The 55,174-nt window shown below is 62.1% G+C and carries 57 protein-coding genes and 1 tRNA gene; 28 read left to right on the top strand and 30 right to left on the bottom strand.

From position 1 onward, the window contains the following. Nucleotides 1-137 precede the first annotated feature (137 nt). Both AC04SF_RS33930 and AC04SF_RS33925 read right to left on the bottom strand, forming a co-directional pair. Entirely contained in the window at nt 138-338 is a 201-nt protein-coding gene (locus AC04SF_RS33930; protein WP_488481317.1) for a hypothetical protein, read from the bottom strand. Between the two features lie 195 nt (nt 339-533). After that, on the bottom strand, nt 534-701 hold the full coding sequence (locus AC04SF_RS33925; protein WP_488481316.1) for a hypothetical protein: 168 nt from the start codon (nt 699-701) through the stop codon (nt 534-536). 156 nt (nt 702-857) lie between these two features. Here AC04SF_RS33925 and AC04SF_RS33920 point away from each other — a divergent pair. After that, nucleotides 858-933: transfer RNA gene (locus AC04SF_RS33920), tRNA-Thr, on the top strand. A 49-nt stretch (nt 934-982) separates the two neighbouring features. Here AC04SF_RS33920 and AC04SF_RS33915 read toward each other — a convergent pair. After that, complete coding sequence (locus tag AC04SF_RS33915) at nt 983-1,552, bottom strand: DUF2569 domain-containing protein (RefSeq protein ID WP_488481315.1); 570 nt, start codon at nt 1,550-1,552, stop codon at nt 983-985. 127 nt (nt 1,553-1,679) lie between these two features. Further along, the gene (locus AC04SF_RS33910) at nt 1,680-2,294 is read right to left on the bottom strand and encodes a TetR/AcrR family transcriptional regulator (RefSeq protein ID WP_010909235.1); all 615 of its coding nucleotides are present in this window, start codon (nt 2,292-2,294) and stop codon (nt 1,680-1,682) included. A 91-nt stretch (nt 2,295-2,385) separates the two neighbouring features. On the opposite strand from AC04SF_RS33910, the gene AC04SF_RS33905 reads away from it, so the two are divergent. The 5 genes from AC04SF_RS33905 to AC04SF_RS33885 are packed head-to-tail and all read left to right on the top strand — an operon-like array spanning nt 2,386 to nt 6,967. Continuing rightward, the gene (locus tag AC04SF_RS33905) at nt 2,386-3,477 is read left to right on the top strand and encodes a polyamine ABC transporter substrate-binding protein (RefSeq protein WP_488481314.1); all 1,092 of its coding nucleotides are present in this window, start codon (nt 2,386-2,388) and stop codon (nt 3,475-3,477) included. 13 nt (nt 3,478-3,490) lie between these two features. After that, complete coding sequence (locus AC04SF_RS33900) at nt 3,491-4,357, top strand: ABC transporter permease (protein ID WP_488481313.1); 867 nt, start codon at nt 3,491-3,493, stop codon at nt 4,355-4,357. A 1-nt stretch (nt 4,358) separates the two neighbouring features. Next, the gene (locus tag AC04SF_RS33895) at nt 4,359-5,141 is read left to right on the top strand and encodes an ABC transporter permease (RefSeq protein ID WP_488481312.1); all 783 of its coding nucleotides are present in this window, start codon (nt 4,359-4,361) and stop codon (nt 5,139-5,141) included. Further along, nucleotides 5,138-6,202 carry an ABC transporter ATP-binding protein gene (locus AC04SF_RS33890; RefSeq protein WP_488481311.1) on the top strand — a complete coding sequence of 355 codons (1,065 nt, stop codon included), beginning with the start codon at nt 5,138-5,140 and terminating at the stop codon, nt 6,200-6,202. Before AC04SF_RS33895 ends, AC04SF_RS33890 begins: the two co-directional genes overlap by 4 nt. Before the next feature lie 3 nt (nt 6,203-6,205). Continuing rightward, on the top strand, nt 6,206-6,967 hold the full coding sequence (locus tag AC04SF_RS33885; protein WP_488481310.1) for an MBL fold metallo-hydrolase: 762 nt from the start codon (nt 6,206-6,208) through the stop codon (nt 6,965-6,967). Between the two features lie 51 nt (nt 6,968-7,018). On the opposite strand, the gene AC04SF_RS33880 is transcribed toward AC04SF_RS33885, so the two are convergent. The 5 genes from AC04SF_RS33880 to AC04SF_RS33860 form a co-directional block, all read right to left on the bottom strand. Continuing rightward, nucleotides 7,019-7,573: a DUF2569 family protein gene (locus tag AC04SF_RS33880; protein WP_202354548.1), complete on the bottom strand. Its 555-nt coding sequence runs from the start codon at nt 7,571-7,573 to the stop codon at nt 7,019-7,021. 137 nt (nt 7,574-7,710) lie between these two features. Continuing rightward, nucleotides 7,711-8,409: a TetR/AcrR family transcriptional regulator gene (locus AC04SF_RS33875; protein ID WP_488481309.1), complete on the bottom strand. Its 699-nt coding sequence runs from the start codon at nt 8,407-8,409 to the stop codon at nt 7,711-7,713. A gap of 76 nt (nt 8,410-8,485) precedes the next feature. After that, nucleotides 8,486-9,913, bottom strand: a complete 1,428-nt coding sequence (locus AC04SF_RS33870) for an amidase (RefSeq protein WP_488481308.1) — start codon at nt 9,911-9,913, stop codon at nt 8,486-8,488. A 94-nt stretch (nt 9,914-10,007) separates the two neighbouring features. Beyond that, entirely contained in the window at nt 10,008-11,042 is a 1,035-nt protein-coding gene (locus tag AC04SF_RS33865) for an extracellular solute-binding protein (protein ID WP_488481307.1), read from the bottom strand. Nucleotides 11,043-11,311: 269 nt separating this feature from the next. Then, nucleotides 11,312-12,262, bottom strand: coding sequence for a hypothetical protein (locus tag AC04SF_RS33860; protein ID WP_488481306.1), 951 nt, complete (start codon nt 12,260-12,262; stop codon nt 11,312-11,314). Nucleotides 12,263-12,597: 335 nt separating this feature from the next. On the opposite strand from AC04SF_RS33860, the gene glf reads away from it, so the two are divergent. Continuing rightward, nucleotides 12,598-13,782 carry a UDP-galactopyranose mutase gene (gene glf / locus AC04SF_RS33855; protein WP_488481305.1) on the top strand — a complete coding sequence of 395 codons (1,185 nt, stop codon included), beginning with the start codon at nt 12,598-12,600 and terminating at the stop codon, nt 13,780-13,782. Nucleotides 13,783-13,818: 36 nt separating this feature from the next. Here glf and AC04SF_RS33850 read toward each other — a convergent pair whose 3' ends face one another. Then, entirely contained in the window at nt 13,819-14,790 is a 972-nt protein-coding gene (locus tag AC04SF_RS33850; RefSeq protein WP_096457255.1) for an NAD-dependent epimerase/dehydratase family protein, read from the bottom strand. A gap of 223 nt (nt 14,791-15,013) precedes the next feature. Continuing rightward, entirely contained in the window at nt 15,014-15,331 is a 318-nt protein-coding gene (locus tag AC04SF_RS33845; protein ID WP_488481304.1) for a hypothetical protein, read from the bottom strand. A 214-nt stretch (nt 15,332-15,545) separates the two neighbouring features. On the opposite strand from AC04SF_RS33845, the gene AC04SF_RS33840 reads away from it, so the two are divergent. Both AC04SF_RS33840 and AC04SF_RS33835 read left to right on the top strand, forming a co-directional pair. Further along, nucleotides 15,546-16,319, top strand: coding sequence for an NAD kinase (locus AC04SF_RS33840; protein WP_488481303.1), 774 nt, complete (start codon nt 15,546-15,548; stop codon nt 16,317-16,319). Between the two features lie 192 nt (nt 16,320-16,511). Next, the gene (locus AC04SF_RS33835; protein WP_488481302.1) at nt 16,512-18,101 is read left to right on the top strand and encodes a DEAD/DEAH box helicase; all 1,590 of its coding nucleotides are present in this window, start codon (nt 16,512-16,514) and stop codon (nt 18,099-18,101) included. Nucleotides 18,102-18,268: 167 nt separating this feature from the next. Here the strand turns inward: AC04SF_RS33835 and AC04SF_RS33830 are convergent, their stop codons facing one another. The 7 genes from AC04SF_RS33830 to AC04SF_RS33800 form a co-directional block, all read right to left on the bottom strand. Continuing rightward, nucleotides 18,269-18,877, bottom strand: a complete 609-nt coding sequence (locus AC04SF_RS33830) for a hypothetical protein (protein WP_096445566.1) — start codon at nt 18,875-18,877, stop codon at nt 18,269-18,271. A 246-nt stretch (nt 18,878-19,123) separates the two neighbouring features. Next, complete coding sequence (locus AC04SF_RS33825) at nt 19,124-19,774, bottom strand: YiaD family glycine zipper/OmpA-like lipoprotein (RefSeq protein ID WP_095204385.1); 651 nt, start codon at nt 19,772-19,774, stop codon at nt 19,124-19,126. 150 nt (nt 19,775-19,924) lie between these two features. Then, nucleotides 19,925-20,293 (bottom strand): GFA family protein, encoded by a 369-nt coding sequence (locus AC04SF_RS33820; RefSeq protein WP_096457252.1) that lies wholly within the window; start codon nt 20,291-20,293, stop codon nt 19,925-19,927. A gap of 108 nt (nt 20,294-20,401) precedes the next feature. Next, a complete protein-coding gene (locus AC04SF_RS33815) occupies nt 20,402-20,779 on the bottom strand; it encodes a hypothetical protein (RefSeq protein WP_202350455.1) in 378 nt (125 codons plus the stop codon). 268 nt (nt 20,780-21,047) lie between these two features. After that, nucleotides 21,048-22,179 (bottom strand): peptide chain release factor 2 gene (prfB, locus tag AC04SF_RS33810; protein ID WP_488481301.1). Its coding sequence is split into 2 segments (ribosomal slippage): nt 21,048-22,112 and nt 22,114-22,179, totalling 1,131 coding nucleotides; the frame shifts between segments, so codons are not numbered across the junction. 128 nt (nt 22,180-22,307) lie between these two features. Continuing rightward, nucleotides 22,308-24,752 (bottom strand): penicillin-binding protein 1A, encoded by a 2,445-nt coding sequence (locus AC04SF_RS33805; RefSeq protein WP_183458830.1) that lies wholly within the window; start codon nt 24,750-24,752, stop codon nt 22,308-22,310. A gap of 214 nt (nt 24,753-24,966) precedes the next feature. Then, on the bottom strand, nt 24,967-26,229 hold the full coding sequence (locus AC04SF_RS33800; RefSeq protein WP_488481300.1) for an N-acetylmuramoyl-L-alanine amidase: 1,263 nt from the start codon (nt 26,227-26,229) through the stop codon (nt 24,967-24,969). A 651-nt stretch (nt 26,230-26,880) separates the two neighbouring features. Between AC04SF_RS33800 and AC04SF_RS33795 the strand changes: the two genes are divergently transcribed. Next, a complete protein-coding gene (locus AC04SF_RS33795) occupies nt 26,881-29,841 on the top strand; it encodes an Rne/Rng family ribonuclease (RefSeq protein ID WP_488481299.1) in 2,961 nt (986 codons plus the stop codon). Between the two features lie 236 nt (nt 29,842-30,077). On the opposite strand, the gene AC04SF_RS33790 is transcribed toward AC04SF_RS33795, so the two are convergent. Together AC04SF_RS33790 and AC04SF_RS33785 are read right to left on the bottom strand one after the other, a co-directional pair. Continuing rightward, nucleotides 30,078-31,025, bottom strand: coding sequence for a glutaminase (locus tag AC04SF_RS33790; RefSeq protein WP_488481298.1), 948 nt, complete (start codon nt 31,023-31,025; stop codon nt 30,078-30,080). Nucleotides 31,026-31,029: 4 nt separating this feature from the next. Continuing rightward, nucleotides 31,030-32,178 (bottom strand): pyridoxal phosphate-dependent aminotransferase, encoded by a 1,149-nt coding sequence (locus tag AC04SF_RS33785; RefSeq protein ID WP_488481297.1) that lies wholly within the window; start codon nt 32,176-32,178, stop codon nt 31,030-31,032. Nucleotides 32,179-32,325: 147 nt separating this feature from the next. On the opposite strand from AC04SF_RS33785, the gene AC04SF_RS33780 reads away from it, so the two are divergent. From AC04SF_RS33780 to AC04SF_RS33750, 7 genes are all read left to right on the top strand, one after another. Next, on the top strand, nt 32,326-33,717 hold the full coding sequence (locus AC04SF_RS33780; RefSeq protein ID WP_488481296.1) for a M48 family metalloprotease: 1,392 nt from the start codon (nt 32,326-32,328) through the stop codon (nt 33,715-33,717). Between the two features lie 64 nt (nt 33,718-33,781). Then, the gene (locus AC04SF_RS33775) at nt 33,782-34,618 is read left to right on the top strand and encodes a DsbA family protein (RefSeq protein ID WP_096445542.1); all 837 of its coding nucleotides are present in this window, start codon (nt 33,782-33,784) and stop codon (nt 34,616-34,618) included. A gap of 145 nt (nt 34,619-34,763) precedes the next feature. Then, nucleotides 34,764-35,198 carry a type II 3-dehydroquinate dehydratase gene (gene aroQ / locus AC04SF_RS33770; RefSeq protein WP_096445540.1) on the top strand — a complete coding sequence of 145 codons (435 nt, stop codon included), beginning with the start codon at nt 34,764-34,766 and terminating at the stop codon, nt 35,196-35,198. Between the two features lie 26 nt (nt 35,199-35,224). Then, nucleotides 35,225-35,686, top strand: coding sequence for an acetyl-CoA carboxylase biotin carboxyl carrier protein (accB, locus tag AC04SF_RS33765; protein ID WP_096457250.1), 462 nt, complete (start codon nt 35,225-35,227; stop codon nt 35,684-35,686). 10 nt (nt 35,687-35,696) lie between these two features. Further along, on the top strand, nt 35,697-37,040 hold the full coding sequence (accC, locus tag AC04SF_RS33760; RefSeq protein WP_488481295.1) for an acetyl-CoA carboxylase biotin carboxylase subunit: 1,344 nt from the start codon (nt 35,697-35,699) through the stop codon (nt 37,038-37,040). Between the two features lie 12 nt (nt 37,041-37,052). Then, nucleotides 37,053-37,670, top strand: coding sequence for a leucyl/phenylalanyl-tRNA--protein transferase (gene aat, locus AC04SF_RS33755; RefSeq protein WP_488481294.1), 618 nt, complete (start codon nt 37,053-37,055; stop codon nt 37,668-37,670). A gap of 13 nt (nt 37,671-37,683) precedes the next feature. Beyond that, nucleotides 37,684-37,866, top strand: a complete 183-nt coding sequence (locus AC04SF_RS33750) for an RNA polymerase sigma factor region1.1 domain-containing protein (RefSeq protein WP_488481293.1) — start codon at nt 37,684-37,686, stop codon at nt 37,864-37,866. 25 nt (nt 37,867-37,891) lie between these two features. Here AC04SF_RS33750 and AC04SF_RS33745 read toward each other — a convergent pair whose 3' ends face one another. The 3 genes from AC04SF_RS33745 to AC04SF_RS33735 form a co-directional block, all read right to left on the bottom strand. After that, a complete protein-coding gene (locus AC04SF_RS33745) occupies nt 37,892-38,278 on the bottom strand; it encodes a hypothetical protein (protein ID WP_488481292.1) in 387 nt (128 codons plus the stop codon). Nucleotides 38,279-38,353: 75 nt separating this feature from the next. Then, nucleotides 38,354-38,956: a DUF2155 domain-containing protein gene (locus AC04SF_RS33740; RefSeq protein ID WP_488481291.1), complete on the bottom strand. Its 603-nt coding sequence runs from the start codon at nt 38,954-38,956 to the stop codon at nt 38,354-38,356. Between the two features lie 158 nt (nt 38,957-39,114). Then, nucleotides 39,115-39,513: an NADH:ubiquinone oxidoreductase subunit NDUFA12 gene (locus AC04SF_RS33735; protein WP_096445526.1), complete on the bottom strand. Its 399-nt coding sequence runs from the start codon at nt 39,511-39,513 to the stop codon at nt 39,115-39,117. A 230-nt stretch (nt 39,514-39,743) separates the two neighbouring features. Between AC04SF_RS33735 and panB the strand changes: the two genes are divergently transcribed. From panB to AC04SF_RS33710, 5 genes are all read left to right on the top strand, one after another. Further along, complete coding sequence (gene panB, locus AC04SF_RS33730; protein ID WP_488481290.1) at nt 39,744-40,604, top strand: 3-methyl-2-oxobutanoate hydroxymethyltransferase; 861 nt, start codon at nt 39,744-39,746, stop codon at nt 40,602-40,604. Beyond that, on the top strand, nt 40,601-41,452 hold the full coding sequence (gene panC, locus AC04SF_RS33725) for a pantoate--beta-alanine ligase (protein WP_488481289.1): 852 nt from the start codon (nt 40,601-40,603) through the stop codon (nt 41,450-41,452). The genes panB and panC overlap by 4 nt, the downstream gene beginning before the upstream one ends. Nucleotides 41,453-41,686: 234 nt before the next feature. Further along, the gene (locus tag AC04SF_RS33720) at nt 41,687-42,211 is read left to right on the top strand and encodes a hypothetical protein (protein ID WP_488481288.1); all 525 of its coding nucleotides are present in this window, start codon (nt 41,687-41,689) and stop codon (nt 42,209-42,211) included. Beyond that, nucleotides 42,208-42,525 (top strand): hypothetical protein, encoded by a 318-nt coding sequence (locus AC04SF_RS33715; RefSeq protein WP_488481287.1) that lies wholly within the window; start codon nt 42,208-42,210, stop codon nt 42,523-42,525. Before AC04SF_RS33720 ends, AC04SF_RS33715 begins: the two co-directional genes overlap by 4 nt. 32 nt (nt 42,526-42,557) lie before the next feature. Further along, on the top strand, nt 42,558-42,845 hold the full coding sequence (locus tag AC04SF_RS33710) for a helix-turn-helix transcriptional regulator (protein WP_488481286.1): 288 nt from the start codon (nt 42,558-42,560) through the stop codon (nt 42,843-42,845). 24 nt (nt 42,846-42,869) lie between these two features. Here AC04SF_RS33710 and AC04SF_RS33705 read toward each other — a convergent pair whose 3' ends face one another. The 4 genes from AC04SF_RS33705 to gatB all read right to left on the bottom strand — a co-directional run bounded on the left by AC04SF_RS33705 (nt 42,870) and on the right by gatB (nt 46,413). After that, the gene (locus tag AC04SF_RS33705; protein WP_096445520.1) at nt 42,870-43,568 is read right to left on the bottom strand and encodes an AIM24 family protein; all 699 of its coding nucleotides are present in this window, start codon (nt 43,566-43,568) and stop codon (nt 42,870-42,872) included. 155 nt (nt 43,569-43,723) lie between these two features. After that, nucleotides 43,724-44,200, bottom strand: coding sequence for a GNAT family N-acetyltransferase (locus AC04SF_RS33700; protein WP_488481285.1), 477 nt, complete (start codon nt 44,198-44,200; stop codon nt 43,724-43,726). 15 nt (nt 44,201-44,215) lie between these two features. Further along, nucleotides 44,216-44,911: a hypothetical protein gene (locus tag AC04SF_RS33695; protein WP_488481284.1), complete on the bottom strand. Its 696-nt coding sequence runs from the start codon at nt 44,909-44,911 to the stop codon at nt 44,216-44,218. Continuing rightward, nucleotides 44,908-46,413 (bottom strand): Asp-tRNA(Asn)/Glu-tRNA(Gln) amidotransferase subunit GatB, encoded by a 1,506-nt coding sequence (gene gatB, locus AC04SF_RS33690; protein WP_488481283.1) that lies wholly within the window; start codon nt 46,411-46,413, stop codon nt 44,908-44,910. Before gatB ends, AC04SF_RS33695 begins: the two co-directional genes overlap by 4 nt. Before the next feature lie 282 nt (nt 46,414-46,695). Between gatB and AC04SF_RS33685 the strand changes: the two genes are divergently transcribed. Continuing rightward, the gene (locus AC04SF_RS33685; protein ID WP_095204364.1) at nt 46,696-46,953 is read left to right on the top strand and encodes a YjhX family toxin; all 258 of its coding nucleotides are present in this window, start codon (nt 46,696-46,698) and stop codon (nt 46,951-46,953) included. Nucleotides 46,954-47,000: 47 nt separating this feature from the next. Here the strand turns inward: AC04SF_RS33685 and AC04SF_RS33680 are convergent, their stop codons facing one another. Together AC04SF_RS33680 and AC04SF_RS33675 are read right to left on the bottom strand one after the other, a co-directional pair. Continuing rightward, nucleotides 47,001-47,432, bottom strand: coding sequence for a CBS domain-containing protein (locus tag AC04SF_RS33680; protein ID WP_095204363.1), 432 nt, complete (start codon nt 47,430-47,432; stop codon nt 47,001-47,003). 88 nt (nt 47,433-47,520) lie between these two features. After that, nucleotides 47,521-48,279: a rhomboid family intramembrane serine protease gene (locus tag AC04SF_RS33675; RefSeq protein WP_488481282.1), complete on the bottom strand. Its 759-nt coding sequence runs from the start codon at nt 48,277-48,279 to the stop codon at nt 47,521-47,523. A gap of 282 nt (nt 48,280-48,561) precedes the next feature. On the opposite strand from AC04SF_RS33675, the gene AC04SF_RS33670 reads away from it, so the two are divergent. Next, nucleotides 48,562-50,058 carry a sugar ABC transporter ATP-binding protein gene (locus AC04SF_RS33670; protein ID WP_488481281.1) on the top strand — a complete coding sequence of 499 codons (1,497 nt, stop codon included), beginning with the start codon at nt 48,562-48,564 and terminating at the stop codon, nt 50,056-50,058. Between the two features lie 29 nt (nt 50,059-50,087). Next, nucleotides 50,088-51,104 (top strand): ABC transporter permease, encoded by a 1,017-nt coding sequence (locus tag AC04SF_RS33665; RefSeq protein ID WP_488481280.1) that lies wholly within the window; start codon nt 50,088-50,090, stop codon nt 51,102-51,104. Nucleotides 51,105-51,158: 54 nt separating this feature from the next. Here AC04SF_RS33665 and AC04SF_RS33660 read toward each other — a convergent pair whose 3' ends face one another. Continuing rightward, complete coding sequence (locus tag AC04SF_RS33660) at nt 51,159-52,202, bottom strand: substrate-binding domain-containing protein (protein ID WP_488481279.1); 1,044 nt, start codon at nt 52,200-52,202, stop codon at nt 51,159-51,161. Between the two features lie 584 nt (nt 52,203-52,786). On the opposite strand from AC04SF_RS33660, the gene AC04SF_RS33655 reads away from it, so the two are divergent. The 3 genes from AC04SF_RS33655 (at nt 52,787) to AC04SF_RS33645 (ending at nt 55,059) form a co-directional block, all read left to right on the top strand. Continuing rightward, entirely contained in the window at nt 52,787-53,419 is a 633-nt protein-coding gene (locus AC04SF_RS33655) for a PAS domain-containing protein (RefSeq protein ID WP_488481278.1), read from the top strand. Nucleotides 53,420-53,537: 118 nt separating this feature from the next. Then, a complete protein-coding gene (locus AC04SF_RS33650) occupies nt 53,538-54,155 on the top strand; it encodes a PilZ domain-containing protein (protein WP_095204357.1) in 618 nt (205 codons plus the stop codon). Nucleotides 54,156-54,450: 295 nt separating this feature from the next. Further along, nucleotides 54,451-55,059 carry a transglutaminase-like cysteine peptidase gene (locus tag AC04SF_RS33645; RefSeq protein ID WP_488481277.1) on the top strand — a complete coding sequence of 203 codons (609 nt, stop codon included), beginning with the start codon at nt 54,451-54,453 and terminating at the stop codon, nt 55,057-55,059. Nucleotides 55,060-55,174 lie beyond the last annotated feature (115 nt).

Below are 55,174 nucleotides of genomic sequence, written 5' to 3'. Positions count from 1 at the left end.
CTGTCGTTGCCGCGAAGAAAAAGGTTCGAAAGCTTTTTTCGATTTTTTGCGAAGATGCTGCCGGTTCCTGCCTGTGGGGCTACGGAAAATGCAAAAGGGCGGCTGAGGCCGCCCTTCGAAGGCGACAGGCCCTGGCATCAAAAGATGATGACCACCCCGCCATGGTGATGATGATGACGATGGTGGTGGTGGTACCACCAGTAGTCGCCATAGTCGCCGTCGTAGTGATGATAGTGATGATGCATACCGTGAGCTGACGACGTCTGAACCGTGGCGGCCAGCGCGCCTGTGGCAACGAAAAGGGCTACGAGAGCGGAAGTGAGCATGCGCTTGAACATGATGATCTCCTGGATCCTTGACCGAGGCGATCATTCGCCTCTGGAGATCAGTCGGCGCGGCATGTCGAAAGGTTCGAAAGGTCGAGGAGATTCTTCGGCGGAGCGGGAGAAATAGCGAGTAGCGAAGGCAGGATCGCACGGGAATCTCGGTCCCACTACCGACTATTTGCTACTCGCTATTCCCTATTCGCTCTCTCATCCCATGCCCGTGACATGCCGCAGCCAGAAAGCCAGCGCGATGAAGCCGATGATCGTGGTCACGCCGGTCCAGTCGACATTGGCCTTCTTCACGTCGCTGACGAGCTTCACCAGCAACATCCAGGCGATGACGACGATGGGGAGAATGATGACAAACCTGATCATGCGACACTCCAGTCCGAAGCGATTGCACCTCACCAATATGTAGGAAGCGCGCTTGCGGATTTCAGCATAGGCGTCCGCGGCGTCATCCACCGCCGGGGTAACCGAAAACGGAGTTTTGTCTTTACTGGCGCACGAAATATGCTACCGGAGCGCCGTGCCCTTGTAGCTCAGCTGGTAGAGCAGCGGTTTTGTAAACCGAAGGTCGGCGGTTCGATCCCGTCCGGGGGCACCAGTTCTGACCGACGATTCCCCGACAGTCCAAATCTTCCGAGCGCGCTTTCTTATGAAGCACTCGCTGGCTGGGCAGATACGTTCGTCCGGGTGAACGTATTCCGCACCCTGACGGACCTGTAGACATAAGCGACCCAGATGCCTGTCCCAACAAACGAGGCGATCGGCGCCACCAGCGCATCGCCTGCGAGCACTTGGCTCACCGGAACGCCCAGAATGGAGGCAATCCAGATCGTGTCCAGGACAAAGACGACAGGGATCGCAAGCCACTGAAGCAAAAACAATTGCGGGAAGCGATGGCTGCGCCGCAGCATCGAAACGAGCACAACCAGCTGAATCGCCAGAAATGCGAGGTTGAGGGCAACCTCGCCATACACCACCAGCGGCCCATTGGAGAGGGTCATGAGCTGTTGGTAGCCGTCGGCCGAATTGGCGAAGTCGGCCAATGTGCGTAGCGGTGACAATGCTTGACCGATCGCCAGCAGCATCAGCCAACCGCCGAAGCCCACAAGAGCCTCAGGGTTCTGCGACGGCTTCACGGCCGATCGAACGGCAAAGAAAACAGGCACGCCGATCAACAGCAGTACGATCGCCCAATGCCAGATGGAAAACGCCCCCATCTACCCCTCCCCCCTTTTATACCCTCTTAAGTTGCATCAGATTTTAACCTCAACTCAAGAGGCAGGACTCGCATCAAACGAGGTCGGATGCCGAAACGGGGATTTCTCCTATCTGCTCTTGACTCCCTCACACCCCGATCGCCGCCACCAAAATCCGGTTCTGTCTTCTTATCGCCGCCCTCAGCTCCGGTATCCTGGCCTCGTCGCGCTTCACGAACTCGATGAACATCATGTTCATGTTGTTGAAGATCAGCTCGCCGAGCGCAGCGCCATCGATGTCCTGGCGCACCAGGCCAATCTCCTGCAGGCGGGCGATCAGCGCGCGGATCTGTTCGGTGAGTGAGCGGTCGAGCGCGGTGTAGGCCTGGCCGAACGGGCTGTCGGGCAATTGCGTCGAAATCGCCATCGCCTGGCGCCACATCTCCTTGCTGAGATAGTGCAGCGAGTGCTCGATATAGATGCCGATCAGCGTGTCCAGCGCGTCGCCGACATTGGCCGGCGGCCTGGCGACGACGCCGCGCCCGGCATTGAGCACCTCGTTGACCTCCAGCGAGACGATGGCGCCGAGGATGTCGCCCTTGTTCTCATAGTAATTGTAGATCGTGCCGATCGACACTTCGGCCTGCGCCGCGATCGCCTCGATCTTGGCGCCCTCATAGCCGGCCTCGCGAAAAAGCGCTGCCGCCGCCTCGATGATGCGCCGGTGCCGGTCCGCCTTTTGCCTTGCCCGCAATCCGCTCATATCAGCCTCTTGCCACAAAAACAGAATTGACTCAATTTTAGAATTGGTTCAATTTTTTGCAAGAAGCCACAAAGGCAAGGGAGAACACTCGATGTCCGTCAAATCCTCATCCGGGAATCCGCTTTCCGTCCTGAAGCACCATCTGCACGCTGCATGCGCCGCCACGGCACTGCTGCTTGGGGTGGGCAGCTTCGCCGAGGCCGCCGATCTCAACGCGCTGATCTGGTGCGATCATTCCGATCCGGCGCTGCTGCAGCCCTTCGAGCAGGCCAACAATGTCAAGGTCAACGTCAAGGAGTTCGAGGGCACCGGCGCTGGGCTGGCCATCGTCGAGCAGTCGCAGCCCGGCGACTGGGACGTGATGGTGATCGACAGTATCGACGTGCCGCGCGGCGTCGAAAAGGGCCTGTTCGAGCCGCTGCCGGAAGACAAGCTGCCCTTCGCCGATCTCTTCCCGCAAGTGAAGATGGACGGCTCGACCGTGGTCGGCGGCAAGCGCTACGGCATCACCGAAAAGTTCGGCTACAACACGATCGGCTACAACAAGACCAAGGTCGATCCGGCAGACATGCAGTCCCTGGCGTCGCTGACCAGCGACAAGTACAAGGGCAAGGTCGCCATCTACGACTATTACCTGCCGGTCATCGGCATGGCAGCACTGGCCATCGGCAAGAAGACGGCGGATTTGACCGAAGCCGACCTGCCCGCCCTCAAGGACGAGCTGCTCAAGATGAAGGCCAACGCCAAGCTGGTCGGCGAAGTCACCGCCAGCCAGACGGCGCTCGCCACCGGCGAGGTCGATATTCTCGTCGGCGGCGGAGAATGGGTTACGGCGGGGTTGGCGAAGGAGAACCCGGCGCTGGACTTCTCCATCCCCAGGGAAGGCGCGGTGCTGTGGTCGCAGTCGCTGGCCATGTTCAAGGATTCCAAGAACAAGGACCTGGCGCTGAAATTCATACAGTACATTATGAGCCCGGAAGGCCAAGCGCGGCTTGCCACTTCATCCTGCTACTGGGGCATGCCGTCGAACACCAAGGCAGCTTTGACCGACGACCAGAAGAAGGTGCTGCGCTTCGACGAGCAGCCGGGTTTCCTCGCTCGTGCGCAAGCCTATCCGGCGCCGAACGCCGATCTCGACAAGAAGATGCAGGATATGTGGACCGAAATGCTGCAGGCGAAGTGATCGGTTGCCGCTCGTGAGCTCTGCCAGGAATAGCGGGCGTGCCCTGCCCCGGGCGGGCCATGCCCTGCCCTGGGCGCTGGTGACGCCGGCGCTGGGCTGGACGCTGCTGTTCTTCGTGCTGCCCTTCATCGCCATGGGGTTTTCCAGCCTCACGGCGCATGAGGGCGGCGGTTTCACGCTGACCAACTACAGCCAGTTCTTCACCAACCCTTCCTATTGGCAGGCGATGGTGAACTCGTTGCAAGTGACGGCAATCGTCACCGTGGTTTCGGTGCTGCTTGCCTATCCCTTCGCCTGGATCCTCGCCGAACAGGTGCCGGAACGCTGGCAGCGGCTGGCGCTGATGCTGGCCGTGCTGCCGTTCTGGACTTCTTACGTCGTGCGTTCCTATTCCTGGCTGCTGGTGCTGGCGCAGAACGGTGTCATCAACCGCGCGCTCACCGGTTCCGGCCTGATCAGCGAGCCGCTGCAGCTCGCCAACACGCGCTTGGCCACCGTCACCGGCTTCGTGCATTTCTTCGTCATGCTGCTGACGCTGACCATTTTCGCCAACCTCAAGCAGCTCAGCCCGAGCTACCGCAAGGCAGCGGCCGATCTCGGCGCCGGGCCGGTGCGCACCTTCCTGCATGTCATCTTGCCGCTGACCTTGCCCGGCATCATGGTCGGTGCCTTCCTCACCTTCGTGCTGTGCATCGGCGACTACATCACGCCGCAGATTCTGGGCGGCAACAACGAGCTTTTGATGCCGCAACTGGTGATGATGCAGATCGGCCGGCGCGGCGATTTTCCGCTGGCCTCGGCGCTGTCGATCATCCTGATGGCGGTCGTCACCATCGCCTACCTCGCCTGCGCGCGCTGGCTGAAGATCGAGCGGGCCTGAGATGCGCCAGATCGTCCGCGTCGCGTCCTGGCTCTATGCGCTTGCCGTCTACGGCTTCATCTTCCTGCCGGTGGTGGTGCTGGTGCTGTTCTCGCTGCAGGCAACGTCGTTTCCGATCCCGCCCTTCACCGGCCCGTCGCTGCGCTGGTACGAGGCGGTGCTCTCCGACGCGCGGCTGACTTCGGCGCTGGTCAATTCGCTGCTGGTGGCGTCGATCTCCTCGGCCACTGCCGCGACGCTGGGTTTCCTCTCGGCCTGGGGCTTTGCCCGCTTCGTGCTGCCGGGCTCCGGCCTGCTGCGCGGGCTGATCACGCTGCCGCTGACGGTCAGCTATCTCATCATCGGCATGGGATTGCTGGTGCTGTTCAACTGGGCCGGCGTGCCGAAATCGCTGCTTGCCGCCGGCATCGGCCATGTCGTGATCAACCTGCCGCTGTGCTTCGCCATCATCTACAGCCAGATGGGCGATCACCAGATCAACATCGAGCGCGCCGCGCGCGATCTCGGCGCGCCGGAGTGGAAGGTGCTCCTGCTGATTACCGTGCCGGTGATGGCGCCCGCCATCTTCGCCGGCTTCTTCCTGTCGATGACCTTCTCCTGGGACGAATTCGTGATCTCCTTCCTGCTGACCCGCTTCGACACCACGCTGCCGGTGGAAATCTGGAACCTGCTGCGCTCCGGCCTCAACCCGAAAACCAACGCGATCGGTTCGCTGGTCTTCGCCGTCTCCATCGTGCTGCTCGTGCTGTTCGAACTGACATTGCTGCGCAGGAGAAGGACATGACCGCGCCCCTGGTCGATATCCGCGCTGTCTCGCACCGTTTCGGGCAGCTGGCGGTGCTGAAAGACGTCTCGCTCAAGATCGAGCCGGGCAGCTATACGATCCTGCTCGGGCCGTCGGGTTCCGGCAAAACGACGCTGTTGTCCATCCTGGGCGGCTTCGTCACGCCGAGCGAAGGCAAGGTGTTCATTCGCGGCGAGGACTGCACCGCCGTGCCGCCGGCGAAACGCCCGACGACGACCGTCTTCCAGGATTATGCGCTGTTCCCGCATATGAGCGTCGGCGGCAATGTCGGCTTCGGGCTGCGCATGCAGGGCGTCGACGGCACGACGCGCGTCGCAAAGGCGCGCGAGGCGCTGGCGCTGGTCGGGCTGGCCGCCGCCTTCGACAAGAAGCCGCACCAGCTTTCCGGCGGCCAGCGGCAGCGCGTGGCGCTGGCGCGTGCGCTGGTGATCGAGCCTGCCGTGCTTCTGCTGGACGAGCCGCTCGGCGCGCTCGACCTCAAACTGCGCCGGCAGATGCAGGACGAGCTGAAGGCGATCCAGAAGCGCGTCGGCACCGCCTTCATCCATGTCACCCACGACCAGGAAGAGGCGATGGCACTGGCCGACCATTGCGTGGTGATGAACGACGGTCGAATCGAGGACGAAGGACCGCCCGAGCGCGTCTATGCCAGGCCGGCGACGCGCTTTTCGGCGACCTTCATGGGCGAAAGCACGATCCTTGCCGGCAAGGTCGCGCAGGCCGGGGACAGGACAAGCACTGTCACGACGCCGGTCGGATCCGTCTCGCTGCCCAGCGCTTTGCCGGCGGGTTCAGCGGTTGCGCTGGCCATACGACCGGAGCACCTTGTCCTCGGCGCGGCCTCGGCGGCCGTGGCGCTTGGCCAGGCCAGGATCGACGATGTCGTCTTCCAGGGCAGCTTCAAACGTGTTCTGGCCACCTCCATGCAGGACCGCGCGCTGCAATTCATCGCCAAGGCTCCGGCCACGGCGACAGTTCAGGCTGGCGACACAATCGCGGTTTCGTGCAACGCTGGCGACATCATCCTGCTGGCGAACTGACCGATGAGCATGCTTCCCGTCATCGACGCTGCGAACTGGTATGAGACCATCCGCATGGCCGACGGCGTCACGCTGATCCACGAGCCATGGATCAAACCGTTCTTCCGCTGCAACATCTGGCATGTGCGCGGCCGCGACCGTGATCTCCTGTTCGACACCGGCCTCGGCCTTTTCAGCCTGCGCACACATGTGCCGCTGGTCACGGAGCGCGAGCTGACCTGCGTCGCCAGCCACACGCATTTCGACCATATCGGCTGCCATCACGAATTTCCCGACCGCTGCGTGCACCGTGCCGAAGCAAAAATCCTCGCCGATCCGCGCAACGAATGGACGGTGGCCGACCGCTATGCGACCGACGAGATGTTCGATCGATTGCCGCAGGGCTGGGAGTCGTCCCGCTACCGGATCCTGCCGGCCCCGGCCGACCGCCTGCTCGACCATGGCGACGTCGTCGATCTCGGCGACCGCGCCTTCGAGGTGATCCACACACCGGGCCATTCACCCGGCGGCATCGCGCTCTATGAGAAGAAGACCGGCATCCTGTTGTCCGGCGACATCATCTATGACGGCCCGCTGATTGACGACGTCTATCACTCGGATATTCCAGACTACATGGCGACGCTGCTCGCCATGCGCGACCTCGATGTCTCGGTCGTGCATGGCGGCCATTTCCCGAGCTTCGGCAAGGTGCGCTACCGCCAGTTGATCGATGAGTATCTTGCGCAGAAACGGCAGGCCGGCTGCCACCTGCGGCAGAGCCCGTAAAGGGACCGTGCGCTCGCGATTTGGCCGGCTGCGCCCGGCCCAGCGGACCTTCTAAGAAAACGTCGCAGCCTGAATGGCTGCCGTATCGCCACCGAATGTATTTCTCACCCTGACCGACCTGTAGACATAAGCGGCCCAAAGCCCCGTGGTGGCGACGGCTATCACGGCCGATATCAATGTATCCCCGTCAAGGAGCTGGCTCATCGGGATACTAAGTGTTCTTGATATCCAAACGGTGTCCAGGATGAACAAAAGAGGGATCGCAAACCATTGGCATATAAACAGTTTCGGGAAGTGCTGGCTTCGCCTCAGCATCGAAATAAGTACCACGAGTTGAAGCACCAGAAAGGCCAGATTGAGGGCGGCTTCGCCATACACCGCCAAAGGCCCATTAGGCAGTGTGATGAGCCGCTGGTAGTCTTTGACCGATCTGGCCAACTCCAAAAGTGTGCGCAACGGTGACAATGACTGACCTATCGCCAGCAGCATCAGCCAGCCGCCAAATCCCTCGAGGTCTTTCGGAGGTCGTGGGCGTTTGCGTGCCGAGCGAGTAGCGAAGAAAACTGGCACGCCAATCAATAGCAGCAGTATTGCCCAATGCCACATTCGCCCGCCCCCGTCACGCAACCTTGTATTGCGTATATACACCCTAAGATTGTATCATGTTTCGTTTGCAACTCAAGAGGATCGAGCAGCTTCGGCTGAAAATTGCGCCGCCGGCCTTCGCCTAGCCAGCCCGCCCCTCACCCCAATTCAAAATGCCGCGGAAAGGCCTGATGCAGCAGGAGCAGCATGGTCTTGCGCAGCACATTGGTGTCACGGCTCGACGGGTTCAGATGGTCCCAATACCAGGCGCCGTGAACCAGGTAATTCAGGCTCTCCGACAAGGTGTTGATGTCGACGCCGGCATAGCCGCCGCTGCGCGAAATCTCGACGAGCAGCTCGCGCGCTTCGGCGGTGTAGGCGAGATCGCTCGGCAGGCCGATTTCATTGTAGATCTGCATGCTCTTGCGGTCGCTGGAGAACACAACGAAGACTGACACCCATTGCGGATGCTGCCGGGCGAAACGCTGCGCGCAATCGACGGCGCCAAGCAGCCTTTCGATTGGCGACAGGCCGGGCGCCCGCACCAGACTGATCCAAAGCGCGTCATACTGATCGCTGAGATACTGCAGCACGGCTCGGAACAGATTCTCCTTGCTGCGGAAATGAAAGACAACCAGCGCGTTGGACGAGCCGACATGTTCGGCGATGCGCTGCATGGTGAGGCTTGCCAGGCCCTCCTCCGCGATGAGCTCGATGGTGGCGTCGATGATGCGCTGGACGCTCGCTTCGCCGCGCTCGCGCCGGCGATCCTTGGGCGGCGCGGCATCGTTTGCCGCGCCCTTCGTCGTCACGACCTTGCGTTTCTCCGGCTTTGCGGTGGCCTTGCGTTGCGCCATTTTCGTCAGGACTTTCGGACTCGCGGCGGGCATATCCCGCCGCATAAGTTTACTTCGGCATATGACACGCGGTTCATCAGAGCGACGGACGTCTCCCGGTATCTCCATACCATTGGCCCCGCGCCGTTTCATAGGCCAGTCCGGCCCGGAAGACATCGGCATCGCTGTAGGTGCGGCCGACGATCTGGATGCCTGTCGGCACGCCGCTGGCGGCGTGGCCCGACGGGATGGACAGAACCGGGCAACGGCTGAGCATATTGAACGGCGTCGTCATCACCCAGCCCAGCGAGGGGTTCACCTCCCGGCCGTTGATCTCGACCCTGTCCCTGGTCTGGTCGAACTCCGCCGGCACCGCGGGCAGTGCGTTTGTCGGGCAGATCAACACATCGTAGGTCTCCAGGAGCGGGCCGAGCGTCTGGTACATCCTGGCCGCCACGTCCAGCGTCGCTACGAAGTCGGTGGCTTTGGACTTTTGCCCGTCCTCGGCAAACCGCCTAGCATAGCTGGTCATGTCGCTGGCGTGCTCGGCAAGCAGTTGCGACAGCGACGCGCCGAACAGGTGCTCGAGATAGGCCATTCCGGCCTTGAGCACCCCGTCGTCCCAGCCAAGATCGACTTCCTCGACCGTGGCGCCCAGCGAACGGAACACATCGCAGGCGGCAAGCGTGTTCTTGCGCACGTCGGGGTCGACTTCGAAGGAACCGAGATCCATCGAGAAGGCGATCTTCCAGCCCTTGATCGGCTTGTAGTCGAGCGGCAGGCGCAGCTTGGGACGAAGCGTGGCGATGTCGAGCGGGCTTGGTCCCGCCATGACGTTCTGCAGCAGGATCGCATCTCTGACGTTTCGCGCCAGCGGCCCGGTGTGGCAATAGAAATCGAGGTTGAAGGGCGGATCGTCGGGATTGCGGCCGTAGGGCGGCTTGTAGCCGACGAGACCGCAGGCCGAGGCCGGAATGCGGATCGATCCGGCAATGTCGGAACCGGTGGCGATCGACGATGTGCCGGAAGCGAGCGTTGCCGCAGCACCGCCCGACGAACCGCCCGGCGTGAAATCTGGATTCCAGGGATTGCGGGTGACGCCCCACCGCTTCGACCAGGTGTAGCCGGCGCAGCTGAACTCGGGCGTCGCCGTGCGGGCATGCACGATGCCGCCGGCCTTCATGATGCGGTCGTTCATCGTCGAAGTGTGGCCGCCTATGGCATCCCTGGACAGCAGCGAGCCGTGCGATGTCGGCTTGCCCTTGATGTAGCTCTCGTCCTTGATGCCGATCGGCAGCCCCTCGAGCGCGCCGGTCCTGGCGCCCCTGGCGTATTTCGCCTCGGCTTTGGCGGCCAGCTTCATCGCCTCTTCGAAATGCGTGAAGGTGAAGCAGTTGATCGCCGATCTGGTGGCTTCGGCGCGGCGAATGGTGGCCTGCATCAATTCGACAGGCGAGAGTTTCTTCGCCTTGAACAGCCGCAGCGCCTCATGGGCCGGCATGTAGCAAAGGTCGAGATCGGACATGGGAAGTCTCCTGCGATCGCGAGACCGCACCTGGCATGAAGGGTTGCCGGACCGCGCGTAGCGGCCCGGCGGCTGTCGGGGTCGTCCGGCGACGCTATTTCTGGAGGTCGGTCCAAATTTTCGTGTAGAGCGCTTGCACATCCGATGGGCAGGCCGGCATGAACTGGCCCTTGGCGGCAAATTCAGCCGGAACGTCTACCTCCGGCGCCGTTTTCATGTCGTCCGGCATGAAAGCCTCGGAGCCCTTGATGCCGTTGGCGTAGCGGGCGAAGGCCGAGATCATCGCGGCGTTCTTGGGGTCCATGATGAAATTCTGGAACAGCTTGGCGTTCTCGACATTCTTGGCATCCTTGAGGACGGCGACGTTGTCCATCCAGATCGGAAAACCTTCCTTGGGATAGCCGTAGACGATCTTGTCGTTCTGCAGCCGCTGGCGCAGCGATATGCCGTTCCAGTTGACGCCGGCGGCGATATCGCCCCTGCCCAGGCCGTCGACGGCCGCATAGTCCAGCGAGAGCCATTTCGCCTTCGCCTCGACCAGCTTGTCATGCACCTTCTTCAGCACCTGCATGTCATTGGTGCAGTATTTGCCGCCCTCATAGGCGATGGCGAGGAACATGATGTCACCCATTTCGGGCACGACATTGATCTTGCCGACGAGCTCAGGCGGCGGGTCGAGGAAGATCGCCGAAGTGTTCGGATCACCGGCATAGACCGACTTGTTCACCGAAATGCCCGTCGTGCCCCATTGCCACGGAACGGTGTATTTTCGGCCCGGATCGAAGGGAACATCGACCCATCGCGGATCGACATTCTTGAAATTCTCCATCTTGTTGGGGTCAGTCTCCAAGAGCAGACCTTCGCTGATCCAGACCGGCACCACGCTGGCCGACGGCACCACGATGTCATAGCCGGACGCACCCTGGCGGACCTTGGCCAAAGCGGTGTCGTTGGAATCATAGTCGGTGACGGTGACCTTGATCTTGTAGGTCTCCTCGAACTTCTTGATAAGGTCCGGACTGGTGTAGTTGCCCCAATTGTAGATGTTGAGTTCGCCATCGGCGCGGGCGACGTCTGTCACGGCGAGCAGCGACAGCCCGACGGCGGCCGCAGTCAGTTTCCAGTTCATGCTAGTGCTCCCATTGTTGGGACCGGCTGCGTGACCGCCTCGGTCCATCTCCTGCTGATCAAGCCTGGTGGCGCCCTTCCCCGATGACGGGCTGGACGACTGTCAAGGCATTCCCCACTCGCGGCCATTCACCGGCACATGCCGGCTGGCCAACTCGGTTATGACAAAAGCTAGATTATAACTAACTATATAGTCAATATCTTTTCGCAAGCATGCGTTCGGAGGCTCTATCAAGTGCCCCGCAGCCTCCTAGACAGAAATGGTGGACGCTACAGCGATCGGCCGGTGACCTCAGTCACGGTCACCGGCGGAAGCGAAATCCGATAGTCTGGCCCGCGATTCCTTGGCTTTCGCCACGGCCTCAAGCGATCCTTCAGTCTCATTCGGACAACCGGCTTCTCGTAAAGCGGAGCCGGCAGGCCGGCGAGCGCATAGTAGTCGTCAAGGATGCTGGTCTGCAGCAGACGCTGCTCCTGCGTGTAGAAGCTGAAATGCGCGGCGACCAGATCGCCGAAAACCTTGCCTGGCCGATCGAGCTTTGCCGGCAAGGTCGCTGACAGCCATTCCTCTTCATCATTTCCCGGCGGCGGGTAGAAAAGCTCGCCGATGTCCAGGACATCCGACCCGAAAAACCCGATCGCGTTGATCGAGAAGCGCCCCAGCCTGACTTCCCGGTCAGGTACGCGGAAATCACCCAGCCGGTTCGTCCGCACAGCCTCGATGAAGACCGGATGAAGCGCTTCGGGAAAGCTGGCATGTGCCCAGGAAAAGGGGCACATCGCCTGGCAAGTGAGCGGCCCTTCGATCAGAACCCTGGAAAGGTTCTTGATCAGGCTGCTGCAGACCGCGTTGTTGATGATCAGCGGTGCATACCAGAGGGCCGCCCCCTTTTCCGCCATGGCCCGCGCCTTGAATCCGGGGAGGAAGCCCTCCTCCAGAAAAACCACGTCGTCGTCGAGGCGCAGATAGAGAGCGTCGGCATCGTCACAGAAGCGAAAGAACCTGCCGATGACGTTGATGGTGCCGTCGGCGTTTGGAAGCGTCTTTATCTTGCAGCGCGGATCACTGGCTGCCAATCGCCGGAGATAGGCGCGGTCAGCTTCGTTGCGGCAATTGTCCCACAGATGCCATTCGTGCACCTCCGGACTTTTCAGAACATGGTGGCTGAGCAGGCGCAGATACTTTTCGCGGCCTGCCGGGGTCACAACAATCAGCTTCATGAGTTCGCCCCGCAATGGTCGCGTGTTTTGTTTAGCCTGCGGCCCGTGGCGAGCCTAGAGCCGATCATTTCAGCGTTTCCAGATTCGCGGTGTGTTGCAAAGCACCGCGCAAGACATCGGCCTGACAATGCCAGACAAAAGGCACCCTCCCGTTGGTGGCCCTTCGCATTCATCCGGCTTTGGTGTAGGGGCTCGCTATAACAGCCCTGAACCGCAGGGCTTTTGGCCAGGTGCATAAGTGGAAGAGGCGACTTTGGCATCTGCTGCGCAGGCAATGGTCCAAGCCGATGACCTGGCGCAGATCAACTCGAACCACAAGGGCGTCGGATCCGCGAATGGACAAGAACCTGCTCAGCAAAGTCGACATTCTCATCGTCGGCGCCGGCTTTTATGGCGCGACGCTCGCCGAGCGTATCGCCACGCAACTCGGCCGGCGCGTGTTGGTGATCGACCGGCGCCAGCACATTGGCGGCAATGCCTTTACCGAACAAGATCCCGCCACCGGCGTCGAGATCCATCGCTACGGGCCGCATCTGTTCCACACGTCCAACGAGGAGGTCTGGAATTATCTGCGCGCCTTCACCGGCTTCACGACCTATCGCCATCGGGCGTTCTCGACCTATCGCGACAAGGTCTATCCGCTGCCGATCAACCTCGCCACGATCTGCCAGTTCTTCGGCAAGCGGTTGAGCCCGGACGAGGCTCGCGGCATGATCGCCGGACAGGCAGCCGAGCTTGGCGATCGTCCGCCGGCCAATCTCGAGGAGAAGGCGATCTCACTCGTCGGCCGTCCGCTCTACGAGGCTTTCATCAAGGGCTACACCGCCAAGCAATGGCAAACGGACCCGCGCGAACTGCCAGCGCAGATCATCGCGCGCTTGCCGGTCCGCTATACATTCGAGGACGGCTACTTCAATGACCGCTTCCAGGGCCAGCCTGTGGATGGCTATACGGCGATCTTCGAAAAGATGCTCGCGCACAAGCTTATCGAAACACGGCTTGGCGTCGACTTCTTCGATATCAAACCCTTGCTGCCGAAAGGCCTGCCGGTTGTCTACACCGGTCCGATCGACCGCTATTTCGACTACTCAGAGGGCGAACTCGGCTGGCGGACCATCGACGTCGATCTCGAGGTCATGGACACGCCAGATCATCAGGGCACGGCGATCATGAACTATGCCGACGAAGCCGTGCCCTACACCCGCGTCGTCGAATTCCGGCATTTCAATCCCGAACGCCAGCACAAGAGCGACAAGACACTTGTCGGCCGCGAATATTCGCGTTTTGCCGGCCGCACCGACGAGCCCTACTATCCGATCGACACGCGCCGGGATCAGGCGGTGTACCGTCGCTATCTCGAACGGGCGGCGGCCGAGAAAGACCTGCATCTAGGCGGACGGCTGGGCACCTACCGGTATCTCGACATGCATCAGGCGATCGGCGCCGCCTTGAAGGCCTTCGAAACCGTGCTTGAGCCCTATTTCACCGGCAGGCTCGATTCGGTTTCACGATCGATATGACGGGTCGGGTCTGAAACCGCCAAAAACGTCCGGCGCTCAGGCTGACGCCGCCGATCTGCTGTCAGTCACAATCTGTCGGCGGAACCATTCGAAGGTACGCCGGATCCCTTCCTGGTAGCTGGTCTTTGCCTCCCATCCGGGAAGAACCTGTCTTACCAGGGTCAAGTCCGGGCACCGGTTGGTCGGATCCTGCGGGACAGGCGCATGGTGTTCGATGCGGCTGCCCGGAACGAGCGAGCTGACGAATTTCGCGGTCTCGAGAACAGAGACCTCGCGATTGTTGCCGATGTTCAAGGGGCCCAGGTGCGAGATGCTGTCACGCCAGAAGAAACGCTCCAAGCCATCGACGATATCGTCGACGTAACCCCAGCTACGCGATTGCAAGCCGTCGCCATAGACGGTCAGGATTCCTGTGGTCAGGGCCTGGCTGACAAAATTCGAAACGGCGCGGCCGTCATCAATGCGTGTTCGCGGCCCATAGGTGTTGAACAGCCTGACGACGCGCACATCGAGCCCGCTGACGCGTTGCTGCTCAAACAGCAGCGCCTCGGTGCAGCGCTTGCTCTCGTCATAGGAAGCCCTTGGCCCGGTGCAGTCCACCGATCCTCGGTAGCTCTCCGGCTGCGGCGACACCAGGGGATCGCCATAGACTTCCGAGGTCGAGGCGAAGCAGAAACGCCCGCCGGGCCTGAGCAGCGACAGAAGGTTGAGCGCACCACCTATGTTGGCCTTGATCGTGCGGACCGGCTCGCGCATGTACCATACGGGTGACGCCGGTGACGCCAGATGGATGATCTCATCGAAATGCCGGCTGGCCGTGAAGCTTTCGGCATCGGCAATCTTCAGGCTGAACCGCGGATCCGTGACATGGCCAATGTTGTCGCGCAACCCGGTCCACAGATTGTCGACGACGACAAGCGTTTCCAGATCATCGCGCCGCAGCAGGCGATCGACAAGGTGGGAGCCAATGAAGCCGCAGCCACCAGAAACCAACACATTGCGTGGCATGCGCATTCCCTTCCAGAAACTGACCGGTCAACGCGCCTCAGCTTGTTTTCCGGGAGCGATGGGAACAATGTCCTATCGAGATCCGAAAGTCTTCTACCAGTGCTTTCATCGATACCGCAATTGCAACGATCAAACTTATCTTGCGCCAGCGGGTAATCCGACCGGCCAAGGATGAAACCGCGGCCGGGTATAGGGTGCGGATGCGTGCGCGGATTTTGGCGACCTACAGTGCCCTTTGCGGGCAAGGCATTCCCGTAGCATCGCCACAGCGTGACGCCGTCGGTAGCGGTCTGCTGCTCATTTCTTCCGACTGGCGCACAATCTCGGCGAAGACGAGCGCGAAGCCACCCAGCATGACAAAGACGATGATCAGGCGTGCTACCGGCAATATGTCGGCCTCGTCTGGTTGGTGCGTGCCCCGAACATCAAGATCTTTCCGGGAATCATGCGCACAAATCAAAAGTGCCGCAGCGTCCTCTTGCCGTCCCGAAGGATACGGCGGTGCTGCGGGCGCCCCCACGCCATCCATGCCGGCTAACATGATCCTTCCACCTTTACGAGACTTTAAGCCCCGCCTTAACCATCACATTCGCGCGTGCCCTGTCATGAAGCGCGACCTGCCGGTCGGGACGATGCTGTCGCGGCATGGCTTTGCCCCGTGGCGCAACGGCTCTCTTTGCAGACCTGCCCGCACCATGCTACCCCGGCGCTGGCGCGCGGCCAGACCCGCCGCAATCGGTCGCGATCGGGGAGCCATGAGCACAGCCGCCAACAGCATCGCCTTCGTCTCGTCCGACACAGCAGACGCCAAGGCGGCGCTGGAAAGCCTGTCGGCGCGCTATGGCCAGTGTTCAATCGCGGATGCCGCCGTTGTGGTGGCCCTGGGCGGCGACGGCTTCCTGCTGCAGACCTTGCGCGACACGATGGGAACGGGAAAGAAAGTCTACGGCATGAACCGTGGCACCATCGGGTTCCTGATGAATGAGTACCGTTCCGGGGGGCTTACCGAGCGGATCGCGGCAGCGGTCGCGGAAACCATCCGCCCGCTGGAAATGCTGGCCGTCACCTCGGAAGGCGAAACCCTTTCGGCGCTGGCGATCAACGAAGTTGCGCTGTGGCGCCAATCCTATCAGACGGCCAAGATCCGCATCAGCGTCGACGACCAGATACGGCTCGAGGAACTCAGCTGCGATGGCGTCATGATCGCGACGCCGGCCGGATCCACCGCCTACAATCTTTCCGCGCACGGCCCGATCCTGCCGCTCGACGCGCCGCTGCTGGCACTGACGCCGGTCAGCCCGTTTCGCCCGCGCCGCTGGCGTGGCGCATTGCTCTCCAACAAGGCAACCGTGCGCTTCGACATTCTGGAGCCGGAAAAGCGGCCGGTAAATGCCGCCGCCGACCATACGGAGGTCAAGGCGGTGACTTCGGTAACGGTGCGGGAGTCGCCGACAGCGACGGCGACCTTGCTGTTTGACCCCAATCACTCCTGGAACGAGCGCATCCTGGCTGAACAGTTCCGGTATTGAGCCGGCACAGAGACAAGCGGCCGGATTAAGCATCGCGATTAAGGTTACAACTTCACAATCGCGCCAATCCCGCCCGTTTCTGTTGACAAATCGCGGACTTGCGCCTAATCGCATTGCCAATCTTGCAGGCGCGTGGCGCTTGCCGCGACGAATAACGTTGCGCCTCCCCGAACCAGCCAAAGACAACAACACTTGTCCTCAGACACCACGATCGCTCAAGAAGCGTTGACCTTTTCAGACCTCGGCCTGTCGCCGAAGGTGCTTTCCGCAGTTACCGATGCCGGCTACACGCAGCCGACTCCGATCCAGGCTGGTGCGATCCCGCACGCCTTGCTCGGCAAGGACGTGCTGGGCATAGCCCAGACCGGCACCGGCAAGACCGCCTCCTTCGTGCTGCCGATGCTGACCCGGCTGGAAAAGGGCCGTGCCCGCGCCCGAATGCCGCGCACGCTGATCCTGGAGCCGACGCGTGAGCTTGCCGCGCAGGTCGAAGAAAACTTCGTCAAATACGGCAAGAACCACAAGCTCAACATCGCGCTTTTGATCGGCGGCGTGTCGTTCGACGAGCAGGACAAGAAGCTGGAGCGCGGCGCCGACGTGCTGATCGCGACGCCGGGTCGTCTGCTCGACCACCGCGAGCGCGGTAAGCTTTTGCTCAACGGTGTCGAGATTCTCGTCATCGACGAAGCCGACCGTATGCTCGACATGGGCTTCATTCCCGATATCGAGCGCATCTGCGAGATGATCCCGTTCACCCGGCAGACGCTGTTCTTCTCGGCGACCATGCCACCGGAAATCACCAAGCTGACGGAGAAATTCCTGCACGCGCCCGTGCGTGTCGAAGTTTCGAAGGCGGCGTCGGCCGCCACCAACATCATCCAGCGGCTGGTCAAATCCGGTTCGAAGCCCTGGGACAAGCGCGAGACGCTGCGCAATCTCATCAAGGCCGAAGACGCGGAGTTGAAGAACGCCATCATCTTCTGCAACCGCAAGGTCGAAGTGTCGGAACTGTTCCGCTCGCTGCTGAAGTATGATTTCGATGCCGGCGCCCTGCATGGCGACATGGACCAGCGCGCCCGCATGCAGATGTTGGCCAATTTCCGTGACGGAAAGCTGCGCTACCTCGTGGCTTCGGACGTCGCCGCGCGCGGTCTCGACATCCCCGATGTCAGCCACGTCTTCAACTATGACGTACCGATCCATGCCGAGGACTATGTCCACCGCATTGGCCGCACGGGCCGCGCCGGGCGCTCCGGCAAGTCGTTCACGATCGCGACCAAGTCGGACACCAAGTATATCGACGCCATCGAACGGCTGATCGGCAACAAGATCGAGTGGCATGACGGTGACCTGTCGACCGTGGTCGCCAGCGAAAGTGAAGACGATGCACCGCGCCGGGGCAAGGGCGCGCCACGTCGCGCCGGCCGCAAGGACGATGATCGCAAAGACAGGGGCGAGCGCAAAAAGGGCGGCGAACGTCGCGCCAGACATGCAGAGGAAGATGCCTCTCCGGTCATCGCACAGCAAGAACAGCCCGATGTGGCTGAGACGGCTGTCGCCGACATCGGCGAACGGCGCGCGCGCAAGGAGGCGATCCGCTCGGACAACACGGAGCGGAAATCCTCCGATCGCAACGAGCAGCGCGCACCGGAACGGGGTGACACCAGGCCGCAGCGCGACAGCAACCGCCCTGCCCGTCACCGCCACCAGGAAGACAACGACACCACCGTGGGCTTTGGCGATGACATGCCGGCCTTCATGCGCATCGTCGCCAAGGTCTGATCCCGACAGCCTTCGGGCGGCAAGCCAACCGGCTTGCCCCCCTCGGCGAACTCCATGCATCGCTTCGAACGGATTCAGGCGACGCGCCTAGTCCTGTTTCATGCATGCCGTGCTGCTCTCGAAACCAGAGCCACTCCTGGACGACATGCATTGGCTTGGGTCGCCCGTTACATCGGCCCAGGCATCATCTTGGTCGGCTTCTCCAGCATCGGAAACTCGGCCTTGTTGCATTTCACGTTGGGGTTCGTCGGACTGAACATGCCGTTCGGATTGTCCCTGAACAGCCAGGCGTGAAGGTCGTAGTGGACGAATTCCCTCGGGATGAGCGGATAGTGTCCCTCCATCGGCCCCATGAAGGTTTGGCCAAACAGCTTCGGCGGTGCTTTGACGTCCGGCGTCAGCGGCACCAGCCATTCCACACCGACCAACTTCAGGCCTTTCTTGGTCGGCTCGTAGATCAGGACGTTGGGCTTCATCGGATCGAGCTTCTGGCCGACGCTGGGGACGTTGACGAAATGGATGCCCATGGCGCCTTTCGGATAATCCATCGCGCCCGCTATTTTTTCTCCGCTGTAATAGACGCAGCCGACGGTCGACAGATAGAGGTCGCGGACAGCTGCGGTGTAGTCTTCATACTTGGCCAATGATTTCTTCAAGGCTTCGATATCGGCCTTGTTGGCGTCCTCGGCCCGAGCCGTGGCGAGTCCCAACCACACACCCAAAATGCCGGTCAAAGCGAGGACGCCGCAGCGTCCAAGGCTGGCTGTTCTTGTCATGCATTCCTCCCAGACTTTCTGATCTGGCCGTGCAAGACCGAGGCGGGAAAATGGTTATTGCGCGGCCGGTAGTACCGCCTCATCCCCTCTGGAACGGTGACGATGCTAGTCCTTTCGATGACTACGGGAAAGTTGTTATTTAGAACTAGCTAATATTTAAGCGGAGCAATCTGGAGAGCGTCGATGGCCGGGCAAGCAAAAACGGCCCCGCTTGGGGGGCCATTTCGCATTCGATTGCCGAACAGATCAGGTGAGCGGCGACAGCTGGATCTCGACGCGACGGTTCTGCTCGCGGCCGGCGGCCGTCGCATTGGATGCGATCGGCCGCGTCTTGCCGAAGCCGGTGACGGCAAAGCGGCGCTGATCGACGCCCTGACCGGACAGATAGTTGGCGACCGCCAGCGCGCGGCGCTGTGACAGATCGAAATTGTGCTGGTCGCCGCCAGTCGAATCGGTGTGGCCGAACACGTCGACGGTGGTCTGCTTGAATTTCTTCAGCACCAGTGCAACCGAGTTCAGCACCGGATAGAAGCCGGGCTTGACCGCATCCTGATCGACATTGAAGGTGATGTCCGACGGCATGTTGAGGATGATCTGGTCGCCACTGCGGGTGACGCTGACACCAGTGCCCTCGAGCTGCCGGCGCAGTTCCGCCTCGTTCTGATCCATGGTGGCGCCGATGGCGCCGCCGGCCAGTGCACCGATGCCAGCGCCGATCAGCGCGTTGCGGCGGTCATTGCCACCGGCAAGCAGACCAAGGCTAGCGCCTGCCAGGGCACCAAGGCCGGCACCTGCTGCCGTGTTGGAAATCTTCTGGTCGCCCGTATACGGATCGGTGGTGGTGCAGGCGCTCACGAGCAGAGCCGTCGCCACGACGACGAGCACGGTTTTCTTCATAGATGGTCCCTCTCCAAGTCGCGCCTTTTCGACGGCGCCAAATCAGCCCTTCCCGCGACTTGTACCATGAATTGCGGCGAAAAGCGGAACGGGAAAAGCGCCGAGGACGGCTTTTCCCGGGGCCAATTACATGACGACCGCCTTGGCCGGCTACCAGAGATTCTTGCCGTCTATGACCACCACTTCCACCTTGTCGAGATCGAAATCATCGAACAACCGCGAGTTGACGCTGATCTTCGGATTGTCGAAATCCGGCTCGCCGGTGGACCAATCCGGTGTTTCGGTGAAAGTGCCGCAGCCGCAGGTCGCGCAAAACCCGTGCTTCACGGTTTTCGACCCCCACTGATAGACAGAAACGTTTTCGGGCGGACTGGTCAGCTTGAACTGCGACGGGACGTAGTAAGCCCAGAGCGAGCCGCGTTTCGAGCAGAACGAACAGGTGCATTGCGTCACCGTCTGCGGTGCCTCAGAAACCTCGAATGTCGTCGCCTTGCAGTGGCAGCTCGCCTTGATGGTCATCAACATCACCTCTCCATTGTCCGCCGCCCATGAGGCAGGGCACCATAAAGAAGCGGTCCTGACAACTGTCTGTCAGCAGGCTCTACGCCTGAACAGCCGACAGCAGACTCAGTATGACGATGGCGGCACGAACAGGCAGATGGTCTTGCCGGCATCGAGGCCAGCCTCGTGCGCACACCAATGGAATTCACCGTCGGGCGAATCCTTGATGCGTCTGTCGCTGTAGGCCAGCACCTCCCCGGTGTCCTTGATGACATAACCTTCCGGGCGCTCGCTGATCGAGGTTTGCGACACTTCGTGGCAGTCGTAGTTCGCACAGCAGGCGAACGGATAGCTCCAGCCTTGCGGCTTGGCCGCGGTCGGCTTGGCGTCATGCGCCAAGGCCGGCGTCGATAGCAGCGCGATCGCTGAGGCTGCAAACAGAGGAAGGAGAAGCTGGCCAACCGATGGAGCGGCGATGGCCGATCTGGAATTGGCGGCAAACATGGGAACGTTCCTTTCAAACGAGGTTCAAGCGTTGCGCCTGCCCGTTCCCGGAACGTGTCTTCCCAGCGGCCAATCGTCAGCAGATATGCCGCGACCGGCCATAAATGCTTTTGTCTCCTCCTGCCTTAAATGGTGAGCCGAAATGTGAGTCGGCGCAAGAAATTGCTGCGTAGCCGGACCGCATCCGTCGTCCGGCCGCTTGGGGCAGCAACAAGATGTTCCCCGAAGATGCGAGCGGTGGCAAATGCGGGTTTGGTGGCGGACGGAGCTAGTCCAGATCCGCCACGGCCTCACCAGCACCACCCTCGATGCGTTGCGACAGCGAGGCTTCCATGAAATCGTCGAGGTCGCCGTCGAGCACGCTCGACGGGCTGGTGCTTTCGACGCCGGTGCGCAGATCCTTCACCAACTGATAGGGCTGCAGCACGTAAGAGCGGATCTGGTGACCCCAGCCGATGTCGCTCTTCGAGGCTTCGGTGGCATTGGCGACGGCTTCGCGCTTCTTCAACTCTTCCTCGTAGAGGCGCGAGCGCAGCATCTCCCAGGCCTTGGCCTTGTTCTTATGCTGCGAACGCTCGGCCTGGCAGGCGACCGCGATGCCCGTGGCGATATGGGTGATGCGCACGGCCGAATCGGTGGTGTTGACGTGCTGGCCGCCAGAACCCGATGAGCGGTAAGTGTCGATGCGCACATCCGATTCCGAAACATCGATCTCGATCCTGTCATCGACGACTGGGTAGACCCAGATGCTGGAGAAGGACGTATGGCGACGCGCATTGCTGTCATAGGGCGAAATGCGCACCAGGCGGTGGACACCGGATTCGGTCTTCAGCCAGCCATAGGCATTGTGGCCCTTGATCAAGAGCGTGGCGGACTTGATGCCAGCCTCTTCGCCATCATGAACTTCCAACACCTCGACCTTGAAGCGGCGGCGCTCGGCCCAGCGCGTGTACATGCGCAAGAGCATCGAGGCCCAATCCTGGCTTTCAGTGCCGCCGGCGCCCGCATGGACTTCGAGATAGGTGTCGTTGGCGTCAGCCTCGCCCGATAGCAACGTTTCGACCTGGCGGGCCTTGGCCTCGCCCTGCATCGAGCGGATCGCCGCTTCGCCCTCGGCGATAACGCCCTCGTCGCCCTCTTCCTCGCCGAGTTCGATCAGGCCGATATTGTCTTCCAGCGCCTGGGTCAGGCCCTTGACCGCCGCGATGCCTTCCTCGAGGCCCTGGCGTTCGCGCATCAGCTTCTGCGCTTCCAGCGGTTCGTTCCAGAGGCTGGCGTCCTCGGCGCGCACATTCAGGTATTCAAGCCGCTTTATGGCCTGATCCCAGTCAAAGATGCCTCCTCAGCAGGGTTATCGCCTGCCTGATCTCGTCGACAATATTCTGCGTTTCCGCGCGCATGGCCTGGTATTTTGTCCTGTTGCTGAAGTGACACTTCGGTCGGCGCGATACATAGGGACGGCGCCGCCACGTGTAAAGCGAAATGGGCCGGCCCCGAGGCCAGCCCAGCGGTCGGGCATTGGGACCCGTCAGTAGAGGCCGCCGCCGCCGTCCTGGATGGCCTGGTTGGCCTGCGGCGACAATGCGCCGCCCGAGGCGTTGGAGCCATCGGCCCCCATGCCGATCACCCAATAGCTGTCGGCGGGACCGGTGCCCGGCTTGAAGGCCTCGATGATGGTGCCCGGATCGCCCGACGCAGCACGCATGCCGGTCTTGCGATTGATGGCGATCAGGTTCATGCCGTCGGGAACCTTGAAGTCGACATTGGGCGTGCCGTCCAGCGCGACGCGCATGAAATCCTTGAAGATCGGGGCGGCCAGACCGCCGCCGGTGGCGCCATGGCCAAGGCCGCGCGGCGTGTCGTAGCCCATATAGAGACCAACCACGAGGTTCGGCGTGTAGCCGATGAACCAGGCGTCCTTCTCGTCGTTGGTGGTGCCGGTCTTGCCAGCGATGTGGCGGCCAAGCTCGCCGATGGTGGCGCCGGTGCCGCGCTGCACCACGCCTTCCATCATCGAGGTGATCTGGTAGGCGGTCATCGGATCGAGCACCTGCTCGGAATTGTCGACCAGTTCCGGCTCCGGCTGATTCTTCCATTCGGGTGCGTTGCAGCCTTCGCAGCCACGCTCGTCCTGTTTGAACACGGTCTTGCCGTAGCGGTCCTGGATGCGGTCGATCAGCGACGGCTTGATCGACTTGCCGCCATTGGCCATGATCGAATAGGCCGAAACCATGCGCATGACGGTCGTCTCGCCGGAGCCCAGCGCCATCGGCAGATACGGCGCCAGATGGTCATAGACGCCGAAGCGCTCGGCATATTCGACGACCAACTTCATGCCCATGTCGTTGGCAAGCCGCACCGTCATCAGGTTGCGTGACTTCTCGATGCCGGAGCGCAGGGTTGCCGGCCCGGCGACCGTGCCGTCATAGTTCTTCGGCGTCCAGGTCGTGTTGCCGCTCTGGATGGTGATCGGTCCGTCCATGATCACCGAGGCCGGCGTATAGCCGTTGTCGAGCGCGGCCGAATAGACGATCGGCTTGAACGAGGAACCCGGCTGGCGCATCGCCTGGGTGGCGCGGTTGAATTCCGACTGCGAATAGGAGAAGCCGCCGACCATGGCCAGCACGCGGCCGGTGTGCGGATCCATGGCGATCAGACCGCCTTCCACCTCGGGAACCTGACGCAAGCTGTAAGTGTTGTCGGAACCTTCGTTCTTCTGCACGAAGATGACATCGCCCGGCTTCAGCACGTCGGCCGGCGACTTGGCCTTGACCGTCTTGCCGTCGACCACATGGCGCATGGCAAAGCCCATGTCGTCCTTGCTGACGGTGCCTTCGACGCGCTCCTTGACGATGTCGCCCGACGCCTGGCGTGCGGGCTGCAGACCGATCGAGAGGCCTGACGCCGAGGAGTCGAGCACGACGGCGAGCGACCATTCGGGAACGTCTTCCAGTCCCTTGACGGCGCCCAGCGGAGGACCCCAGTCGCCGGACACGTCAATCGACGTCACCGGGCCGCGATAGCCGCGCAGCGTGTCGTATTTCATCAAACCGTTCTGCATCGCCTTGCGGGCAATGAGCTGAACCTTCGGGTCAAGGGTCGTGCGGATGGAAAGGCCGCCCTCATAGAGCGCGTTCTCGCCATAGCGGGCGATGATCTGTCGACGAACCTCTTCGGTGAAATATTCGCCCGCGAACAAATAGGAGCCGGTGCGGCGCGGGGCGACACCAAGCGGCTCGGCCTTCGCCTTCGCACCCTCTTCGGGGGTCACGTAACCGTTCTCGACCATCTGGCCGATGACCCAGTTTCGCCGCTCAATCGCGCGATCGGCATGCTTGAAGGGATTGTAGTTGGCCGGACCTTTCGGGAGCGATGCCAGATAAGCGGCCTCGGCCACGGTCAGTTCGTTCACCGATTTATCGAAATAGGTCAGTGCGGCGCCGGCGACACCATAGGCGTTGAAGCCAAAGAAAATCTCATTGAGATAGAGTTCAAGGATACGATCCTTGGAATAGGCCTGCTCGATGCGGAACGAAAGGATGGCCTCCTTGACCTTGCGTTCCAGGGAGCGCTCGTTGGTGAGAAGGAAGTTCTTGGCAACCTGCTGGGTGATCGTCGAACCGCCCTGCATCGGTCCACCCGAAACGTAAGTGAGCACCGCTCTGCCCAACCCCGTTATGTCAACACCGGGATGGCTGTAGAAGTTCTTGTCCTCGGCGGACAGGAACGCCGCCTTGACGCGATCCGGGATCGCCTGAATCGGCAAATACAGGCGCCGTTCGCGCGCATACTCCGCCATCAGAGAGCCATCCGAGGCATGGATGCGGGTGGTCACCGGCGGTTCGTACTTGGCCAGCACTTCGTAGTCAGGCAGATCCTTTGCTACATGGCCGATGTAAAGCGCAACGCCCGCCGCGGCCAGAAGGGCCAGCGTCGTGCCGATGCCGAAAAAATAGCCAATGAGACGAATCATACCCGCTCCAGTCCTTGGTTCGGGAATTTCCTAAACGAAGCCGCCTTCCACGCAAGCTTTCGAGCCGGTCCCAATCCGTAATCGAAAACCCATGTCGCCACCATGTGGACAAAATACGGCAAGGCTTGATTTCGTGACCGCGCGCCGGAAATAAAAGGCACCGGGTGTTGTCATCCAGCAACGCTGCCTCAGGTTGCAGGCGCCACCAGCCATGTCAACCTCCGGTCACCGTTCCGGCCCGGGCGGAGGCAAACAGTGCAACGGCGTTGGTGATGCTTTGTGCGGCCTTGCCGCGCCATTCGGCGTCGAGCAGCTGCGCCTCGTCCTTGGCATTCGAGAGATAGCCGAGTTCCACCAGAACGGATGGCACGTCTGGTGCCTTCAGCACCTTGAAACCTGCGGAACGCTGCGGATTGTTGATGAGGCCGACGCTGGTCGACAGCTGGCCGACCAATGTGTGGGCGAAACTCATCGAAAATGTGTGCGTCTCGCGGCGGATCAGGTCGATCAGGATGTCGGTCACTTCCCTGTTATCGTCCTTGATGACCATGCCGGCGAACTGGTCGGAGAGGTTTTCGCGGTCGGCAAGCGCCTGCGCCTCGGGATCCGACGCCTTGTCGGAAACGGTGTAGACGGTGGCGCCGCGGATGCCCTTGACGCTGATTGTATCGGCATGGATCGAAATCAACAGATCGGCCTCATGCTGACGGGCAATGCGCACGCGGTCGTCCAGACGTAGATATTCGTCGGTGTCGCGGGTCATGAAGACATCGTATTTGCCGACGGCCGCAAGCTTGTCGCGCAGCTCCGTGGCGAAGGCCAGCGTGATATTCTTCTCGATCGTGCCGTTCAGACCCTCGGCCCCGCCGTCGACGCCGCCATGGCCGGGATCGATAACGACCGTGAAGCGGTGACCCGGATTGGAGACCGGCCCGGTGCCGACCCGCCCGCCCTTGTCGGTCGAAACCGTCGAGCCGGTGGTCAGCGCCTGGTTGGCAAGGGCGGCGTCGAACTCCCGTTCCGAGGCCGCCGACATGTCGATGGCGATGCGGTAGCCGGTTCCGTCCTCATTCTTGAGCACATCCAGCTTGTCGACGGCGAACGGCCCCTTGCCGGTGAGGATCAGCCGCGAAACGCCCTCGCCGAGCGCGCCCAGGCGCACGCCCTTGACCAGGCCGCGCGGCTTCAGATCCTTGGCGTCGATGGCCAGCCTAGTATTCGCCAGGTCGATGACCAGGCGATTGGGGCCGCGCAGCAGAAACCATTTGATGTCAGGCTCGCGATCGAAATCCATGACGATGCGCATCTTGGTGGCATCGCCGGCCATCTTGTAGCCTTTTGCCACCAGCGGCGCGTCGGCGGCATTGGCAACCGAGGAAGAGGCGTGGGAAATCACCACCAGCAGCAGAAGGCATAGGGCGCCGAGAATCCGGCCACCGACACGACATCCCTTGCCTGTGAAGCCTGCCAGTCCCATCTCTCTTCCAGTCGCTCCCGGTTTGGCGCCAGGCGCCCGCTCGTTTCGTCGAAGTGCCGGTTAGGCCGCGAACTCGATTAACGATTGGTATCCAGAGAAGGTTAACCAAGCCTTTTCACGCAAGGATCGGAACCCAGGCTTACGTTACGGAACTGCTTTTTGCCGGCATCGGAAATCGGGGTTGCCTTCCAACCCGCCAAATCATAAAAGCGATAGTGGATCACTGCAATCCTGGAACCGCCCTCCTCCGCAGCTTCCTGCTACAGGGTCAGATGAAAGGCGGCTCCTTTCGCTTCACGCGAAAAGGGTTCAGGTGATTGCGACGAATTTCGCAGGTGTGCTCCCGTGGCGGGGGAATCGCCTGCGTGAGGAAAACGGCCGGGTTTGTTCCCGTGCCGGCTCTGTATGAGCAAACAAGCTGGTCCGGTTTCCGGGCTTTGGTTCAAAAGGTTCTGCTGGTGACGATGGCTTCAAGCGCAATCATGGAAAGGTCCGCATCAAACCGCGCCAGTATGGCTGCGGGCGGCACCGCCATGACACGCAGGCACCGTCCGGCGGACATTCAATTATCCGGCACCCATTCTCCAGACACACAGCAGCGGGCTTTGCCCCGCCAGCTGCGGCTGACGGCTGCCGGGGGGAAACGAAATAATGCCCAACAAAATGCTGATAGACGCCTCCCACCCGGAGGAAACACGAGTTGTCGTCGTACGCGGTAACCGTATCGAAGAATTCGACTTTGAATCCCAGGACAAGAAGCAGCTCAAAGGAAATATCTACCTCGCCCGCGTAACGCGCGTCGAACCCTCCCTTCAGGCAGCCTTTGTCGAATATGGCGGCAACCGTCACGGTTTTCTCGCCTTCAGTGAAATACACCCCGATTACTACCAGATCCCGGTCGCCGACCGTCAGGCACTGCTGCGCGCCGAAGCGCAGGAGGCCGAGGACGAGGAGGACGAGGACGGTGACGGCGATGACCGCCAGAGCCGCGATCGCGGACGGCGCGGACGCCGGCGTGGCGGCAAGAGCCGCGACCGCGGCGAGCACAAGCGCGATGCGGGCGAGACAGGCGAAGGCTCCGGCGAGCCAAGCGAAGGCAACGACAATGGCGACATCGTTGTCGAGGAGATCTCCCACACCTCCGAGATCATAGAACACGCAGCCGATACATCAGACCATTCAGAGCACTCAGATAGCTCGGGGCATGCCGATGCGTCCGGCAATGGTGAAGGTTCCGCCGAACAGGACGAAACCGAACCCCGCGAGGGCGGCCCGACATCGATCGCCGCCTCTGTCGAAGGCGATGTGATTTCCGAGCCCGTCCCACAGGCGGAACAGGGCAGCGAAGCCACCGCCAGCGACAATGATCGCGGTATGCTGGAGGAAGTACAGTCCTCGCATCCCGACGATCACGAGGTCGAATCGGTCGGCGCCGAGGACGCGCTGGAAGAAGTGCGCAACCGCCGCAAGCCGGTGCGCCGCCAGTACAAGATCCAGGAAGTGATCAAGCGCCGGCAGATCCTGCTGGTGCAGGTCGTCAAGGAAGAGCGCGGCAACAAGGGCGCCGCACTCACCACCTATCTGTCGCTTGCCGGCCGCTATTCCGTGCTGATGCCGAACACGGCGCGCGGCGGCGGCATTTCGCGCAAGATCACCAGCGCGGTCGACCGCAAGCGCCTCAAGGAGGTCGTCGCCGATCTCGAAGTGCCGCAAGGCATGGGCGTCATCCTGCGCACCGCCGGCGAGAGCCGCACCAAGGCCGAGATCAAGCGCGACTATGAATATCTGATGCGGCTTTGGGAAAATGTCCGCAATCTCACGCTCCAGTCCACCGCCCCTGCCCTCGTCTATGAGGAAGGCAGCCTGATCAAGCGCTCGGTGCGCGACCTCTACAACAAGGATATCGACGAGATTCTTGTATCCGGCGAGGAAGGCTATCGCGAGGCCAAGGACTTCATGCGCATGCTGATGCCGAGCCACGCCAAGGTGGTTCAGCCGTTCCGCGACACGACACCGATCTTCGTGCGCAACGGCATCGAGGCGCAACTCGACCGCATGCTGCAGCCGCAAGTGACGCTGAAGAGCGGTGGCTACATCATCATCAACCAGACCGAGGCGCTGGTCGCCATCGACGTCAATTCGGGTCGCTCCACCAAGGAACACTCGATTGAGGACACGGCACTCCACACCAATCTGGAAGCGGCCGAAGAGGTTGCCCGTCAGCTGAGGCTGCGCGATCTGGCCGGCCTGATCGTCATCGACTTCATCGACATGGAGGAGAACCGCAACAACCGCTCCGTCGAGAAGCGGCTGAAGGATCACCTCAAGAACGACCGTGCCCGCATCCAGGTCGGCCGCATCTCGCATTTCGGCCTGATGGAGATGTCACGCCAGCGCATCCGCGCCAGCGTGCTGGAATCGACCATGAAGCCGTGCCCGCATTGCGGCGGCACCGGCCATGTCAGGTCCGATTCGTCGGTCGCGCTGATGGTGGTGCGGGCGATCGAGGAATTCCTGCTCAAGGATTCGCGCAGCCACATCACTGTGCGCACGCCGGCGGCGACCGCGCTCTACGTGCTCAACCACAAGCGCGGCACGCTGGTGGAGCTCGAAAGCCGCTTCGGCCTGACCATCACCATCGAGGCGGACGATACGGTTGGCGCGCAGCACTATGCGATCTTCCGCGGCGCCCTGGCCGAAAAGCCCGAGGGCTTTGTCGAGGTGCGCAGTCTGCCGGCCTATGTCGAGCCGGAGGAGCCCGAGGACGAGATTGTCGTCGTCGAGGAGGATGATGAGGTCGTGGTTCAGGCCGAGCAGCCACGCCAGCAGCCGCAGCAGAACCAGCAGCCGCGGCCTGCCGGCGGCGAGGATGGCGAAGGCCGCGACCGCAAGCGTCGCAAGCGCCGCAGACGGCGCGGCGGCAGGGATCGCGACCGCGAGCATGGCGCCCCGACGGATGGCTCATCCGTCTCCGCTCCGGCCGGCGATTTCGCCGGCCCGGCAAACGCGGCGGACAATGACGACACCGAAGCGGACGATGCCGCTCCGATCGCTGCCGGCGCCTCTGACGAGGCGCTGCAGGCTTCGGATGACAGCCAGGGCAAGAAGCGCCGGCGCGGCAAGCGCGGCGGCAAGCGCAACCGTCGCGAAGACGGCGAAGGCGAGACCGAGGCAAGCGCCGGCGAGGCGACCGAGGCTTCGGAGGCTGATGCTTCCGAAAGCGAGCCTGTGTCGATCGAGCCCGTGGCTGCCGTTGCCGTTGATGAGCCGGTGGCTGCGGTGAGCGAAGAGGTGCCGAGCACCGAGAAGCCCAAGAAGCCGCGTCGCGCAGCTAAGCCGAAGAAAGCAGCCGCCGAGGCCGTCACCGAAACGACTGTTGTCGAAGCGGCCGCGGAAACGCCGGTCGAGTCTCCAGTGGCGGTTGCCGAGGAAACAGTGGTTGCTGCCGTGGTGGAAGAGCCTGCAAAGGCCCGGCCGTCGCGACGCAAGCCGGCTGCCATCGATGCACCAGTGGTGCCGGTGGTTTCCTCGACCGTCGCCGATGAACCGGAAGCCAAGACCGAAGAAAAGCCGAAGCGTGCTGGCTGGTGGCAGCGGAAGGGTTTTTTCTAAGCTTTTCAGTTGGTTGAAGTGATTTCCAGATAAGAAAATCCCGCGCCGATCGAAAGATTGCGCGGGATTTTTTTGCCGGTGCCGCCATGACGCAAGGACTTACTGAGATTCAGGTCAGGCCGAGTCGAAAATGGCTAATACCGAGAACCGGAGCGGAGCGTACTTAATGTACGTGAGCACCGGAAGCGCAGGTATTGGCCATTTGCAGGCCGGCCTCACCTGAATATCAGTAAGTCCTATGGCGCGAAGATCGACCAGTTCATCATCCTCGCAAGCTTTTCCAGCGCGATCGAACCGAGCTTGGAATTGCCGTTGGCGTTGAGGCCGGGCGACCAGACGGCGAGCGAGGCCACTCCAGGCACGATGCCCAATATGCCGCCGCCGACGCCGCTTTTTCCCGGAATGCCGACGCGGAAGGCGAAGTCGCCGGAGCCGTCATAGTGGCCGCAGGTCAGCATCATGGCGCCGATGCGCCGCGCCCGCTCCGCCGACACCACCTGATATCCGGTGGCCGGGTTCTTGCCGCCATTGGCAAGGAAACGACCGGCCATGGCCAGTTGCCGGCAACTCATGGCGACGGCGCAGTGATGGAAATACACGCCGAGCGCCAGTTCCGGCGCATGATGAAGATTGCCAAAGGATTTCATGTAGTTGGCCAGCGCGAAGTTGCGGTAGCCGGTGGCGCGTTCGGAGGCGGCGACCTCGCGGTCGATGATGATGGTCTCGTCGTCGGCGAGGAACTGGATGAAACGCAGGATCTCGCCGATCGCCTCGCGCGGCTGGTGGCCGGCAAGCAGGATGTCGGAAATGACGATGGCGCCGGCATTGATGAAGGGATTGCGCGGAATGCCGTTCTCATGCTCGAGCTGGACGATCGAATTGAACGGATTGCCTGACGGCTCGCGCCCGACCCGTTTCCACAGCGCATCGCCGACATTGCCGAGCGCCAGCGTCAGTGTGAACACCTTCGAGATACTCTGGATCGAAAATGCCTGGTCGGCATCGCCCGCCACCAGCACACGGCCGTCATTGGTGACGGCCGCGATGCCGAATTTTTTCGGATCGACCTTGCCCAATTGGGGAATGTAGGTCGCGACATCGCCGCGATCGGTGCGCTCGGCCATTTCGGCGGCGACTTCTGCCAATGCCTGATCAAGTTTGGGGGCCTGTTCGAGTTCCGGCATGGTGCTACCTCAACCAGCGTTCGATGCGCGCCATCGCCTCGACCATGTCATCATGGCTGCCGGCGTAGGAAAAACGCATCGTGCGATGCCCTGCCTGGGTGTCGAAGTCGCGGCCGGGCGTCGCCGCCACATGCGCCTCGGCCAGCATCTTGCGCGCGAAAGCCATGCTGTCATTGGTGTGCCTTGTGACATCGCAAAAAGCATAGAAGGCGCCATCCATGGGTGCAGCCAGCCGAAAGCCAAGTTCCGGCAGGCGCTTCATCAGCAGTTCGCGATTCCAGGCGTAGCGGCCTTTGACCGCTTCCAGCTCATCGGTCGCGGCAAAGGCCTCGATCGCGGCGATCTGCGACAGTTCCGGCGGCGAGATGTAGAGGCTCTGGGCAATGCGCTCGACTGGCCGCACCAGCTCTTCCGGCAGCACCATCCAGCCGATGCGCCAGCCGGTCATGCAATAGTATTTCGAGAAGGAATTGATCACCGTCACGCTGTTGCCGAAGGCAAGTGCCGTGGTGTCAGGGGCGCCGTAGGCCAACCGATGGTAGATCTCGTCGGAAATGACGGCGATCCCCAATGTCTCCGCCGTATCGACCAGCGCCGCCAGTTCGTCGGCCGGTATGACCGCGCCGGTCGGGTTGGCCGGACTTGCAAACAGAACGCCCTTCAGCGGCTTCTCGCGATGCGCGGCCTCCAGATGACCGGCATGCAAATAGGCCGCGTCGCCGAGCTCGATCTCGACCACTTCGATGCCGAGTGCCGCCATGATGTTGCGATAGGCAGGATAGCCAGGTGCTGCGATCGCAACGCGGTCGCCCGGATCGAACATCGCCAGGAAGGCAAGATTGAAGGCCGCCGACGAACCCGTGGTCACCGCGATCCGGCCAGGCTCGACTTCAAGCCGATAGTGATCCGCGTAATGCTCGGCGATCGCCTTGCGCAGACCGGCCAATCCCAGCGTGTCGGTGTAGCCGATGCGACCGTGCTCCAAGGCCTTGGCCGCGGCGGCGCGAACCCGTGCAGGCGCGGGATCGGAGGGCTGGCCGACCGCCATGGAGATCACCGGCACGCCCTGGGCCTTCAGCCTGTTTGCTTCGGCCAGCACATCCATGGCGTGGAATGGCTCGACATTGCCACGACGTGAGAGCGAAACGACCATTTTATCTCTATCCCGACGGTTGGGCACGCCATGCCTCGAATATATGCGCCGCACAAATGCCCGATTGATGTGAGGATCACAAGTTGAGGAAGTTTTTCCGGTGCCGACTTTTCATCTTTCGCCCGCTCGTCTACCAGTGGACACGTCATGTTGAGCCGACCCAGATCGACGATTGCCCGGGCAGCGCGTGTTTTCGCGACGCTTTCGCTTGGCGTCGCCGTCGCCGTGGCGAGTTCTGTCACCGCCTTCGCCCAAAGCGTGCCGGTGGTACGCGATGCCGAGATCGAGGCTCTGGTGCGTGACTACGCGCGGCCGATCTTCAAGGCGGCGGGGCTGGCGAATGACGGCATCGATATCGTGCTGGTCAACGATTCCAGCTTCAACGCTTTCGTCACCGGGCGCCGGCTGTTCATCAACACCGGCGCGCTGATGACGGCCGAAACGCCGAATGAAATCATCGGCGTCATCGCGCACGAGGCCGGCCATATCGCCGGCGGCCACCAGCAGAAACTGCGTGACCAGCTCGAGCGCGCCAAGACGATGGCCATCATCGCCACCTTGCTTGGCGCGGGTGCGATCGTTGCGGGCGCCACCACCAACAGCCGCGGCCTTGCCGGCGCAGGCATGGGCGTTGCCGCCGGCGGCGGCGAGATGGCACAGCGCAGCATCCTCGCCTACCAACGCACCGAAGAGATAACAGCCGACCGATCCGCCATCACCTATCTCAACGCCACCGGCCAGTCCGGCATGGGCATGCTGAAGACGTTCCGCCGCTTCCAGACCGCGCTGTCCCTGTCGGGTGCGCAGATCGATCCCTACCGGATCAGCCACCCGATGCCGCAGGAACGCATCGCCAATCTCGAAGTGCTGGTGAAGCAGAGCCCGAATGTCGACAAGCCTGACCCGCCGGCGCTGCAGCAGCGCCATGACATGATGCGGGTAAAGATCGCCGTCTATATGGAAGGCAAGGCTACCGCCGGCAGGCTGATGCAAAAGATGCGGGGCAGCCTCGCGGCACTCTATGGCGATGCCCAGTCGACCTACCTTTACGGTGACATCGCCGGCGCACTCGCCAAGACCAATGCCCTGATCAAGGCCCAACCCAAGAACCCCTATTTCCAGGAATTGCGCGGCGACATCTTGATGAAGGCGAACAAGCCCAAGGATGCAGCCGAAGCCTATGCCAAGGCGGTCAGCCTCGATCCCGCGCGGTCCGGCTTGCTGCCCGTCTCGCTTGGCCAGGCGCTGATGGCGGTCGGCACGCCTGACGCGCTGAAGAAAGCCGTCGTGCAGATCAACAATGGCCTGGGTCGCGACAAGGAAAATGCCGAGGGGTATCGTTACCTGGCGCAGGCTTACGGCGAGTTGGGTGACATACCGGGCGCCGAGCTTGCTACGGCCGAAGGTCATTTCTATTCCGGTAACTACAAGGATGCGAAGATCTTCGCCATGCGCGCGCAGCAGCAGATGAAGCGCGGCGAGCCGCGTTGGATACGCGCCCAGGATATCATAAACTACAAATCGACAAGCAAGATCTAGTGAACCTTCCGATCACGCGCTGCGACACAGCCGGACTGGGAAACAGGCAAAAGGAACGAGAACGATGAAAAAGGCACTGCTGCTGGGCACAACGGGGATCGCTGTGGCCCTCGCCATGCTGGCTTTCGGTTTCGTCGCCGGCAGCCCGCAGATTGCCAAGGCCGGTACAACGCAGCCTGTCCAGGCGACTCAGCCTGTCCAGACGGCAGGGGCCGACACCAAGGCGGCCGATACCAAGATCGACCGCACCGAGGTCGAGGGCATAATCCGCGACTACCTCCTGAAGAACCCGGAAGTGCTGCTCGAAGTGCAGGACGCGCTCGAGGCCAAGCAGAAGGAAGAACAACGGATCGCCGCGCTGGGCGTCATCAAGAACGCCAAGGAGCAGATCTTCAACTCCAGCTTCGACGGCATCGTCGGCAACCCGAACGGCAAGGTGACGATCGTTGAGTTCTACGACTACAATTGCGGCTTCTGCAAACGAGCCATCGAGGACATGCGAGCCCTGACCAAGGCTGATCCGGATCTGCGCTTCGTGCTCAAGGAATTCCCGATCCTCGGCCCGGATTCGCAAAAAGCCAGCGTCGTCTCGATGGCCTTCCATCTGATGAAGCCGGAAAAATACGGCGAGTTCCACAACGCACTGCTCGGCGGCCAGGGACGCGCCACCGAGGCGGCCGCGATCAAGATCGCGCTTTCGCTCGGCGCCGACGAGGCGACGCTGCGCGAGAAGATGAAGGACCCGTCGATCACCGAGGCCTTCTCCAAGACCTATGATCTTGCCAATAAGCTGTCGATCACCGGAACGCCGTCCTATGTCGTCGGCAATGAGGTGGTGTTTGGGGCTCTCGGGCAGGAAGTCCTGACGCAAAAGATCGAGGCGGCGAAAGCCGCGCTTTGATCAGCCAGGGGTTTTCTTCACGGGCGGATTTCGGCCTGTTGTGGACAGTGAAAGAACGCACTTGCGCTCTTTTCGCGGACGGCTATGCCCGGTATAGAGGCCCAGCGCGCCGGTTTGATACCAGCGCCGGAAAAGGTCGGCTTTTTTGAAAACGGTTTTCGTCCTGAACGGTCCCAATCTCAACGCGCTCGGCAAGCGCGAGCCGGGCATCTATGGCGGCAAGACGCTTGCCGCGATCGCCGACGACTGCAAGCAGGCCGGCACGGCGCTCGGGCTCGAGATCGATTTCCGCCAGTCGAACCATGAGGGCGATCTCGTCGACTGGATCCAGGAAGCCGGCGACAAGGCCGCCGGCATCGTCATCAATCCGGGCGCCTACAGCCATACCTCGATCGCGATCCACGACGCCATCCGTTCGGTTGCGCCGCTGCCGGTCGCCGAAGTTCACCTTTCCAACATCCATGCGCGGGAATCATTCCGCCACGTCTCCATGGTCGCGCCGGTCGCCGTCGGCATGATCTGTGGCTTTGGGCCGCTCGGTTACACGCTGGCGCTACAGGCGCTGGCCGCACGCCTATGACCGGCCAACAAACAGAAGGCTCGAAAATGTCGATAAAGAAGACCGGTGTTGACCAGCAACTGATCCGCGATCTGGCGGGCATACTGAATGACACCAACCTGACCGAAATCGAGGTCGAACTGGGTGACCTGAAGGTGCGCGTGTCGCGGCAGGCACCTGCCGTCCACGCGATTGCAGCCCCCCAGCCCAGCTATGCGCCGGCGGCAGCTGCCCAGCCCGCTGCCGCGGCCGCCCCGGCAGCGGTCGACGTATCGAAGAACGCGGTCACCTCGCCGATGGTCGGCACCGCCTATCTGGCGCCGTCGCCCGACGCCAAGGCGTTCATCGAGGTCGGCCAGAAGGTCAAGGAAGGCCAGACGCTGCTGATCATCGAGGCGATGAAGACGATGAACCAGATCCCCTCGCCGCGCGCCGGCACGGTGACGGCGATCCTGTTCGAGGACGCGACGCCGGTCGAATACGGCATGCCGCTCGTCGTGATCGAGTAGAGCGGGCCGGATGTTCCAGAAGATCCTCATCGCCAATCGCGGCGAAATAGCGCTTCGGGTGCTTCGCGCCTGCAAGGAACTCGGCATCCAGACGGTGGTGGTGCATTCGACCGCCGACGCCGACGCCATGCATGTCAGGCTCGCCGACGAAAGCGTGTGCATCGGCCCGCCGCCATCGCGCGACAGCTATCTCAACATCCATCAGATCGTCGCGGCCTGCGAGATCACCGGCGCCGACGCCGTGCATCCAGGCTACGGCTTTCTGTCGGAGAATGCCAAGTTCGCCGACATTCTCGCCGCGCACAACATCACCTTCATCGGCCCGTCCGGCGACCATATCCGCATCATGGGCGACAAGATCGAGGCCAAGCGCACCGCCAAGCGCCTCGGCATTCCGGTGGTGCCTGGTTCCGACGGCGCGGTGACCGATGAGAAGGAAGCCAAGCGCATTGCCACCGAAATTGGCTATCCCGTGATCATCAAGGCCTCGGCCGGCGGCGGCGGCCGTGGCATGAAGGTTGCACTCACCGAGGAGGACCTCGAGGTCGCCTTGCAGACGGCGCGCACGGAAGCGGGCGCCGCCTTTGGCGACGACGCCGTCTACATCGAAAAGTACCTGCAGAAGCCGCGCCATATCGAAGTGCAGGTGTTCGGCGACGGCTTTGGCCGCGGCGTGCATTTCGGCGAGCGCGACTGTTCGCTGCAACGGCGCCACCAGAAAGTCTGGGAAGAGGCCAATTCGCCGGCGCTCAACGCCGAGGAGCGGTCCCGCATCGGCGGGATCTGCGCCAAAGCCATCGCCGATCTCGGCTATTCCGGCGCCGGCACGATCGAGTTCCTGTACGAGAATGGCGAGTTCTATTTCATCGAGATGAACACGCGCCTGCAGGTCGAGCATCCGGTGACGGAAGCGATCACCGGCATCGATCTCGTGCATGAGCAGATCCGCGTCGCTTCCGGTGGCGGTCTTTCGGTCAAGCAGGAAGACATCAAGTTCAATGGCCACGCCATCGAATGCCGAATCAACGCCGAGGATCCGCGCACCTTCACCCCCTCACCCGGCACCATCACCCATTTCCACACGCCGGGCGGTCTCGGCATCCGCGTCGATTCCGGCGTCTATTCCGGCTACAAGATCCCGCCCTATTACGACAGCCTGATCGGCAAGCTGATCGTGCATGGGCGCAACCGCGTCGAGTGCATGATGCGGTTGAGGCGGGCGCTGGATGAATTCGTCGTCGATGGCATCAAGACAACCTTGCCGCTGTTTCGCGATCTGGTCGGCAATGCCGACATCGCCAATGGCGACTATGATATCCATTGGCTGGAAAAATACCTGGCCAAGGAAGAATAGTCCGGGGACGCGATGACCCGTCCCTACGCACCCGGCTATCGCATCTCCACCGACCTCCTGCTCAAGGCCTATGCCTCGGGCGTCTTCCCGATGGCCGAAAGCGCCAACGACCCAGAAGTCTTCTGGGTCCGGCCGGAGACGCGCGGCATCATCCCGCTCGACGGGTTCCACACACCCAAAAGCCTGAAGAAAGCGATCCGCAAAAGCCCGTTCGACATACGCTTCGACTTCGATTTCGAGGCCACGATCGACGGTTGCGCCGAAAGGCGCGAGGAGCGGCGCTCGACCTGGATCAACGCGCCGATCCGCGAGGCCTATGTGCAACTACACCGCATGGGCCACTGCCATTCGGTCGAGGCCTGGCATGAGGACCAGTTGGTCGGCGGCCTCTATGGTGTGTCACTCGGACGGGTGTTCTTCGGCGAAAGCATGTTTTCCAAGGAGACGGATGCGTCGAAGATCTGCCTCGTGCATCTCGTCGAGCGCTTGAAGGCGCGCGGCTTCGCGCTACTTGATACGCAATTCACCACCGAGCACCTCAAGCGCTTTGGCGCCGTCGACGTGCCACGCGGCAAGTATGAGAAGATGCTCGCCGATGCGTTGAAGGGCGAGGCGATCTTTTTTCCGTGACCGGAGAGCTTCGATGTCGAGCGAAATCCACCTTCGAGCGGACATGCAGCCGATTGTCCAAGCGCTGATCACAAAGGGCAGAGATGCCACAATGGGTCAGCTCGGCCAACTGCTTCCCAAACGTGAATTCAGTTCGACCGAGATCGAAGACATATTGGCTGCTCTCTCCGAGCATGGGATGCGTATCACCGAGTAAACGATCCGCCGGACCGCTCAGATGATCAGGTCTTCGCTGCAGCCTCCAGCGGCGTCTGCGAATGGAACATCATCTTCCAGCCGTTGACGCGATGGACATAGCCGGTGCTGACCAGCGCCGCGTAAGGCTCGCCATTCTCCCGTGTCGCATGCGCCTCGTAGGTCAGCATGACGATATCACTGCCCGGTTCGATGATTCCCTTGAGCTCGATATCGAGATCGCGCCAGCGGTTGGGCTTGGTTGCGGTCTTGGCCAGATCGGCATTGTCCATCGCCTTTGCCATTTGCGGAAATGCCACCAGGCATTCCGTGTCGGCATTGGCCGCGTAGTAGGCCTCGTCCCCTGTCCAGAACCCTTTTTCGAGTTCGAGCAACTCTTTCTTGCTCGCCGTGATCCGCTTGCTGTCTGACATCGAAATATCCTCCGGGCGCATCGATGCGCGGTCGTCAATGGTCCAACGCGTGATGGACGTGACGGTTCCGGGGGATCAGTTGGCGTCGGTGGCGTCCGGTTCCGTAAGATCGGGCTGTTCCGCATCCGGGCTGGCCGCGGCCGGCGGCTTGGCGGCGGCAGGCTTGGTGGCGGCCGGCTTCGGAGCGTCGGCCTTGGTGGCGTCAGCCTTGGTTGCGTCGGGCGCCGGTACGTCCGACTTCTGCTTGCATTCCTTCAGCCAGACGTCATAGACGGCATGCTCGACGGCGTTGAGCCCCGGACTTTCGGCGAACATCCAGCCGGTGAAGATGCGGCGGATCTTGCGGTCGAGCGTGATCTCGTCGACCTCGACGAAGGAATCGGTCCTCGGCTCCTCAGTCTGCGGCCGCGAATAGCAGACGCGCGGCGTCACCTGCAAAGCACCGAACTGCACCGTCTCGTCGATATAGACGTCGAAGGTGATGATGCGGCCGGTGATCTTGTCGATGCCGGCGAACTCGGCGACCGGATTGGTGATGCGGTCCGATCCAGCGGGCGCCGCCGGGGCGGGCGCGGCGGGTGCAGCCGGTGTGGGCGAAGCCGCAAAAGCCGCGGTGCTGACGGCGAGGCTGGCGGCTAGCGTCAGGCCTCCCGTCGATATCAGGTTGAAAAAGCTCATATAGGGGTACCGGTGGTTCGCGCCCGGGTGATTCCGTCGATCGCCAAGGCTAGTCGCCGTTTTCTGATCAGCAAGCAGCTAAACACCAATTGTGGCGATAAAGGACCGGCCTGCACTTCGTGCCGTGACAAGTCGGGGCGCCGTTACCAGCCGGGTCGTTACGACCCGGGCGTCCAAGCGTCGTAGTCACCCGTGACCTGCGGGCGATGCTGATTGGTCAGCACCGAACCCTTCGGGCGATAGGCCGCCGGCGTGCCGGTCAGATTGGGCTGATGCGGCTTCTGCCAGTCGCGCGGCTTGTAATCGTCACTGGGCGGCGCGAGGTCGACACGGTGATGGATCCAGCCGTGCCAGCCGGGCGGAATGGCCGAGGCTTCGGAATAGTTGCGGTAGATGACCCAACGGCGCGTGCGGCCTTCCGAATCGACGCCGCCTTCGTAATAGACATTGCCGACCTCGTCCTGGCCGACCCTCTTGCCGTACCGCCAGGTGTGCAGACGCGTTCCCAGTGTCTGGCTGTTCCACCAGGTGAAAAACTGCGTCAGGAAAGTCTTCATCTCGGAACCCTTTGCGCAGGCGGCGCCTGTTTCCTGCTTATGGCGTCAGGCATTCGGGAAGGCAAGGGTTTTGCCGCAGGCAGCGCGCAAATGGCGCGCCAAGGAGCCGACACAAGCCCGTGATCCCGAGAGGCGGCAGGATGCGCGCTTGCCAAGCCTTTGCGCTCTTTCTAAAGCTCAGCGCGCCCATGCGGATATCCAATCCGGCCATGGGCCGAGGGAGGTGACGATTGGCTACGGAATTGCCGACCACCGACATTCGCATCGGCGCCGAGCTGATTCGTCGCCACAAGAGCGACACACCACTGGTCTGCCTGACAGCCTACACCTATCCCGTCGCTCGCCTGCTTGATCCCCATGTCGACCTGCTCCTGGTCGGCGACAGCGTCGCCATGGTCCTGCATGGCCATGCGACAACGCTGGGCGCCTCGCTCGAGATGATGATCGCGCACGGGCAAGCCGTGATGCGCGGCTCGGCCAAGGCCTGCGTCGTCGTCGACATGCCGGCGGGCAGCTATGAGGATTCGGCGGCGCAGGCGGTGGCCTCGGCGCGGCGCATCGTCGACGAGACCGGCTGCCAGGCGGTGAAACTCGAAGGTGGCGTCGACATGGCCGGGCAAATCGCGGCAATTGTCGCCGCAGGCATTCCGGTCATGGGCCATATCGGCCTGCTGCCGCAATCGGTGGAGAAGGATGGCGGCTACAAGATCAAGGGCCGCACGGACGAGAACGTCGCGGCGCTGATGGCCGACGCGCTCGCCGTCGAAAAAGCCGGCGCGTTCTCCGTGGTCATCGAAGGCACCATCGAGGCGGTCGCCGCCGACATCACCCGCCGCATCGCCATTCCAACCATCGGCATCGGCGCCAGCGGTGACTGCGACGGCCAGATCCTGGTCATCGACGACATGGTCGGGCTGACCGTCGACCGGGTGCCGAAATTCGTCAAGGAATATGCCGATCTGCGCAGCGTGATCGCGCACGCCGCCGAGCGCTATGCAGCGGAGGTGCGAGACCGGACATTCCCCGGCCCTGCCCATGTCTTTTCGGGCTCAAAAGCCTTTTCGGGCTCAAACGGCGGAGACGAGACATGAGCCGGCCTGACGTCGTCGACAGCGTCGCCGCACTTCGCGCGCGGATCGGTGACTGGAGGCGCGATGGCTTGCGCGTCGCTATGGTTCCGACCATGGGCGCGCTGCATGAAGGGCATCTCTCGCTGATCAGGATCGCCAGGGGAAAAGCCGAGCGCTGCGTGGTGTCGATTTTCGTCAACCCGACGCAGTTCGCGCCGAGCGAGGATCTCGACAAATATCCGCGCCAGCTCGCCCGCGATCTGGATATGCTGGCGACGGTCAAGGCCGATCTTGCCTTCACGCCCACGGTCGGCGCGATGTATCCCGCCGGCTTCGCCACCAGGATCGCGGTCGGCGGCCCGTCCGCCGGGCTCGAATCGGACTTTCGCCCGACCTTTTTTGAGGGCGTCGCCACCGTTGTGGCCAAGCTCTTCCTCCAGGCAACGCCCGATCATGCGGTCTTTGGCGAGAAGGACTATCAGCAGCTTTGTGTCGTCCGGCAGCTCTGCCGCGACCTCGACCTGCCCGTCGAGATCATCGGCGCCCCGACCATACGCGACGCGCATGGTCTCGCCATGTCGTCACGCAACGCCTATCTCAGCGAGTCTGAACTCGCGGTCGCCCGCCAGCTCAACGCGATCCTGCACAAGGCAGCAGCGGCGCTGGCGGCCGGTGCACATCAAGATGACGCGACCGGTGAAGCCAGCCGCGCCCTGATCGCCGCCGGCTTCCAGAAAGTCGACTATGTCGAGGCCCGCGAAAGCCTGACACTGGCGCCCTGGCGCCGCGACCGCGTCGGGCGCCTGCTCGCCGCCGCCTGGCTTGGCAAGACCCGGCTGATCGACAATGTGGAAGTTCCCACCGCCTAGATCGAAAGCTTGATCACCGGAGCGTTCCCGCCGGCATGCACAAAAACTGCCACACTTCTATTATTTATGACTAAATTAAACAACCGTTCCGGCATGCGCGGCATTCGACCGTGACGCAACAATTCCCGACTACAGCGGCATGATCAAGTTACACAGCAGCACTAGTGTGCAACCTAACGCAATGTTGTTGTGACCCAACACTACGTTACCTCTAGGGCGGTACGAGGGGGGCCTATGTCCAGGCTGGCGAACGCGGTCGACCGCGCCCTGCCGCAGGTCGTCGAGGCTATTTATGATTCGGTTGCCGATGTCGGTCGCTGGCAGTCGACGCTTGAAGCCATTCGCCGGCTGGCGATTGGCCAGCTAGCCATGCTGGCGGTCGTCGACACGGCCAGCAATTCGGCTCGATTTTCGGTGTCCTGCGGCGATCCCGCGATCCTGGAGCCGCTGCAACGCGACTATGGATCGGAGGTGCCCTTCTTCACGGCCGTTCCCAAGATGGATATCGACATGCCCTTCACGGTCGATTCCTTCTACGAGCTGCAAGGGCCCAACGCACGGCAGAACTGGATCGAAAGCCGCATCGTGCGCGAATGGGTGGAACCAAACCGGCTGGACGACTTCTTCTGGGTGGCGCTGATGAAGCGGCCGGGCCGAATCGGCACGCTGATGGTGGTGACCGACAAGGACAGGCGACAAATCTCGGCCGACGACCTCGAGCTGATTTCGTCGCTGCGCCGCATGTACGGCGCGCCGTGACGATCGGCGACCTGTTCGAGACCGAACGGCGCAAGGCCGAGATTTTCCGCTCGATCATCGAGAGTCTCGACCATCCGGTGCTGATCGTTTCCAACGACATGCAGATCATCTTCGCCAATTGCGCGGCCGAAGCGCTGCTGATGCAGAGTTCGGCCGTCTCATCGGTGCGCGGCCAGCTGGCCTTCGCCTATCCGCAGGCCAATGCCGCCATCAGTTGCGCGGTTGAACTGGGCACGCGTGACGAGTTCGCGCTTGGGCCCTCCGGCATCAACATTCCGCTCGCCAGGGTCGGCGTTTCGGCAGTGCGCATGTGATGCCGCTTGTCCAGCGCGAGATTTCAGCGCGGATGTCTCAGCACGCTGCCGCCGCCATCTTCATCGCCGCCGCCGGCACCACGCCGACCCCGGCGCTGGACGCGATCGCCGCGCTGTTTGGCCTGACCGCCGCGGAAAAACGCGTCGCCGGCCATGTCGCCGCGGGCAGGACGCGCAAGGCGATTGCCGCCGCCGCCGGCGTTTCCGACGACACCATCAAATCGCAACTGGCGACGATCTTCGACAAGACGGGAACCGGCGATCAGCGGGAACTCGAATTGCTGATACGCGAGCTGTCGCCACCGTTGCGCTCACGCTGACCCCGGTTTTTGCTCCCGTCGGAGCTACTCCTCCGTCGGCATGTGCAGATACATCGACTGGATGCCGACGCGACCCGGGCCGGTGAAGCGGTTGACGATGAAATTCATGTTGGCGCCGAAGAAGCCGCTCGACAGGCGGTCGATCTTGGTTTCCATCCTGACCGAGGTATCCTTGAACAGCCAGCCGCCCGGCTCGATGTCGATGGTCTCGCCAGCAGCAAGCGTTTTCTCGAAGACATTGCCGTAGCCGTGCAGCCAGACGATGCCGTCGCCGCTATCGCCACGAAAACGGTCGATGAAGAAGCCACTCTGGCCAAACAGCATCGTCGCCAGCCCGCGGACACGCTCGAATGTGTAGTCGACATTGCCGGTGGCAGCGAGAAACTGGTGTTCGCGCACCTGGATCTCCTCGCCGCGCCTGAGATGGATCGGCACGATGTGGCCGGGCCCGTCGCGGCTGAAGGCGATGATACCCGCCCCCGACGCCTCGGTGACGAAGATCTGCATGCCGGCCATCATGCGCTTCAGCGCGCCTTTCAGCGATTTCAGGCCAATGGTGATGGCGGAGTTCTTCCACAACAGGATGTGGTGCTCGAAATAGACAGGCATTTGCGTCACATCGACCGACAGCACGGGCACCAGTTCGCCCGCTATGTGATAGGTGACGCCACCAAAGGTTTCGTCCGACACCTGCGTCGGCATCAGTTCCGGCAAGCTTGGCATGGTTCCCCCCTCGCCGCCTTGCGCGCCAGCCCATTCCGGCTTCCGCACGGTCAGCTGCCCGCAGCTTGGTGTGTGACCCTCAGGCCGTCAAATGAAAAGGGGGCACATGTCGTGCCGCTCGCGCGAAGGTGATCCGGATTGCCTTGAGGCGCCAGTCACCCGGCAAGAGAGCGGCGGTAAACAAGCGTCCCGGCGCGTTCGCCTGCATCGCCAGATCGTATAAAACCGTTCGCTTCGTAGAAGGCGATGGCGCGCGTGTTCTGCGCCTCCACCTCCAGGCGAATGGCGTCGGCCTCGGGGAAACTCTCGATGATCTCGTCGAGCAGCATGCCGCCGATACCCCGCCCCTGCAGGCTGGGCAGCACGTAGAGTTGTTTCAGGACAACCAGCTTGCCGCCGTCGATGCTTTCGGCAAAAGCCACGCCGCCAATGCGCTTGCCGTCATCGGCAACAAGGAAGTCGCTGTTCGGCTTGATCAGCCGCGCCTTCAGCGAGGCAATCGAATGCCATTCGTCGGTGATCTCGGTGACCTTTGCGGCGCCGTATATAGCGTCGTACGTCGCATGCCAGGTTTCGACCAGCACCGCCCGGATTGCATCAAGGTCGCGTTCACCTGCGGTGCGGACAAACATCGCTTTCTCTCCCGCCTATGCCGTAGCGCGGTCGCGTCTGAAATCGATCACCGCAAGCAGCACGACCCAGACCAGAAGCACCATGCTGCCCGGCATGTTGGCCGCCATGGCAAGGCCGGAGAATCCGGTTGCCGCGGTGGCCAAGCCGCCGGACAGGACGCCCACAGCACCGGCGCCACCGAGCAGCGACAGCCACAACGGACAGCGCCTGGCCTGATGCAGGGCGGTAGTGGCGAGCAGAACCGTCAAGCCGAGCAGCATGGCGCTGATCGCGGCAAAGCCGACTTCAACCTGGCGCACGGCGAAAGCGGCGCTGAACAGCGACGGTTTTGCCGCCGCATCGGCTGCGGCCCAGGCGTTGACCACCGCCTTCAGCGCGATGCCGTCGACGGCCTGCAAGGCAGCGGCCGCCGCCAACGATGCCGCGCCGAAGACGATCGTCAGAAGGGCCCAGCCACGGGCCGGACCGTTGGACAGACGGCCAAGGATGAGCAGCAGCCCCGCAACCATCGCGAAGACGCCGGCAAGCTGTGCCATGTGGCAGTAGAGCCAGATATGGTCGGCGGCATATTCACCGAAGGCGGCAAGCGCATCGTTCGGATCTTCATGCATCGGATGCAGCGACGTGCCGACAAAAAGCAGCACAGCGCCGATAATCAACAGGGCCGGCGAGACGCTTGCCGGATTGCCCGGCTTTGCGTCTGTGCTCATTGATCCGAAATGCCGAGCTTGGCCTTGACGAGGTCGTTGACCGCTTGAGGATTGGCCTTGCCGCCCGTCGCCTTCATCACCTGGCCGACAAACCAGCCGGCCATGGTCGGCTTGGCGCGCGCCTGTTCGACCTTGTCGGGATTGGCCGTGATCACCTCGTCGACCGCCTTCTCGATGGCGCCGGTGTCGGTGACCTGCTTCATGCCGCGGCTCTCGACCAGCTGACGCGGATCGCCGCCCTCGTTCCAGACGATCTCGAACAGGTCCTTGGCGATCTTGCCGGAGATGGTGCCGTCCTTGATCAGGTCGATGAGCGCACCGAGCTGATCGGGCGAAACTGGAGCATTTTCAATATCCTTTCCGGCCTTGTTCAACTGTCCAAGCAGATCATTGATGACCCAGTTGGCGGCGAGCTTGCCGTCGCGGCCGGAGGCCACCTTCTCGAAATAGTCGGCGATCGACTTTTCCGACACGAGGATCGAAGCGTCGTAGGTCGAGAGACCCAGCGAGGTGATGAGCCGCGCCTTCTTGTCATCGGGCAGTTCCGGCAGTCCTTTGGCCAGCGCGTCGACATAGGCCTGGTCGAATTCCAGCGGCAGAAGATCGGGATCGGGGAAATAGCGGTAATCGTGCGCTTCTTCCTTCGAGCGCATCGGGCGCGTCTCGCCCTTGACGGCATCGTACAGCCGCGTTTCCTGGTCGATCTTGCCGCCGTCCTCGAGGATGGCGATCTGGCGGCGCGCCTCATAGTCGATGGCCTGGCCGATGAAGCGGATCGAGTTCATGTTCTTGATCTCGCAGCGCGTGCCGAACTCGCCACCGGGCCGGCGTACCGAGACGTTGACGTCGGCGCGCAGCGAGCCTTCATCCATGTTGCCGTCGCAGGTGCCGAGATAGCGCATGATGGTGCGCAGCTTGGTGACATAGGCCTTGGCCTCATCGCCGGAACGCAGGTCAGGCTTGGAGACGATCTCCATCAGTGCCACGCCTGAACGGTTGAGGTCGACATAGGACATGGTCGGATGCTGGTCGTGCATCGACTTGCCGGCATCCTGTTCCAGATGCAGCCGCTCGATGCCGACCTCGATGTCCTCGAACTCGCCCTGCCGGTCCGGTCCGACCGAAACGATCACCGTGCCCTCGCCGACGATCGGCTGCTTGAACTGCGAAATCTGGTAGCCCTGCGGCAAGTCCGGATAAAAATAGTTCTTCCGGTCGAAAACCGACTTGTGGTTGATCTGTGCCTTCAGCCCGAGGCCGGTGCGGATCGCCTGCTTGACGCATTCCTCGTTGATGACCGGCAGCATGCCCGGCATTGCCGCATCGACCAGGCTGACATTGGCGTTCGGCGCCGCACCGAAAGCGGTCGAGGCGCCGGAAAACAGTTTTGCTTCCGAGATGACCTGCGCGTGCACCTCAAGACCGATGATGATTTCCCAGTCGCCGGTGGCGCCAGGGATCAGGCGTTTTGCGTCGGGCGTGCGGGTATCGATCAGGGACATGGGGGCCTACATATTGGAACTGCTGAATATGCGTGGACGCATATTTTGGTGTGCAACTTCGCTAGTGCAAACCGCCAAAAGAGACAAGCGCAAAGCCGCAGGCTGGCCTTTTCAGCTGCTTTCGCCTATAGGACGCTCATCCTAATGGAGAGTGGATGTCCACTTACGCTCAGTCCCGGTAAGGCCCTGACCTCGTAGCGAGGCAGGGCGACAAAACCTGAAACCCCGTGCCGCGAAGCTTCGCGGCGGCGGCATTTTTCGTTTTTCCGGAAAACTCTCCCCATGGATATTTCGCGCACTGAACAGCGCATCCTGCACCTGCTTGCGCAGGGCGGACGCATTGAAATCGAAAAGAACGAGAAAAAGCGGATCGCCTCTGTCAAATGCCTGACCCGTGACGGCTGGCATTATCCGGGCGTCGATCTCGGCCTGTTTCGAAAGCTGAAGCGGAAAAAGGCAGTTTCGTCGTCGGGTGGCGGTCCCTATCGCATCACAAGGCGCGGGCTCGAACTCGTCCGTTCCGAACTCGACAACAGATAGAAATGGTTCCGCCGGTCGGGTCTCCGGCCGGCGGTTCCTTTCGCCGCTCAGGCGGTGGCGATGTAGGCCCTGATCTCATCGGCCTCGCGTTCGACATCCTCGATGCGGCGCTTGACCACGTCACCGATGGAGACGATGCCATCGAGCAGGCCATCCTTTTCCACCGGCAGATGGCGGAAACGGCCCCTGGTCATGATCTCCATCACCTCGTTGACCGTGTGGTTCTCGTTGCAGATCTTCACCTTCGGCGTCATCGCCGAACGCACCGCGATATCAAGCGCGGCGGCACCCTCCTTGGCGACGACACGCACGATATCGCGCTCAGAAAGAATGCCGACGATCTTGCGATCGCCGTTGGTGATGACCAGCGCACCGATCTTGTGGTCGGCGAGCATGCGGATGGCCACGCTAAGTTTTTCATTCGGCCCGAGCGTCAACACGTCGTGGCCTTTTCTCTCTAGAATTGCCTTAACCGTCATGGCGTCCTCCTCTGCTTTTGCCTGCCGGTTCCTGCCCTGACCGGCTTTCACGTAAGAGTGAACATCGTGCGCCGTGATCGGCTGCATTTCAAGTGTGGTGGTCGGTGGTTTCCCACTCAGGCGACTGCCATCGCCGGTCGAACCAGCGCAGGCCGAAGAAGCCGGCGACGAAGCCGCCAATATGGGCCTCCCAGGCGATCTGGCCGTCTATTCCAGGCGCAAAGCCGAGAAGGCCAGTGGCGAGGTTGATGATCATCCACACGGCGAGGAAGATCACGACGCCACGCAAACGCAAGACAATGGCGATCGGCAGCACCGGGCCAGCGAAGGCTGCCTTACCGGCCGAACGGTCGGTGCGGAAACCGAACCGCGCGGCGGCACCCATCATGCCGGAAATTGCGCCGGAGGCGCCGACCAACGGTGCCTCTCCGTACGGATGCATGGCCCAGAATAGCGCCACGGAAGCCAGTCCGGTGGCAGCGAAGAACAAGGCGAACCAGAGCCCGCCAAGGCGATTGGCCAGCGGCGAGCCAAAGGCGGCGAGCCAGACCATGTTGATGGCGATATGGGCAAACCCGCCATGCATGAAGGCATAGGTGAAGGGCCGCGTGAACAGGAACCAATCGAAGCCGTATTGTCCGGTGTAGAGGACGGGGATGAAGGCCCCATCATAGAGCAGTGTCATCTGCTGCTCGTCGTTCAGCACATATTGCTGCAGCAGATAGACGGCAGCGCAAATGCCGATCACCGCCAGCACCACGGGCGGCAGGTTGAAGACCGGCTCACGCCGGGGCTCCGGCGTCGGTTCGGTGGGTTCGGCTTCCGAAGGGCTTACCGGTTCACTCATACGCATCTGGTCCTGGGATTCGATGCGCGAGCTTTAGAGCAAGGATGGCCGACTTGGAACAATTCTGTTTCTCGAAACGGCGAACACGACGTACCGCGTCGCCCTCATTTGCTATGAAACGAAAGGAAACGAAGCGGAATTGCTCCGGGGTTTGAAAAACTCGCAACGCGCGTTCTCGGAAGCGACGAGCCCCCTCCCTAGAATGCGGCGCCATAACGGGTGAGAACGACGGCCAAAACTCGCCGCCCCAAGCGCAATGCCATAACCCGAAGCTCACGCATCTTGCCCCCAGCAAACTCAACCATCGCCGTCTCTGTCAACGGGATCGAGAAATCCTTCGGGCCGACACGCGCACTCGCCGGCGCCGATCTTGCCGTCGCGCCCGGTGAGGTCGTGGCGCTGATGGGCGCCAACGGCGCCGGCAAATCGACCTTGGTGAAGATTCTTTCGGGGTCCTACACGCCTGACGCGGGCACGATCACGCTGGGCGGCAACATTGTCACCTTCGCCTCGCCCAGCGCCGCCAAGGCCGCCGGTATCGCCACGGTGCACCAGGCGACCGACCAGGCGGGTGCTGCCGGATTGACGGTTGCCGAAAACCTGTTGCTTGACGAGCTTTGCGGCCGCACGGGGCGTTTCTTCGTCTCGGCGGCATCGATCCGCCGGCGAGCGCGCGCGGTCGCGGCGCTGATCGACCTCGATCTGCCGCTCGATCGCGACTTCATCGATCTGCGCCCGGCGGAACGCCAGTTGATCGCCATCGCCCGCGCCGTCGCGGCCAGGGCCTCCGTGCTCATCCTCGACGAACCGACATCGAGCCTGTCGACCACGGAAGCCGAGCGGCTGTTCGCCATCATCCGCCGGCTGCGCGCCGGCGGCATGGCAATCCTATATATTTCGCACCGGCTTGGCGACCTTGCGGCGATCGCCGACCGCGCCGTCGTCATGCGCGGCGGCCGCATCGTCGGTGCCTTTGCCAAGCCGATCGATTTTCCGGCCGCCGTCGCGGCCATGATCGGCCGGACATTGGAAGCCGCCACACATGACAGCAAGGCATCAACCGCGCCGATCATCGCCTCCATCAGGCGCGCGCGGCTGGTTGCCGAGGCGGAGCCTTTCGATCTCGACCTGCGCTCCGGCGAGGTCGTCGCCATCACCGGCACGCTCGGCTCGGGCAAGAGCCGACTGCTGCGCGCGCTTTTCGGACTCGAAACGCTGGCGCAAGGCTGCTTCGTGCTCGACGGAAAGCCATGGCTCTCGAGCGGGCCGGCACAGTCGATCGAAAGCGGTGTCTTCATGGTCGCCGAGGACCGCTGGCAATCATCCTTGCTGCCGCCCGAAGTTCCCGGCGCCTCGATCGCCGGTACGATCGCCCTGCCGCATCTCAAGCGCTGGTTTCCGAGTGGTCTGCTGCGGGCCGCGCACGAGCGCCGGGTCGCCTCCGATGCGATCTCGCGGCTCGGCATCAAGGCGCGCGGGCCCGACGACACGCTCGACGAGCTTTCCGGCGGCAACCAGCAAAAGGTCGTGCTCGCCCGCTGGCAGGCCGCACCTTGCCGGCTGTTGCTGCTCGATGAGCCGTTCCAGGGCGTCGACGTCGGCGCACGCGCCGATTTGATCGCCGCGATCCGCAACAGCCAAAGCGGTTCCGCCACGCTGATCGCGACCAGCGACACCGAAGAGGCGCTGGAGGTTGCAGACCGCATCCTCGTCATGCGCAACCACACACTTCATGAGGCCGGAGACGGCCATGGCTCGCTGACCGACCAGATCGGCTAGGTCGAGAGCGACAAGGCCGGAGACCACAGATGACCTATCCGACGACGACGCAGCCGTCCGCCTCGCGCACGTCGCTTTTCCGCGAAACCCGCCGCTACGCCCTCTTCGTGCTGCTGGCGTTGATGGTGGTGGGGTTCTGGTACGCGCAGCCTGCCTTCATCCGCTCGGCCAATCTGTTCTCGATCCTGCAGGCGGTTTCGGTGGTGGCGATCCTCGGCGTCGGCGTATCGATCACAATGGCGGCCGACGGCTTCGACCTGTCGGTCGGCAGCATCGCCGCTTCGTCGGTGATGGCGGCAAGCTATGCCATGGTCGTATGGCAGCTGGACGCGGCTGAGACCATGGTGCTGGTCCTGCTGATGGGTGCCTTCATCGGCTTCGTCAACGGGCTGCTGATCGTCCGCGTCGGCGTGCCCGATCTTCTCGCCACGCTGGCGACCATGTTCCTGCTTGCCGGCCTGCAGCTGATCCCGACCGGTGGCCGCTCGATCACCGCCGGCATGGTGCTTCCCGACGGCTCGACGGTGCCCGGCGCCTATGATCCGGCGTTCCTGATCCTCGGCCGGTCCCGGCTCTTCGATACGATCCCCCTGTCTGTCGTGGTCATGGCTACCGTCGCCGTGCTGGCCTGGTTCCTGATGGAGCGCACGCGCTGGGGCCGCGTCTTCTACGCTATCGGCGGCAATGAAACGGCCGCGCATCTTGCCGGCGCGGCGACCAAGAGATACCGGCTCTGGGCCTATATACTGTCAGGCACGCTTGCTTCGCTGGGAGGGCTGATCGTGGCCTCCCGCGTCGGCCGTGGCGACGTCTCGGCGGGCAATTCTCTGCTGCTCGATGCGGTGGCAGCCTCGCTGATCGGCTATGCCGTGCTCGACAAGCGTCGCCCGCATGTGATCGGCACGGTGGTCGGTGCGATCTTCGTCGGCGTGCTGCTCAACGGTCTCACCATGTTGAACGCGCCCTATTACACGCAGGACTTCGTCAAGGGCGTCGTGCTGGTTGGCGCCTTGGCACTGACCTTCGGCCTGGGAAAGAAGCGCTAACCCAATCGATATCTCCTCTCCCCCGCGGGCGAGCGAGGGAGAGGAGAAAAAGGATCAGTTGGACGGGATCCAACTGGCCGATGCCGCGTCGCTCTGGCCGAAGGCCGGAAGCTTGGCATCGAGGTCCTCGACTGTCTTGATGCCGTTCTTGCGCAGCTCTTCCTGTGTCAGCAGCACCGGCTTGACGACGATGTTGTGGCCGGGATCCTCACCAGCGATCAGCTTGGCCGCCGCCCGCACCGAAACCGCGCCGACGACGGCCGGATTGGTGGCCGCGGTGGCGACCCATGGGCTTCCTTCGGCAGTGATTTCGGTGATGTCGGCGGTCGACACATCGGCCGAGTAGATCTTCACCTTGTTCGAGATGCCGAGCTCGTCGGTGGCGAGTTTTACGCCGCGCGCGAACTCGTCATAGGGAGCAAAGACCACCGAGATGCCGGGGTTGGCCTGGAACGCTGCCTTGGTCTGGTCGGCTGTCGACACCGCGGTCGTGTCGTTGACCGTCCCCCAGCGCGCCTTCTCGACGATGCCGGGATTGGCCTTCTTGGTCTCGTCCCAGATTTCGTTGCGGCGGTCGAGCGGCGCGAAGCCGGCGACATAGACATAACCGGCCTGGAACGAGGTGCCGTTGTCCTTGAGCGCCTGGCCGAGCGAAGCCTTGGCAAGCTCGTGATCGGACTGTTCGACCTGCGGGATCTTCGGGTTGTCGAGATTGACGTCGAAAGCGACGACCTTGATGCCGGCATCGAGCGCCTTCTGCGCGACGTCCTTCAGCGCTTCAGGCTGGCCATGGTCGATGATGATGGCCTGGACGCCGAGATTGATCGCCTGCTCGATCTGGTCACGCTGCGCGGCCGCGTCCTGCCGGCCGGACAAGATCTGCAGGTCGATGTCGAGCGCCTTCGCCTGTTTCGTCGCGCCGGCCTGATAGGCCTGAAAGAAATCGCCGGCTGAGATGAAGGTGACAAGCGCCACTTTCACGCCGCCCTTGTCGAAAGGAGCGGGAGCACCCGCGATCCCGGCAGCGTGAGCGGCGCCGACCGGAATGGCGCCGGAGAGCAAGCCGGCCGTGATCAGTCCAAGGATAGAAGTTTTCATGAAGGTTTCCCCAGAGAATTACGCTGACAAGGCACGTCTCCGGACCGCGGGATCGCCGCCGTCGTGCCTCAAGGAGCGAATTTGCAAGGGTACAGCGGCAACAGAACCGCTCGGAACGTAGATTTTTCTCTTTCGCCGCGTGTGATTGGCAAATGTTGCTTGCTGCCTGTCACACAGCGCCGGGATCAGGCTATCCCTGCGCTATTGATCACCGGACCGCCGCAGGTGTCGCGATAAGCGAAAAATCATGCCCGCCGTTAACCGCGAATCACAGGGCGCGAATCAAAAAAGAAGCCGTCCAAGGTTTCCCTTGAACGGCCGGTCGAGCCCCCTGCTCCCCTAAAACCCTTGACTGAAGTGCTGCCGATCGTCGCGAAACGACCGCTTCTGGAGTGGTTTTGGTGTGCCACAGGGCCTGCCCGGGCACAACGTAAACCAGTTGTTAACCTTAACGGCCCCGACCCGTGAACAAGTGTTAACGACGCTGGCACGCTTCCTGCTCCGCAACGCATGTAGGTCATCGGAGGGCGCCCTTCTGTTCACCGATGGGACATCAGACGACAGAATGCGCGGAGCAGCATACCATGAACCAAAACGGATCGATCACGCTGTTCCATTATTGGAACCGCCTGCGTGACGGACGCCCTGCTCCGAAGCGTTCGGAAGTTGAGCCCGCCGATATCAAGTCGCTCTTGGCCGATACGTTCATCCTGGAGAAGGACACGCGCGGGCAACCCGTGTTCCGTCTCGCCGGCACCAGGCTCTGCGCCTGCTATGGCCGCGAACTCAAGGGATTCTCCTTCCCGTCCCTGTGGCGCGAGAAGGATCAGCGCCTGGTCTCACGGCTGATTCATGGGGTTTTCGACCAGAAATCCGTGGTGCTGATCATGTTCGAGGGGTTTAGCCGCAACGGCCGCTCCAACAAATTCGAATTGCTTGCCTTGCCACTTGACGGCGGCATCGAAAATCCGCGCTGTCTCGGTGTGATGAGTGCCGCGGAGAAGCCGTTCTGGCTGGGCGCCGACCCGATCACGGACGCCATGATCGATTCGATTCGTGTCATTGATCCGGAAAAAGAACTGCTCAACAACCGTCCGGCGATCGACGTTCCCTCGCTTGTTCCAGCCGAACTCGAGGCCCCTGACACGATCTCGGCGCTTGGCCGGGCGCGCCGCATCCGCCATCTCGTCGTCTTCGACGGCGGGCGCGAGGAATAGTTGATGATCGCACAGTCTTGCAGGCTCGTTTTTTCCCTTTGTTAACCCGCTTTGTTGTACTTCTTTGATGAAGTCCCTCGCATCGGCGCGCGGGATGCCAAACGGGGTGTAGGCAGTCATGAGGTCAGCGGCGGTCGACTACGCGCCGTCCCAAGCTGAAAGGCGTAACTTTCAGCGCGTCCGGGTCAAGATATACGGACGATTCATGCTGGAAGACCGCACCGAGCATCCTTGCCAGGTTGTCGACATGTCGCCTGGCAACGTCGCGCTCCGCACCGATCGCATCGGCATGCCCGGCGAAAAAGTCATCGCCTATATCGACCATATAGGCCGCATCGAAGGCGTCGTTACGCGCACGCTGCAGGACGGCTTCGCCATGACCGTGATCGCGTCCGACCGCAAGAAGGACAAGCTCGCGGCGCAGCTGACCTGGCTTGCCAACAAACACGAACTCGACCTGCCGGAAGACCGCCGCCACGAGCGCGTCGCGCCGCGCAACCCGACCAGCGTGCTCCAGCTCACCGACGGCCGCCAGTACCAGTGCCGGATCATCGACCTGTCGCTGTCGGGCGCCGCGATTGAGATCGACGTCAAGCCGGCGATCGGCGTCCAGGTCATGCTCGGCACCATGCGCGGCCAGATCGTTCGCCATTTCGAGGATGGCGTCGCCATCGAATTCGCCGTCATCCAGCGCCCCGAAACGCTCGATTCAGAATTCAACACGCCACGCGCCTGACCGCACGGACAGGATGCCTCGATCAACCGGCCCTTCGCGGCCGGTTTTTTGTTTCTGGCAACTGCCAATCGACCCCATCTGGAAGCGATCGACGCGCCTCGAGCAGCCTCAAGCCGCTACCAGCCCCGGAGGTCTCGCGCCCATCCGGCCAGTCCCGGCAATCCAAACAATTCAATACTCAAATGATTCAAATTTTATGTTTATTCTACCGGCGTTTTACTTAAAGTCTACTTCGCGCCTTTGCGTCAAATAAATCCAGCTGTGGCAAGGTCTCCTTCGAACGGGGAGACTAAAAATGAAAGCAAAGAGGGGCAAGCTGTTGCTGTTGGCAATGGCGATGCAGCTTTCCGCTTGGGGATCAGCATATGCCGCGGGACCGGCCTATATGCACACCGGCGGTCGCACCACGCAGCCAGTTGGCCATTATGAGTTCTGCCAGCGTATCCCAGGCGAATGCAACGAGAAGACGCCCAAAGGCACGCCTGTCGACCTGACCCGTAAGCTCTGGGCGACGATCGTCAACATCAACAATTCGGTCAACACGCGCGTCAAGCCGCGCACCGACATGGAAAATTACGGTGTCGAGGAGTACTGGGCCTATCCCGACAATGGCTATGGCGATTGCGAGGACTATGCGCTGGAGAAGCGCCGCGAACTGATGGATGTGGGTGTGCCGGCGGGTGATCTCTTGATGACGGTCGCGCGCCAGCCGAATGGCGACGGCCACGCCGTGCTGACCGTGCGCACCAGCCTCGGCGAGTTCATCCTCGACAATCTGGAAACCAAGGTGCTGTCCTGGACGGACACCGACTACACCTATCTCAAGCGTCAATCGACGGAGAATTCCGGCGTTTGGGTGACGATCAACGACGGCCGCTCCGACGCGGTCGCCAGCGTCCGCTAGGGCGCCTATGCATGTCGCCCAAAGGGGCAATGGTTTGCGACATGCATAAAACAGAGGTTTAGCGCGTCGCATCGACGCGAGGCGCTTAAGGAGAAACCCGGTCGAGTCCCCACCC

This window comes from Mesorhizobium sp. CNPSo 4671 (assembly GCF_057784245.1).
Note: the sequence above shows the minus strand (reverse complement) of the source record. Positions and strands in the feature narration are given on the sequence as shown.

Bases quoted from the DNA above. Each gene is read 5' to 3' on its own strand.
- AC04SF_RS33675 (WP_488481282.1), bottom strand. From the start codon at position 48,279: ATGAGTGAACCGGTAAGCCCTTCGGAAGCCGAACCCACCGAACCGACG.
- AC04SF_RS33905 (WP_488481314.1), top strand. From the start codon at position 2,386: ATGTCCGTCAAATCCTCATCCGGGAATCCGCTTTCCGTCCTGAAGCAC.
- AC04SF_RS33800 (WP_488481300.1), bottom strand. From the start codon at position 26,229: ATGGGACTGGCAGGCTTCACAGGCAAGGGATGTCGTGTCGGTGGCCGG.
- AC04SF_RS33890 (WP_488481311.1), top strand. From the start codon at position 5,138: ATGACCGCGCCCCTGGTCGATATCCGCGCTGTCTCGCACCGTTTCGGG.
- AC04SF_RS33740 (WP_488481291.1), bottom strand. From the start codon at position 38,956: ATGAGCTTTTTCAACCTGATATCGACGGGAGGCCTGACGCTAGCCGCC.
- AC04SF_RS33645 (WP_488481277.1), top strand. From the start codon at position 54,451: ATGAAAGCAAAGAGGGGCAAGCTGTTGCTGTTGGCAATGGCGATGCAG.
- AC04SF_RS33860 (WP_488481306.1), bottom strand. From the start codon at position 12,262: ATGAAGCTGATTGTTGTGACCCCGGCAGGCCGCGAAAAGTATCTGCGC.
- AC04SF_RS33685 (WP_095204364.1), top strand. From the start codon at position 46,696: ATGGATATTTCGCGCACTGAACAGCGCATCCTGCACCTGCTTGCGCAG.
- AC04SF_RS33915 (WP_488481315.1), bottom strand. From the start codon at position 1,552: ATGGGGGCGTTTTCCATCTGGCATTGGGCGATCGTACTGCTGTTGATC.
- AC04SF_RS33820 (WP_096457252.1), bottom strand. From the start codon at position 20,293: ATGACCATCAAGGCGAGCTGCCACTGCAAGGCGACGACATTCGAGGTT.
- AC04SF_RS33750 (WP_488481293.1), top strand. From the start codon at position 37,684: ATGTCGAGCGAAATCCACCTTCGAGCGGACATGCAGCCGATTGTCCAA.
- AC04SF_RS33870 (WP_488481308.1), bottom strand. From the start codon at position 9,913: ATGTCCGATCTCGACCTTTGCTACATGCCGGCCCATGAGGCGCTGCGG.
- accC (WP_488481295.1), top strand. From the start codon at position 35,697: ATGTTCCAGAAGATCCTCATCGCCAATCGCGGCGAAATAGCGCTTCGG.
- AC04SF_RS33790 (WP_488481298.1), bottom strand. From the start codon at position 31,025: ATGCCGGAACTCGAACAGGCCCCCAAACTTGATCAGGCATTGGCAGAA.
- glf (WP_488481305.1), top strand. From the start codon at position 12,598: ATGGACAAGAACCTGCTCAGCAAAGTCGACATTCTCATCGTCGGCGCC.
- AC04SF_RS33665 (WP_488481280.1), top strand. From the start codon at position 50,088: ATGACCTATCCGACGACGACGCAGCCGTCCGCCTCGCGCACGTCGCTT.
- AC04SF_RS33910 (WP_010909235.1), bottom strand. From the start codon at position 2,294: ATGAGCGGATTGCGGGCAAGGCAAAAGGCGGACCGGCACCGGCGCATC.
- AC04SF_RS33705 (WP_096445520.1), bottom strand. From the start codon at position 43,568: ATGCCAAGCTTGCCGGAACTGATGCCGACGCAGGTGTCGGACGAAACC.
- AC04SF_RS33795 (WP_488481299.1), top strand. From the start codon at position 26,881: ATGCCCAACAAAATGCTGATAGACGCCTCCCACCCGGAGGAAACACGA.
- panC (WP_488481289.1), top strand. From the start codon at position 40,601: ATGAGCCGGCCTGACGTCGTCGACAGCGTCGCCGCACTTCGCGCGCGG.
- AC04SF_RS33650 (WP_095204357.1), top strand. From the start codon at position 53,538: ATGAGGTCAGCGGCGGTCGACTACGCGCCGTCCCAAGCTGAAAGGCGT.
- AC04SF_RS33780 (WP_488481296.1), top strand. From the start codon at position 32,326: ATGTTGAGCCGACCCAGATCGACGATTGCCCGGGCAGCGCGTGTTTTC.
- AC04SF_RS33805 (WP_183458830.1), bottom strand. From the start codon at position 24,752: ATGATTCGTCTCATTGGCTATTTTTTCGGCATCGGCACGACGCTGGCC.
- AC04SF_RS33720 (WP_488481288.1), top strand. From the start codon at position 41,687: ATGTCCAGGCTGGCGAACGCGGTCGACCGCGCCCTGCCGCAGGTCGTC.
- AC04SF_RS33735 (WP_096445526.1), bottom strand. From the start codon at position 39,513: ATGAAGACTTTCCTGACGCAGTTTTTCACCTGGTGGAACAGCCAGACA.
- AC04SF_RS33710 (WP_488481286.1), top strand. From the start codon at position 42,558: ATGTCTCAGCACGCTGCCGCCGCCATCTTCATCGCCGCCGCCGGCACC.
- AC04SF_RS33930 (WP_488481317.1), bottom strand. From the start codon at position 338: ATGTTCAAGCGCATGCTCACTTCCGCTCTCGTAGCCCTTTTCGTTGCC.
- AC04SF_RS33895 (WP_488481312.1), top strand. From the start codon at position 4,359: ATGCGCCAGATCGTCCGCGTCGCGTCCTGGCTCTATGCGCTTGCCGTC.
- AC04SF_RS33840 (WP_488481303.1), top strand. From the start codon at position 15,546: ATGAGCACAGCCGCCAACAGCATCGCCTTCGTCTCGTCCGACACAGCA.
- AC04SF_RS33815 (WP_202350455.1), bottom strand. From the start codon at position 20,779: ATGTTTGCCGCCAATTCCAGATCGGCCATCGCCGCTCCATCGGTTGGC.
- AC04SF_RS33825 (WP_095204385.1), bottom strand. From the start codon at position 19,774: ATGAAGAAAACCGTGCTCGTCGTCGTGGCGACGGCTCTGCTCGTGAGC.
- AC04SF_RS33660 (WP_488481279.1), bottom strand. From the start codon at position 52,202: ATGAAAACTTCTATCCTTGGACTGATCACGGCCGGCTTGCTCTCCGGC.
- AC04SF_RS33925 (WP_488481316.1), bottom strand. From the start codon at position 701: ATGATCAGGTTTGTCATCATTCTCCCCATCGTCGTCATCGCCTGGATG.
- gatB (WP_488481283.1), bottom strand. From the start codon at position 46,413: ATGTCCCTGATCGATACCCGCACGCCCGACGCAAAACGCCTGATCCCT.
- aat (WP_488481294.1), top strand. From the start codon at position 37,053: ATGACCCGTCCCTACGCACCCGGCTATCGCATCTCCACCGACCTCCTG.
- AC04SF_RS33700 (WP_488481285.1), bottom strand. From the start codon at position 44,200: ATGTTTGTCCGCACCGCAGGTGAACGCGACCTTGATGCAATCCGGGCG.
- AC04SF_RS33655 (WP_488481278.1), top strand. From the start codon at position 52,787: ATGAACCAAAACGGATCGATCACGCTGTTCCATTATTGGAACCGCCTG.
- AC04SF_RS33785 (WP_488481297.1), bottom strand. From the start codon at position 32,178: ATGGTCGTTTCGCTCTCACGTCGTGGCAATGTCGAGCCATTCCACGCC.
- AC04SF_RS33745 (WP_488481292.1), bottom strand. From the start codon at position 38,278: ATGTCAGACAGCAAGCGGATCACGGCGAGCAAGAAAGAGTTGCTCGAA.
- AC04SF_RS33850 (WP_096457255.1), bottom strand. From the start codon at position 14,790: ATGCCACGCAATGTGTTGGTTTCTGGTGGCTGCGGCTTCATTGGCTCC.
- AC04SF_RS33845 (WP_488481304.1), bottom strand. From the start codon at position 15,331: ATGTTAGCCGGCATGGATGGCGTGGGGGCGCCCGCAGCACCGCCGTAT.
- accB (WP_096457250.1), top strand. From the start codon at position 35,225: ATGTCGATAAAGAAGACCGGTGTTGACCAGCAACTGATCCGCGATCTG.
- AC04SF_RS33680 (WP_095204363.1), bottom strand. From the start codon at position 47,432: ATGACGGTTAAGGCAATTCTAGAGAGAAAAGGCCACGACGTGTTGACG.
- AC04SF_RS33885 (WP_488481310.1), top strand. From the start codon at position 6,206: ATGAGCATGCTTCCCGTCATCGACGCTGCGAACTGGTATGAGACCATC.
- AC04SF_RS33880 (WP_202354548.1), bottom strand. From the start codon at position 7,573: ATGTGGCATTGGGCAATACTGCTGCTATTGATTGGCGTGCCAGTTTTC.
- AC04SF_RS33775 (WP_096445542.1), top strand. From the start codon at position 33,782: ATGAAAAAGGCACTGCTGCTGGGCACAACGGGGATCGCTGTGGCCCTC.
- AC04SF_RS33865 (WP_488481307.1), bottom strand. From the start codon at position 11,042: ATGAACTGGAAACTGACTGCGGCCGCCGTCGGGCTGTCGCTGCTCGCC.
- AC04SF_RS33830 (WP_096445566.1), bottom strand. From the start codon at position 18,877: ATGACAAGAACAGCCAGCCTTGGACGCTGCGGCGTCCTCGCTTTGACC.
- AC04SF_RS33875 (WP_488481309.1), bottom strand. From the start codon at position 8,409: ATGGCGCAACGCAAGGCCACCGCAAAGCCGGAGAAACGCAAGGTCGTG.
- AC04SF_RS33695 (WP_488481284.1), bottom strand. From the start codon at position 44,911: ATGAGCACAGACGCAAAGCCGGGCAATCCGGCAAGCGTCTCGCCGGCC.